Origin of the sequence: Halosegnis sp., assembly GCF_042216475.1 — an archaeon.
Classification (GTDB): Archaea; Halobacteriota; Halobacteria; order Halobacteriales; family Haloarculaceae; genus Halosegnis.
In genome coordinates this window covers 1-42,987 of sequence record NZ_JBDGTV010000002.1, presented here as the reverse complement: position 1 = coordinate 42,987, position 42,987 = coordinate 1, and the positions used below count along the sequence as shown (strand labels likewise).

At 65.3% G+C, this 42,987-nt stretch carries 44 protein-coding genes and 1 tRNA gene; 29 read left to right on the top strand and 16 right to left on the bottom strand.

The genetic code is table 11. The features are described from left to right. Nucleotides 1-31: 31 nt before the first annotated feature. Nucleotides 32-1,249, bottom strand: a complete 1,218-nt coding sequence (locus tag ABEJ63_RS00875) for a glycosyltransferase family 2 protein (RefSeq protein WP_375794449.1) — start codon at nt 1,247-1,249, stop codon at nt 32-34. A gap of 142 nt (nt 1,250-1,391) precedes the next feature. Between ABEJ63_RS00875 and ABEJ63_RS00870 the strand changes: the two genes are divergently transcribed. From ABEJ63_RS00870 to ABEJ63_RS00845, 6 genes are read left to right on the top strand one after another with little or no spacing between them, the layout of a single operon-like run. Continuing rightward, on the top strand, nt 1,392-2,405 hold the full coding sequence (locus tag ABEJ63_RS00870; RefSeq protein WP_375794448.1) for a S49 family peptidase: 1,014 nt from the start codon (nt 1,392-1,394) through the stop codon (nt 2,403-2,405). Then, nucleotides 2,402-3,457: a hypothetical protein gene (locus tag ABEJ63_RS00865; protein WP_375794447.1), complete on the top strand. Its 1,056-nt coding sequence runs from the start codon at nt 2,402-2,404 to the stop codon at nt 3,455-3,457. The genes ABEJ63_RS00870 and ABEJ63_RS00865 overlap by 4 nt, the downstream gene beginning before the upstream one ends. Further along, entirely contained in the window at nt 3,417-4,400 is a 984-nt protein-coding gene (gene gnd, locus ABEJ63_RS00860; protein ID WP_375794446.1) for a phosphogluconate dehydrogenase (NAD(+)-dependent, decarboxylating), read from the top strand. Before ABEJ63_RS00865 ends, gnd begins: the two co-directional genes overlap by 41 nt. 48 nt (nt 4,401-4,448) lie before the next feature. Then, on the top strand, nt 4,449-5,030 hold the full coding sequence (locus ABEJ63_RS00855; RefSeq protein ID WP_375794445.1) for a 2Fe-2S iron-sulfur cluster-binding protein: 582 nt from the start codon (nt 4,449-4,451) through the stop codon (nt 5,028-5,030). A 44-nt stretch (nt 5,031-5,074) separates the two neighbouring features. Continuing rightward, entirely contained in the window at nt 5,075-5,512 is a 438-nt protein-coding gene (locus tag ABEJ63_RS00850) for a universal stress protein (RefSeq protein WP_375794444.1), read from the top strand. 43 nt (nt 5,513-5,555) lie between these two features. Continuing rightward, a complete protein-coding gene (locus ABEJ63_RS00845; protein ID WP_375794443.1) occupies nt 5,556-6,620 on the top strand; it encodes a DHH family phosphoesterase in 1,065 nt (354 codons plus the stop codon). On the opposite strand, the gene ABEJ63_RS00840 is transcribed toward ABEJ63_RS00845, so the two are convergent. The 5 genes from ABEJ63_RS00840 to ABEJ63_RS00820 all read right to left on the bottom strand — a co-directional run bounded on the left by ABEJ63_RS00840 (nt 6,621) and on the right by ABEJ63_RS00820 (nt 8,918). Continuing rightward, a complete protein-coding gene (locus ABEJ63_RS00840) occupies nt 6,621-6,752 on the bottom strand; it encodes a hypothetical protein (protein WP_375794442.1) in 132 nt (43 codons plus the stop codon). A 55-nt stretch (nt 6,753-6,807) separates the two neighbouring features. Next, the gene (locus tag ABEJ63_RS00835; protein WP_375794441.1) at nt 6,808-7,233 is read right to left on the bottom strand and encodes a DUF5807 family protein; all 426 of its coding nucleotides are present in this window, start codon (nt 7,231-7,233) and stop codon (nt 6,808-6,810) included. Further along, nucleotides 7,230-7,670, bottom strand: coding sequence for a hypothetical protein (locus ABEJ63_RS00830; RefSeq protein ID WP_375794440.1), 441 nt, complete (start codon nt 7,668-7,670; stop codon nt 7,230-7,232). The genes ABEJ63_RS00835 and ABEJ63_RS00830 overlap by 4 nt, the downstream gene beginning before the upstream one ends. A gap of 8 nt (nt 7,671-7,678) precedes the next feature. Then, a complete protein-coding gene (locus ABEJ63_RS00825) occupies nt 7,679-8,065 on the bottom strand; it encodes a 30S ribosomal protein S6e (RefSeq protein ID WP_375794439.1) in 387 nt (128 codons plus the stop codon). An 88-nt stretch (nt 8,066-8,153) separates the two neighbouring features. Continuing rightward, the gene (locus ABEJ63_RS00820) at nt 8,154-8,918 is read right to left on the bottom strand and encodes a DUF5781 family protein (protein WP_375794438.1); all 765 of its coding nucleotides are present in this window, start codon (nt 8,916-8,918) and stop codon (nt 8,154-8,156) included. A 79-nt stretch (nt 8,919-8,997) separates the two neighbouring features. Between ABEJ63_RS00820 and ABEJ63_RS00815 the strand changes: the two genes are divergently transcribed. Then, nucleotides 8,998-9,615: a J domain-containing protein gene (locus ABEJ63_RS00815; RefSeq protein WP_375794437.1), complete on the top strand. Its 618-nt coding sequence runs from the start codon at nt 8,998-9,000 to the stop codon at nt 9,613-9,615. Between the two features lie 100 nt (nt 9,616-9,715). Further along, entirely contained in the window at nt 9,716-11,902 is a 2,187-nt protein-coding gene (locus tag ABEJ63_RS00810) for an elongation factor EF-2 (RefSeq protein ID WP_375794436.1), read from the top strand. Between the two features lie 190 nt (nt 11,903-12,092). Here the strand turns inward: ABEJ63_RS00810 and mutS are convergent, their stop codons facing one another. Then, nucleotides 12,093-14,663, bottom strand: coding sequence for a DNA mismatch repair protein MutS (gene mutS / locus ABEJ63_RS00805; RefSeq protein WP_375794435.1), 2,571 nt, complete (start codon nt 14,661-14,663; stop codon nt 12,093-12,095). Nucleotides 14,664-14,759: 96 nt separating this feature from the next. Here mutS and ABEJ63_RS00800 point away from each other — a divergent pair, with 96 nt between their 5' ends. From ABEJ63_RS00800 to ABEJ63_RS00735, 14 genes are all read left to right on the top strand, one after another. Continuing rightward, nucleotides 14,760-15,110 (top strand): thioredoxin family protein, encoded by a 351-nt coding sequence (locus ABEJ63_RS00800; RefSeq protein WP_375794434.1) that lies wholly within the window; start codon nt 14,760-14,762, stop codon nt 15,108-15,110. 58 nt (nt 15,111-15,168) lie between these two features. Then, nucleotides 15,169-15,807, top strand: coding sequence for a DsbA family protein (locus ABEJ63_RS00795; RefSeq protein WP_375794433.1), 639 nt, complete (start codon nt 15,169-15,171; stop codon nt 15,805-15,807). Between the two features lie 65 nt (nt 15,808-15,872). Continuing rightward, the gene (locus ABEJ63_RS00790) at nt 15,873-16,022 is read left to right on the top strand and encodes a hypothetical protein (RefSeq protein WP_375794432.1); all 150 of its coding nucleotides are present in this window, start codon (nt 15,873-15,875) and stop codon (nt 16,020-16,022) included. Between the two features lie 60 nt (nt 16,023-16,082). Beyond that, nucleotides 16,083-16,847, top strand: coding sequence for an ABC transporter ATP-binding protein (locus tag ABEJ63_RS00785; protein ID WP_375794431.1), 765 nt, complete (start codon nt 16,083-16,085; stop codon nt 16,845-16,847). Continuing rightward, nucleotides 16,844-18,271, top strand: coding sequence for a hypothetical protein (locus ABEJ63_RS00780; protein WP_375794430.1), 1,428 nt, complete (start codon nt 16,844-16,846; stop codon nt 18,269-18,271). Before ABEJ63_RS00785 ends, ABEJ63_RS00780 begins: the two co-directional genes overlap by 4 nt. Nucleotides 18,272-18,311: 40 nt before the next feature. Continuing rightward, complete coding sequence (gene thiD, locus ABEJ63_RS00775; protein ID WP_375794429.1) at nt 18,312-19,502, top strand: bifunctional hydroxymethylpyrimidine kinase/phosphomethylpyrimidine kinase; 1,191 nt, start codon at nt 18,312-18,314, stop codon at nt 19,500-19,502. 43 nt (nt 19,503-19,545) lie between these two features. Beyond that, a complete protein-coding gene (locus ABEJ63_RS00770; RefSeq protein WP_375794428.1) occupies nt 19,546-20,784 on the top strand; it encodes an aminotransferase class V-fold PLP-dependent enzyme in 1,239 nt (412 codons plus the stop codon). A gap of 163 nt (nt 20,785-20,947) precedes the next feature. Beyond that, the gene (gene sufU / locus ABEJ63_RS00765) at nt 20,948-21,367 is read left to right on the top strand and encodes a Fe-S cluster assembly sulfur transfer protein SufU (protein ID WP_375794427.1); all 420 of its coding nucleotides are present in this window, start codon (nt 20,948-20,950) and stop codon (nt 21,365-21,367) included. Nucleotides 21,368-21,416: 49 nt separating this feature from the next. Next, a complete protein-coding gene (locus ABEJ63_RS00760) occupies nt 21,417-21,713 on the top strand; it encodes a rubredoxin-like domain-containing protein (protein WP_375794426.1) in 297 nt (98 codons plus the stop codon). A gap of 58 nt (nt 21,714-21,771) precedes the next feature. Further along, nucleotides 21,772-22,683, top strand: coding sequence for a ketopantoate reductase family protein (locus ABEJ63_RS00755; RefSeq protein WP_375794425.1), 912 nt, complete (start codon nt 21,772-21,774; stop codon nt 22,681-22,683). A 25-nt stretch (nt 22,684-22,708) separates the two neighbouring features. Further along, the gene (locus ABEJ63_RS00750; protein WP_375794424.1) at nt 22,709-22,996 is read left to right on the top strand and encodes a hypothetical protein; all 288 of its coding nucleotides are present in this window, start codon (nt 22,709-22,711) and stop codon (nt 22,994-22,996) included. Nucleotides 22,997-23,095: 99 nt separating this feature from the next. Next, a complete protein-coding gene (locus ABEJ63_RS00745; RefSeq protein WP_375794423.1) occupies nt 23,096-24,442 on the top strand; it encodes an RNB domain-containing ribonuclease in 1,347 nt (448 codons plus the stop codon). Nucleotides 24,443-24,500: 58 nt separating this feature from the next. Next, on the top strand, nt 24,501-26,459 hold the full coding sequence (locus ABEJ63_RS00740) for a hypothetical protein (RefSeq protein ID WP_375794422.1): 1,959 nt from the start codon (nt 24,501-24,503) through the stop codon (nt 26,457-26,459). Between the two features lie 35 nt (nt 26,460-26,494). After that, nucleotides 26,495-28,141, top strand: coding sequence for an AMP-binding protein (locus ABEJ63_RS00735; RefSeq protein ID WP_375794421.1), 1,647 nt, complete (start codon nt 26,495-26,497; stop codon nt 28,139-28,141). On the opposite strand, the gene ABEJ63_RS00730 is transcribed toward ABEJ63_RS00735, so the two are convergent. Genes ABEJ63_RS00730 through ABEJ63_RS00720 form a run of 3 tightly spaced genes read right to left on the bottom strand, consistent with a single transcriptional unit; the run spans nt 28,110 to nt 31,492 of the window. After that, entirely contained in the window at nt 28,110-28,994 is an 885-nt protein-coding gene (locus ABEJ63_RS00730; RefSeq protein ID WP_375794420.1) for a hypothetical protein, read from the bottom strand. The genes ABEJ63_RS00735 and ABEJ63_RS00730 overlap by 32 nt on opposite strands. A 45-nt stretch (nt 28,995-29,039) precedes the next feature. Further along, complete coding sequence (locus tag ABEJ63_RS00725; RefSeq protein ID WP_375794419.1) at nt 29,040-30,131, bottom strand: branched-chain amino acid ABC transporter permease; 1,092 nt, start codon at nt 30,129-30,131, stop codon at nt 29,040-29,042. 5 nt (nt 30,132-30,136) lie between these two features. After that, entirely contained in the window at nt 30,137-31,492 is a 1,356-nt protein-coding gene (locus ABEJ63_RS00720) for an ABC transporter substrate-binding protein (RefSeq protein WP_375794418.1), read from the bottom strand. Nucleotides 31,493-31,603: 111 nt separating this feature from the next. Here ABEJ63_RS00720 and ABEJ63_RS00715 point away from each other — a divergent pair, with 111 nt between their 5' ends. The 6 genes from ABEJ63_RS00715 to ABEJ63_RS00690 are packed head-to-tail and all read left to right on the top strand — an operon-like array spanning nt 31,604 to nt 37,422. Continuing rightward, entirely contained in the window at nt 31,604-32,506 is a 903-nt protein-coding gene (locus ABEJ63_RS00715; protein ID WP_375794417.1) for a branched-chain amino acid ABC transporter permease, read from the top strand. Continuing rightward, nucleotides 32,503-33,342 carry an ABC transporter ATP-binding protein gene (locus tag ABEJ63_RS00710; RefSeq protein ID WP_375794416.1) on the top strand — a complete coding sequence of 280 codons (840 nt, stop codon included), beginning with the start codon at nt 32,503-32,505 and terminating at the stop codon, nt 33,340-33,342. Before ABEJ63_RS00715 ends, ABEJ63_RS00710 begins: the two co-directional genes overlap by 4 nt. Continuing rightward, nucleotides 33,339-34,058: an ABC transporter ATP-binding protein gene (locus ABEJ63_RS00705; RefSeq protein ID WP_375794415.1), complete on the top strand. Its 720-nt coding sequence runs from the start codon at nt 33,339-33,341 to the stop codon at nt 34,056-34,058. The genes ABEJ63_RS00710 and ABEJ63_RS00705 overlap by 4 nt, the downstream gene beginning before the upstream one ends. Nucleotides 34,059-34,103: 45 nt before the next feature. Continuing rightward, nucleotides 34,104-35,621 carry a CARDB domain-containing protein gene (locus ABEJ63_RS00700; RefSeq protein WP_375794414.1) on the top strand — a complete coding sequence of 506 codons (1,518 nt, stop codon included), beginning with the start codon at nt 34,104-34,106 and terminating at the stop codon, nt 35,619-35,621. Beyond that, nucleotides 35,618-36,301, top strand: coding sequence for an ABC transporter ATP-binding protein (locus tag ABEJ63_RS00695; protein WP_375794413.1), 684 nt, complete (start codon nt 35,618-35,620; stop codon nt 36,299-36,301). Before ABEJ63_RS00700 ends, ABEJ63_RS00695 begins: the two co-directional genes overlap by 4 nt. After that, nucleotides 36,298-37,422: an ABC transporter permease gene (locus tag ABEJ63_RS00690; protein WP_375794412.1), complete on the top strand. Its 1,125-nt coding sequence runs from the start codon at nt 36,298-36,300 to the stop codon at nt 37,420-37,422. Before ABEJ63_RS00695 ends, ABEJ63_RS00690 begins: the two co-directional genes overlap by 4 nt. Before the next feature lie 2 nt (nt 37,423-37,424). Here ABEJ63_RS00690 and ABEJ63_RS00685 read toward each other — a convergent pair whose 3' ends face one another. Then, entirely contained in the window at nt 37,425-37,904 is a 480-nt protein-coding gene (locus ABEJ63_RS00685; protein ID WP_375794411.1) for a hypothetical protein, read from the bottom strand. Between the two features lie 103 nt (nt 37,905-38,007). Here ABEJ63_RS00685 and ABEJ63_RS00680 point away from each other — a divergent pair, with 103 nt between their 5' ends. Continuing rightward, nucleotides 38,008-38,526: an SRPBCC family protein gene (locus ABEJ63_RS00680; RefSeq protein WP_375794410.1), complete on the top strand. Its 519-nt coding sequence runs from the start codon at nt 38,008-38,010 to the stop codon at nt 38,524-38,526. Here ABEJ63_RS00680 and ABEJ63_RS00675 read toward each other — a convergent pair. The 5 genes from ABEJ63_RS00675 to ABEJ63_RS00655 form a co-directional block, all read right to left on the bottom strand. Next, entirely contained in the window at nt 38,501-38,950 is a 450-nt protein-coding gene (locus tag ABEJ63_RS00675; protein WP_375794409.1) for a pyridoxamine 5'-phosphate oxidase family protein, read from the bottom strand. The genes ABEJ63_RS00680 and ABEJ63_RS00675 overlap by 26 nt on opposite strands. Nucleotides 38,951-39,147: 197 nt before the next feature. Beyond that, entirely contained in the window at nt 39,148-41,922 is a 2,775-nt protein-coding gene (locus ABEJ63_RS00670; protein WP_375794408.1) for a BGTF surface domain-containing protein, read from the bottom strand. Nucleotides 41,923-42,094: 172 nt separating this feature from the next. Beyond that, nucleotides 42,095-42,166, bottom strand: a tRNA-Ala gene (locus ABEJ63_RS00665). A 105-nt stretch (nt 42,167-42,271) separates the two neighbouring features. Beyond that, a complete protein-coding gene (gene rpsJ / locus ABEJ63_RS00660) occupies nt 42,272-42,580 on the bottom strand; it encodes a 30S ribosomal protein S10 (RefSeq protein ID WP_375794407.1) in 309 nt (102 codons plus the stop codon). Between the two features lie 3 nt (nt 42,581-42,583). Beyond that, nucleotides 42,584-42,987: elongation factor 1-alpha C-terminal domain-related protein (locus tag ABEJ63_RS00655; RefSeq protein ID WP_405002944.1), on the bottom strand; the 404-nt coding region annotated here is incomplete at its 5' end.

Genomic DNA, 42,987 nt, shown 5'->3' with positions numbered 1-42,987 from the left:
GTTCGCGTGAGCGGACGGTTGACGGTTCCGATTAGTCGCCGCCGGTTTTGGTGGTGACGCGGAACCCGTCCGGTGGTGCGAGGATGCCCGCAACCGTCCCCATCGAGTGGACGACAGTGACGAGCGGCGCCAGTGGCGTTGCGAGCGCGAGCGTCAGCCGCTCGCGGCCGTAGACGAACACGCCACGCAGATACCAGAAGACAGTAAACGCTGCCAGCAGCGCCGACAGCAGCACGAATAGGCCGCCATAGACGACAACGCCGAGCAGCGACAGCGGGACAGCCACCAGCGTCACGATCGGCGACAGTGCCCACGCGCAGTTGCGGATCCGTGTCAACAGCCGGTAGCGAGCCGGCAGCATCGATGCCGCCTGGAGGTTCCCCGCAGCCCACCGCCGGCGCTGCTGGGCGATCTCGTATAACGACGGCGGCGCCTCATTGCGACAGACAGCACTCGCCAGCGCGAAGTCAGCGTCGTGCTCTTCGAAGGCCGCCCAGACGAAGGCGGTGTCCTCGACAAGTGTCTCTCGGTCCCACGTGACCGCATCCTCAAGCTCCGACCGGACGGCGATTCCCCCACCCCACGCGAACAGCGGGATTGACAGCCGCGCGAACGCCCGCTGCTCAAGCTGGACACCCATCCGGTAGACATCCGCGAGATGCGACAGCACCGACCCCGTCCGCCGCGGCCGCTCCTGTAGTTGGACGACATCCGCATCCGGCAGCCCTTCGAACGACTCCACGAGGCTGTCCTCGTCGAGATAGAGGACGAACTCCCGGTCCGTCTCAAGCTCGCGGCGCGCCCACTCAATGGCGCGGCCCTTCCGGACGGCCGTACACTCAAAGGCGTCTGGTACCGCGTGGACAGTCGCGCCGGCCACGTCGAGTGGCTCCTCGGCGACGACGTGGACGTCCGCGAGCGCGTCCGGGAGCGAGTCCACGGTTCGCTGGACGACCGACTCGGCGTCGACGGTCAGGATGCGGACTTGCACCGTCTCGGGGCCGTACTCAATAGGCGGCGGCTCGTAGCCCGCCCCGACAACGTACGTCAGGACGACCCACGCGACGGCAACGGCGGCGAACAGCCCAAGCGTCCCCCACAGTACCCATTTCAGCAGCGGCGGATACGAGACGGTGCTCGCAGCCGTTGCCGGCGCCCCGCCGGGGCCGGTCCCCGATAGCAAGGCCAACAGTGCCCCGACGAGCAGGGCGATGGCAACTCCGATCAGTCCGACGCGTTCTGTTCTCATCGTGTTCCTCCCTCGCTGCCGACCACTCTTCAACCGGGGACGTCGTCCGAGTCGTTCGGGCCGTTCGTGCCGGATGAACGGGCTGAACGGTCGTGGGAGCCGGAAGAAGCGGCCCTATCATCCGGTACGACGGGATGGAATTATGAGGGGACAGCCCCTGATAGGGAACGTCATGCTAGGTGATGACGACGACGGGCCGCCGTATGTGGTGCTCGTCGTCGCCGGACTGCTTGTCGGCGTCGCGCTCGCCCCAGTCGCGGTGGGGGTAGCCGACCGCGAGACGCCGACGGTGGCCGTCATCCCCGTCGAGGGTGGAATCGACGGAACCTCGGCCGCCGCCCTGAGCGAACAGGTCGAACGCGCCCGCACCGACCCATCGGTGAAGGCGGTCGTCCTGTTGGTGAATAGCCCCGGCGGAGCAGCCTCCGCCAGCGAGACGCAGTATCTCGCGGTCAAACGGCTCGCCGCCGAGAAGCCCGTCGTCGCCAGCGTCGACGGTATTGCGGCCTCAGGCGCCTACTACACGATTGCGCCTGCCGACGCTATCTACGTGAAGCCTTCCTCCATCGTCGGTAGCGTCGGTGTCATCGCACCGCTCCCGCGGAAAGTCGAGCCAAATAACCTCGTCGGGGCCACCGGACCGAACAAGGTCGGTACCGACAGTATCCGCGACTTCAAGTATACTCTTGAGACGTTGAAAAACGCCTTCGCAAACGCCGTCGTGCGAAGCCGTGGTGACACGCTCGAACTCTCGCGTAGCGAAGTGACAAAGGCAGGTCTCTACTCCGGCGTCGTCGCCGTCGAAAACGGGATGGCCGACCGCATTGGCGGCCGGTCGGCAGCTGTCGCCGCCGCTGCTGACCGGGCCGGTCTTGAGGAGTACACCGTCGAGGTGTACCGCCCGGCTGGCCCCACTCAGTTCGTCTCGCAGGCGGCCTACGTCGCCAGCACTGCCCCCGAGAAGGAAATCGTCTCTCCGGCGTATCTGACCGGCATCGGCTCCTCCGGGTCGACGTACGCCACGTTCCTGATGGTGCCGCCGCGCATCGCCTACCCGAGCGACGACGGCACTTACCTTGGTACCGGCGCCTACGACAATAGCACGGCGCGTAATACCAGCGACGCGAGCGCAGCACCCGTGGGGGTGAGCGGATGAGCGACGACTCTGACGGAGAGCAGTCCGAGTCTGCCGACAGGCGAGACGCCGGGTCAGACGCCGCCGCGAGCGTTGCCGTCGTCGTCGGCGTCGCGCTCGTAGTGGTCGCCGCGGCCGTTGTCGGGGCCTCAGCGCTGGGCGCCACGAGCGGTCCCACTGTCGACGCCAGCGAGGACACCAACCACGAGCAGCCGCCCGCCGAGTATGAACCGGACGCCGTCATCGCTGACGAGATTCCCTCAGAGGGCTCGGTAGCCGTCTCCGAGTCGTTACAGGCCAGCGAGACCAGCTCGAAGGTAATCGTCTTTGACGGCCGGGTAGAGCCGAGCGATGTCCGGCCACTCGTGGTGGCGCTCACACGGGCGGGCCATGAGGTCCGCTTCGCTTCCGCTGGTCTCCGGTCGTCGCTGGAGGAGGCGGACGCGTATGTCCGCGTCGACCCCTCCGACGAGCTCTCGGACGGGGAGGTTGAGGCTGTCCGCGAGTTTACCGACGACGGCGGTCGCGTTGTCCTGATTGGCGAGCCGGACCGCATCCGTATCACACAGACCGGCTTCTTTGCGAGTCTCACCACCCAGCAAACCCGAATGACATCGCTGGCCGGCGAGTACGGCATCGTGTTCGGGACGCGGTATCTCTACGACACGACCACCAACGACGGCAACTTCAAGAACGTGCTTGCTGGGGCGACGGACGCCGAAACGGCTCCCGATGTCGACCGTGTGGCGATGTACACCGCTGCGCGCATCGACGCCCGTGGCGGACAGGTTGTGCTTCGCACGATGGAGACGACGGAGCTGTCCGGTGGAGGGGCCGCAGAGGCGTATCCCGTGGCCGTTCGCAAGAACAACGTGCTCGCAGTCGGTGACAAGACGTTCCTTGAGGGCGGTCGACACAACGTCGCCGACAACGAGGCGTTCATCGGCTATCTTGCCGACTTCCTGGTATCGGGCGACCGCGGCCCGTCGTTCCCAGAAGAAACCGCGACGGCCACGCCGACGCCCGCAGAGGGTGGCAACCAGACGGCGACGGCCACGCCGACGCCGGGCTAACTCATCCTCCGACCGGGAGGCTTACCTGCCGACCGGCGAACCGTGCGATATGCATCTTGGCGTCATTGGACTGGGCCGGATGGGGCGCATCGTGGCCGACCGCGCCGTCGACGCAGGCCACGAGGTGACCGCCTTCGACGTGAGCGACGACGCGCTGGCTGAGGCGGCTGAGGCTGGCATCGAACCGGCCGAGTCAATCCCCGACCTCGCGGCAACGCTGGGCGACCCGAAATACATTTGGTTGATGGTCCCGGCTGGCGACCCTGTCGACGCCGCTCTTGATGAACTGGCGCCACACCTCTCAGCAAGCGATGTTGTCGTCGACGGCGGCAACAGCCACTTTGCCGACTCCGAGCGACGCGCTGCTGAGACGACAGCCCGCTATCTCGACTGCGGCACCTCCGGCGGCCCTGCCGGCGCGGAGATGGGATTTTCGCTGATGATCGGCGGGCCGGCTGATGCCTATGAGGAACTTCGGCCAGTCTTCGACGCCGTCGCGACGGGGCCTGCAGGCCACGACCGGATGGGCCCGGCTGGCGCCGGCCACTACGTGAAGATGGTCCACAACGGTGTGGAGTACGCGCTCATGCAGGCGTACGGAGAGGGATTTGAGCTGCTCCACGAGGGCCGCTACGATCTCGACTTAGAGGCGGTCGCGCGGACGTGGAATAACGGCGCCGTCATCCGATCGTGGCTGCTGGAGCTCTGTGAAGAGGCATTCCGTGAGGAGGGACCGAACTTGGGCGATGTGAGTGACCACGTCGCCGGCGGCTCGACGGGAACTTGGACGGTTCGAGAGGCACTTGAGCGGGAGGTGGCGGTGCCGCTCATCTACGAAGCGCTCGGCGAGCGGTTTGACTCGCGACGCGATGGGAAGTTCTCCCGACGGCTGGCGAATCGGCTGCGGTACGGCTTCGGTCGCCACGAGGTCCACCGGGAGTGAGCCGGGCCAATCGCAACGCTATTCAACGGCCTTTCCTAACGCGGAGGCATGGTTGAAACGCTGGGCATCGCACTCGGGGCGTTCCTGACGCTCGTCGTGGTTGGCCTGCACTTCGCGCAGGGGACCGAGTACCCCACGCCAGACGACATCTCCCAGCAGGTGCTCGAGCGGCGTGCCGAGAGTGTGCCCGAGACGGACTTCCCAGAGCCGATGAACCGCTCCATCGGCGGTGGCGGCGTCGCCGCGGGCGCCGTCGGTGAGGGGGGAAGCGAGGGCGAGCTCGCCGACAGCGAAGCCGAGGTCGATGACGATCCCGCGGCCATCCCGGACGACGAGGCGGCGGTCTTCGAGGTGGAGTACGTGAAGGAGGGCGAGACCATCGACGTGAAGGAAAACACGACCCTGCTTGAGGCGGGCGAGGAGATGGACTGGGATCTCCCGTACGCCTGCCGACAGGGGCAGTGCGTCTCGTGTGCCGGTCACATCGCCGACGGCGGCAACGCCGAGCAGTACGTCGAACACCACACCCAAGAGATGCTCGGGGAGGCAGAACTCGACGACGGCTACACGCTCACCTGTGTCGCATACCCGATTGACGACCTGACGTTGGAGACCCGCGAAACGCCGTAACTTCGGCACTGTACGTTTATATCCTCCCGGCCACACCCATGCCTATGTTCGAGACGGTGGTCATCGCGACGGACGGCTCCGAGAGCGGCCGCCGGGCCGTGGAGACGGCGCTCGACCTCGCGGCGACGTTCGGAGCCGATGTTCACGCGCTGTCCGTCGTCGACGAGTCGCAGGTCGACGCGCTCCCCGAGGACGTCCACGACGAGGTGCGGGCAGCGTTAGACGAACAGGCCGACGAGTCGCTGTCGGCCGTTGAGGCGGCCGCCGACCGCGAGGTGACCGTCGCGGTCCGCGAGGGTCGCCCAGCCGACGAGATTGTCGCGTACGCCCGCGAGGTGGACGCCGACGTGGTGGCGACTGGGACACGTGGCCGCCACGGCGAGCACTCCTTCCTGCTCGGCTCCGTCGCTGAGGCGGTCGTCCGCGCGTCACCCGTGCCGGTGCTCACGGTTCGACAGTTGGAGTCGGGGGCGGCCGGCTGACGACAAGCGGACCTTTCTTCTCCGCCGGCCACCCACAGGCCGTATGGACGACCGGCTCATCGACGACGAGACGCTGCCGCCGGAACGGAAGTCACTGCTCCCGGGGGCCGGCTTCTTCACTCCCGACTCCTTTGACGCGGCCCGCGAGGAGCAGGCCGTCGCCGAGACGCTTGCCGACAGCGAGGTGGTCGTCGTTGCGGATCCGGATGCCGACGGGCTGGCGTGTGTCGCGCTCATCCGCGAACACCACGGCTCAGCCGCGCTCGTTCCCGCAGGGCCGCACGAACTCGACGACGCTGTCGCTCACCTTGCGGAATACGCCGAGGCTGGCGTCGATGTCTACGTCTGTGACCTGTGTCCCGACGAACGGGACGATCTCGCGGAGCTGACGGCGGTGGTCGAGCGAGCGGACAGCGTCTCGTGGTTCGACCACCATCAGTGGACGGACGCGGCCGCCGAGCGGGTGCGCGGGGCGGGAGTCGACCTCGTCGTTGGCGACAGCGACGAGGAGTGTTCGGCCGACGTGACCCTCCGCTCGCTCCCCGGCGAATTCGACGACCGATTCGCCAAGCTCGCGGCGGTCACCCGTGACCACGACCTCTGGCTCCGTGAAGACCCTCGCTCAGACGACCTCGCGGACTACGCTCACTGGGTCGAACCGGAGACGTACGTCGAGACCGTTCGGGCGCACGGTGCCGATCTGCCGGCCGAGGCCGAGGAGCTGCTCGCTGAGCGGCGTGTCGAGAAACAGCGCCTCATCGACAAGGCTGTCGAGCGCGCCGAACTGACGCAGGTCGCCGGCGTCACCGTCGGTGTCACGTACGGTCGGTGTTCACAGAATGAGGTAGCCGAACGGCTCCGCGAACAGGGGGCAGACGCCTCCGTCGTCGTGAAACCGGCCGGCTCTGCGTCTATCCGAGGAACCGATGCTTTCGAGCGGTGTCATGAGGTCGCTGCGCAGGTCAACGGGGGCGGCCACCCGAAGGCCGCCGGTTGCAAGCCGGATATCTACGACGACATGCTTGACTACGCCCACCACTGGACGACCCGGGGAGCCGTCGCGAAGCAGGTCATCCTCAACGCCTTCCGTACGCTCCCCGAGGCGTAATCACAGGTAGCTGTTGACGAACGCGACGAAGTCGGTGTCCTCCTGGCCCCGCTCGAATGACCAACACGACCGGCCAGGACAGGCGTCGATCATCCCAGCAGTTGCTGTGTAATCCACGTTCGGCTCTCGCACGATGGTGGGTGTTGGACGGCGATGAAGTGGCTTGTTTTAGCGTGTGAGGCCGCGACTATGCGTCGACGACCCACTTGTCGGAGTATGTCGTACCGCAGTCGCAGGCTGCGTATGCGTGGACGACATCCCCTTCGGCGTAGAGACCACCGACATCCTCGTTTTGCGCCTCGGAGAAGGCGAAAATAAACTTGACGCGGTGATCCGGTCCTTCGCCCGCGGGACAGGTCCCCCCAGTGCAGTCGCGGTCGACGTCGCCCTCGGTGTCCATTGCCTGGCCGGCGAAGTCCATCGGGTCGATGCCGACCGCCCGCTCAAACGTCTCGCTGCCCTGCTCGCCCGGCAGCACGAGGACGACGCCATCGTTGACTGATTCGGCCACGCTCGCGAGTGCGTCGGGCGCGCCGACGGCCGCCTCGTGGAGGAAAATGAGAATATCGTCGTGACGCTCGCCGGCGAGAAACTGCTCGCGGGGCGTGCTCACGGCTCTTCGGCCTCCTCGAGATCGGCGGCGATGTCGGCGAGCCCCTCGTCGGGCCGCTCGGGGACCCGGTAGACGGCCCGTTCGCCGGGAGCCCGCAGCCCGTAGAAGAACCCCGCGTCGACGACATCAACGTGGACAGTCCGGCCGAAGTCGAGTCCGTGGTCGTCAGCCCACTTATCGAGGTGGTTCTCGCCGTCGGCCTCGCGGGCAAGCCGAGCGTTCTCGTAGAGTCCGCGCAGCTCGAGGCTGTCGTCGATTGCCCGCTCGATGCGCGCGTGGTAGGTCTCACCGTCGACTCCGATTCGGACGAGTTCGCCTTCCGGGACGGCGTCGCGGTCCTCCTCTGGGAAGACAATCTTCGGGCGATCAGTGCGGCCGGCCCGCTCGAGCGTGGCGCGGACGCTGTCGACGGCGTCGCTGGGCACTGATTCAGGCATGAAGAAGCTTACTCGTCGTCGCCGAGGGTCGCCGCGACGTCGGCGTCGCCATCGTCGACGACCTTGACGTTGATCTGTCGGGTGTCTTCACTAACCTCGTTGCCGCGGACGGTGACGCGCTTGCGCTCGCCGTCGACGGTCGGATTGTAGCCGGTACCGCCGGTCAGCAGCACGGCCGCCGTATCGTCGCCGGCGACATCGGCCCGCATCGGTCGGCCGGAGGTGTCCGAGCCGCCCGTAATCTCGAGGGTCGCCCCGCTCAGGCCGACGGCACCGCCGTCAACTTCCTCGCCGATAGTCCGACCGATGAAGCGGTTGGCGTCCTGTCCGTCGACTGCGAGCTGGTACGTCGCTCCGTCGGAGGGGTCGGCGACGACGACCTGAAACTCTGCCATGCGATAAGGGAGTCCGTGCGCGATGAAAAGGGTATTGAATCGCCGCGGGCCGATTCACGGCGTTTCGGGCCGTCTGTCCCGGCTCGCGTCAGTCGGCCGCCCGTCGCCCGCCCGCGTCAGAGCCGAGGACGTACTCGCGGGTGACATCAACGAGTGCCTGCCGGAACTCCGACTCGTCGGGGTCGGCCGCCAGCGACCGGAATGCTCGTTTGAACGTCTCCACGGAGACGCTGGGTGCATCTTGGCCAGCGACTCGTGCGAGGTCGTAGAGTCGATGGTCGTCGTCAATGGCGTCGTGTCGCTCCAGTAGGGCGAGCGCGAACCCGGCGTTGACGGCCGTTATCTCGGGATCAGCGGCCGGGCTGGTCCGAGTCCACTCGCCGGGGGCTGCCGCTGGCCGGTCCGCGACGGCGGCTGCCAGCGACGACTCAAGGAACGCCGTCAGCTTGTCCGGTGGGGCGACGGACAGCGTCAGGTCGTCCGCGTAGATGTCTTTCATATGGTTGGCAATCTGATAGCAGTGGGCGAGCTTCCGGCGTTCGACCGATCGGCCGGCGAACGCTAAGAACAGCGCCTCCTCGGTCTGCATCGTGTGGGAGGGGTGGGCCTCCTCGTAACGGGCCATGTGCGCAAACTCGTGGAGGGCCAGTTCCCGGGCCATCGCGCTCGTGGCGGCGCGATGGCTCACGACGAGCTGGTGGTGGTCGTCGTAGTGGCCAGCGACCGTCCGCTCATCCGGGTCTGGCCGGACCTCGACCTCCACCGGGCGTTCCAGCTCGTGTTCTGTTTCAAAGAGGTCTCGGGCCGACAGGAACGGCTCGGGGGGTCCATCCCCCTTCACGCGAAGGTCCATGGGTACCGATACCACGACGTCGGCGCGCTTGAGCCTTGCGACGGGTGGACTTTAGGCCGCCGCCAGCGTAGTCGGATTTGTGGAGACGGGCTGGGTGCTGTTCGCGTGTGGGCTCGCGCTGGCGGCAGCGGCGACACTGCTGGCACTGGCTGGCGGCGGGACGCCCCCGCTGCTTGTTGCCGCCGTCGCCGCTGCTGGCGGGAGCTACCTCTGTCTCCGTCGGAGCCACGAGCGGCTCACCAGCGTCGCCTACGACCGTGTTGGTGTCGAGCGCAACCCGGACGGTACCGTCGGCGAGGCGGGGCGGGCCGCCGAGCCATCTCGGTCGGCAAACATCGAGTATGAACCGCGCGACGATTGGGACGACCCCGATGACTGGCCATTCGATGACCCGTTCTGGACGGAGGCGGGCGGTGAGGATCCCCCCGGCCCCGATGAGGGGCCCGCCGACTGGTGGGAGCGACGCACCCGGACCGACCGCCGAGAGGGGGACGGTGGAACGACCACGCTCGCGCCTCGCGAACGGGAGGCCTGCGAGACGCTCGGAGTGGATGTCGACGCCGAGGCCGCGGAGATACGCCGCGCATACCGCGAACGAGTAAAGCAGACCCATCCCGACCACGGCGGCGACCGGGAGACGTTCAAACGCGTCCGGTGGGCCTACGAGTATCTCCAGGAGCACCGCTCGGAGATGTGACTCCGATTCGCGGGCTGTGGGCCGTGTTCACACGCTCTCGTAGGGATTTCCGCGCGGCGAAGCACTACCCTTTTGTCGCTGCTGTCGTTACCGGACCGTAATGGGCCGACGCAAGAAAATCGTGCGCGAGTGCGAGACGCTGATGGACCAACCGGAGCAGATCCGGAACATCGCCATCGCGGCGCACGTTGACCACGGCAAGACGACGCTTACCGACAACCTGCTGGCCGGCGCAGGCATGATCGGCGAGGAGAGCGCGGGACAGCAGCTCGCGATGGACACCGAGGAGGACGAACAAGAGCGCGGCATCACCATCGACGCCGCCAACGTCTCGATGACCCACGAGTACGAGGGGTCAAACCACCTCATCAACCTCATTGACACGCCGGGCCACGTCGACTTCGGTGGCGACGTCACCCGCGCGATGCGGGCCGTCGACGGCGCACTTGTGGTCGTTGACGCCGTCGAAGGGGCGATGCCCCAGACGGAGACGGTGCTGCGACAGGCACTGCGCGAGGGGGTCAAGCCCGCGCTGTTCATCAACAAGGTCGATCGACTCATCTCCGAACTCCAAGAAGGCCCCGAGGAGATGCAGCGTCGGCTCACGTCGGTCATCGGCGACGTGAACGACCTCATCCGCGGAATGACCGAGGAGATGGACGACATCGACGACTGGACTGTCTCCGTTGAGGACGGCACGGTCGGTTTCGGCTCCGCGCTGTACAAGTGGGGGGTCTCGCTGCCGTCGATGCAGCGAACGGGGATGGACTTCGGCGACATCATCGAGATGGAGCGGAACGACCAGCGCCAGGAACTCCACGAGCGCACGCCGCTGTCGGATGTCGTGCTCGACATGGTGTGTGAGCACTTCCCCAACCCGGTCGACGCCCAGCCGCGTCGCATCCCGCGTGTCTGGCGAGGCGACGCTGACTCCGAGCTGGCTGCCGACATGCGCGAGGTCGACCCAGACGGCGAGGTGGTGCTGATGGTCACCGACATCGGCATCGACCCGCATGCCGGCGAAATCGCCGCCGGCCGCGTCTTCTCAGGCACTATCGAGAAGGGCCAAGAGCTGTACGTCTCCGGGACGGTCGGCACCAACCGCGTCCAGAGTGTCGGCATCTACATGGGCGGCGAGCGCGAGGAGGTCGAACGGGTCCCCGCAGGCAACATCGCCGCCGTCACCGGGTTGAAAGACGCTATCGCCGGCTCTACGGTGTCGAGCGTCGAGATGACGCCGTTCGAGTCCATCGAACACATCTCCGAGCCCGTCATTACAAAGTCAATCGAGGCGAAGAACATGGACGACCTTCCGAAGCTCATCGAAACGCTACGGCAGGTCTCCAAGGAAGATCCCACTATCTCCATCGAGATTAACGAGGATACCGGCGAACACCTCATTTCCGGGCAGGGTGAGCTCCACCTCGAAGTCCAGACCCAGCGCATCGAGCGCAACCAGGGCATCCCGGTTATCACAGGCGAACCTATCGTCGTCTACCGCGAGGCACCGACGACGGAATCCCGCGAGGTAGAAGGCATCTCGCCGAATCGGCACAACCGCTTCTACATGAGCGTTGAGCCGCTTTCGGAGGATATCGTCGAAACGCTTCGCCGCGGCGAGGCGTCGATGGACATGCCCGAGCTTGAACGCCGTGAGGCACTGATGGAGGCAGGTCTCGACAAGGACACCGCACAGAATGTCGAGCACATCCACGGCTCGAACATCCTCATTGACGATACGAAGGGAATCCAGCACCTCAACGAGACGATGGAGCTGGTCATCGAGGGTATCGAGGAAGCGCTCGATGACGGCCCGCTGGCCGCTGAGCCGGTACAGGGAGCGCTGCTTCGGCTTCACGACGCCCGGCTCCACGAGGACGCCATCCACCGTGGCCCGGCGCAGGTCATTCCGGCGACCCGCGACGCGGTTCACACTGCGCTGATGGACGCAGAGATTCGCCTGTTGGAGCCAATCCAAGAGGTCCGCATCGACGTGCCCAACGAGCACATGGGCGCCGCCTCTGGCGAGATTCAGGGTCGCCGGGGACGCGTCGACGACATGTACCAGGAAGGCGACCTGATGGTCGTCGAGGGTATTGCGCCCGTCGACGAGATGATTGGCTTCTCGTCGGACATCCGCTCAGCCACGGAGGGGCGCGCTTCGTGGAACACGGAGAACGCCGGCTTCCGTATCATGGCTGACAATCTCCAGCCGGAGACAATCAAGCGCATCCGCGAGCGCAAGGGTATGAAAACAGAACTGCCCGAGCAGATCGACTACTTCTAACCTACCCTATCCTTCTATGGGCTGGATTCACCGGCCCGACGAAACTCGGTGAGACACATCTGTACCTGCCACCGGTCGCGTACCCCCGGCGCGCAGTGATCGGCTGCCACTGCGGCCTGCTCAGCGAGCCATGAACCGCGCTTACCCGCTTCGTTCGTGCGGTCGTGACGAAGAGATGGTGGCTACGCCGTTACTCGTCGAGTTCGGTCTTCAGTTCTGCCAGCAACTCCAGCGCCTCCAGTGGCGTCGTATTCGCGATGTCGGTGCGGCGAAGCCGGTCAAAGACGGCTGCGTCGACGCCGCCATTCGGGACTGCCTGCTCCGGCGTCGACTCCACGGTCTCTGTGGCCGCCTCGCGGTCCAGCAGCTCGTGTGCGCGCGCAACCACCGAGTCGGGGACGCCCGCGCTCCGGGCCACCTCAACGCCGTACGACCCCTCTGCTGCCCCCTCGCGGAGTTCGTGAGAGAAGTCGACGACATCGTCTGTCCCGTCGGCGGCGAAGTGAAGATTGCGCACCCGCGGCAGAGCCGCGGCCGTATCCGTCAGCTCGTGATGGTGGGTGGCGAACAGTGTCGTTGCGCTAACGACATCGTGGAGGTGTTCGACAACGGCCCGCGCGAGTGCTAGCCCGTCTGCCGTTGAGGTACCACGTCCCACCTCGTCAAGCAGGACGAGCGACGACTCACCTGCCGCCCGGAGAATGGCGGCAAGTTCGGTCATCTCTACCATGAATGTCGACCGCCCGCCGGCGATGTCGTCGGATGCCCCGACACGCGTGAATACTCGGTCGACTACCGGAAGTGACGCCGACGCCGCGGGGACAAAGCCGCCGGCCTGCGCAAGAATCTGGATTAGCGCGACCTGTCGCATGTACGTCGATTTGCCGGCCATGTTCGGGCCCGTGATGACGGCCGTCTCACCTCGTGGCAGATTCGTTGGATTCGGGACGAACGACGGCTGGGTCCGCTCGACGACCGGGTGGCGGCCCGCCTCTATATAAAAACGGTCACCGCCCAGTTCTGGCCGACAGTAGTCGCGCTCAGCGGCGACTGTGGCCAGTGACTGGAGCGCGTCGACAACGGCCAGCGCGTCTGCGACCCGCTGGAGCCGCTCCGTCTCGTCGGCCACCGACGCTCGCAGATCGACGAACAACTCATATTCGAGTTCGTCGGCGCGCTGCTCGGCGGTGACGATTTCCTCTTCACGCTCCTTCAGTTCCGGCGTGACGAACCGCTCTGCGTTCTTCAGCGTCTGCCGGCGCTCATAGTCGTCGGGGACCGCCGCAAGATTGGGATTGGTCACCTCGATGTAGTAACCGTGGACCTCGTTGTAGCCGACCTTCAACGAGTCGACGCCGGTACGCTCTTGCTCCGACTGTTCGAGCGACTCTATCCATGCCTTCCCATCGCGTTCTGTCTCACGCAGTTGGTCGAGATTTGTATCGTAGCCGTCGGCGATGAGTCCGCCCTCTGTTAACTCGACTGGCGGCTCGTCGACCAGCGCTCGATCGATGGCTGCCCGGAGATCACTGCAGGGGTCGAGTCGATCGTGGAGCTCCTCAAGCAGCGGCGCGTCCGACTCCGCGAGCACCTCCCGCAGCTCGGGAACGACGTCGAGGGTCGTCCGGAGCGAGCGGAGGTCACGTGCGTTCGCCCGCCCGCGTGATACCCGTGAGACCAGCCGCTCGACATCGTAGACGTCGCGCAACTGTTTGTTGAGCCGCTCGCGGCCCTGTACGTCGGCGACGAGTTCCGCGACGGCGTCGTGGCGTGCCTCAATGCGGTCGACCTCGAGCAGTGGCCGGCGCAGCCAGTCGGTGAGCTGGCGCGAGCCGAGCGCACTTGCCGTCTCGTCGATCGTGTCGAACAGCGTTGCGGCTGCCTCGCCGCCGAGCGTCCGCCGCTCGAACAGCTCCAGCGAGCGCAGGGCGACCGCATCCAGCATGAGGTACTCCTGCGGATCATAGCGGGTGATGTGGGTGAGATACTCCAGCCGATCGCCGCCCCCACGTGTGTACTCGGCGTACGCGAGTAATGCGCCACACGCCCGCACTTCAGCGTCGCTCGCCACCACTGTTTCGGGGTCACCGAAGTATGCTGTCACCTGCTCGCGAGCCGCCTCAAGAGCGAAGGCGTCCGACCGGAACGGTGTCACCATCGTCTCCGCGTCAACAGCTTCGGCCGACAGTTCGGGCGCGAGCACTGCCTCTGCGGGGTCAAACCGGCTGAGTTCGTCGCCCACCGCATCGCTGTCGCCGCCGGTCGCGTAGAAGTCGCCTGTCGACACGTCGAGCACGGCAAGCCCCCACCCCGTGTCCGCACCCGGTGTCTCCGCGAGCGCGGCGACGAAGTTGTTTGATTCGTCGAGGAATTCATCTTCCGTCAGGGTGCCGGGCGTGACAATCCGGGTCACCGCGCGATCGACCACGCTGGTTGTCTCCGAGGGATCCTGTACTTGGTCGGCGACGGCGACCCGGTAGCCCGCGTCCAGTAGTGTCTCGATATAACTCTCGGCGCTGTCGACTGGAATCCCGGCCATCGGGTACCGACCCGTCGAGTCCTCTCGCTTCGTTAGGGTGATTTCTAATAACCGTGCCGTCGTCTCCGCTGCCTCGCAGAACGTCTCGTAGAAATCGCCCACTTGGAACAACACCAGTGAGTCGGGATACTGCTCGCACAACTCGAGGTACTGCGACAGCATTGGCGTGAGCTCCTCGCGCCGGTCTCTCATCTTCGCCGGCGCGCCCAGCGCCTCTTCCATGCTTGTCACGTGGTGTGGTTCCGGCGGGGAAATACCGTTCGGTGGCGACGTGCACGCGCGGCCAAGACACTTGGCCGGCGACTGGCTACGCCCGACATGGACGAGACCACCCGACCGACGCGACTCGCAGACGCCGCGGCGCTTGACGCGTTCGTCGCTGACGAGGAACTCGCACTCGTAGAGTTCTACACGGCGGGGTGCACGCTGTGTGACGCGATGGAGCCCGTACTGGGTAACGTCGCCCGGGCGACTGACGTCGCCGTCGGGATGGTAAATCCCGGCGACGATATTGCACTGGTCGACCGGTTCGATGTCCGCTCGGTACCGACGCTCCTGCTGTTCCGTGAGGGCGAAGTCGTCGCGCGCCGCGCCGACGGCTTCCAAGGCGCCAGCGCAGTTGTCGAATTTCTCGCCGACCACGCCCCTGAGGTCGCCGTCGAAGCCTGACCGGCATGGCGGGCCGCGCAGGCGGTTTGCCTATAAGTACCGAGGGCAACCTCCGGGTATGAGCAACGCTGCCGAACGAGAACGTATCACCGTTTACTCCGACTACGTCTGTCCGTTCTGTTACCTGGGTCGCCACTCTCTCGAGCGCTACCAGGAGACCCGCGAAGAACCGCTGGCAATCGAGTGGCACCCGTTCGACCTGCGGGCCCAGAAGCGTAACCCCGACGGGACCATCGACCATTCCGTCGACGACGGGAAAGACGACGACTACTACGAGCAGGCCCGTCAGAATGTTCGCCGGCTTCAGGAGGAGTACGACGTCGAGATGGACCTCGACCTCGCAACGGACGTCGATTCGCTGCCCGCACAGATTGTCTCGGTCCACGTCAAGGAGACGTACGACTACGAGACGTGGCTCGCCTTCGACTGGGGTGTCTTCGAGGCATTGTGGACGGAGGGACGCGATATCGGCGACGCGGACGTACTCGCTGATATCGCCGAGGAGACGGGCGTCGACCCGGCGGATGTCCACGAGGCGCTCGCTGACGAGCAGCTACGCGAGCGGGTCCACGCGCTGTTCGAAGAGGCTCACAGTCAAGGCGTCACTGGTGTGCCGACGTTTGCGTACGACGGCTATGGCGCACGCGGCGCTGTCCCACCCGCACAGCTCGAACGGCTCGTCGAGGGCGTCGAGTAACCGGCTTCGCGGGCAGACAACACGGCCGCGTCAGGCTTTATCTGGCAGCGCTCGACCATTTACACGTGTCTGCGTGTCCCGACTGCGGCGACGAGACGACGCATCGCCTCGCGATTATCGACCCGGACGAACTCAAGGCAGAGCGAGAGTACTGTCTCACCTGCGAGAAGTTCCTCGACGACGATGTCCGTCGACCGGTCGACGACGGAGCATGACCAGCGCTCCCTGCCGGGATACCCACCCGATTTAGATACCGGTCGCTCTAAGCCCGGGTGATGACCGAGCCAGCCATCGCGGCCGACGGGCTGAGTGTGCGCTACGGCGGCGTGACGGCGCTGGATGACCTCGATCTGTCCGTCCCGCCGGGCGAACTATACGGATTTCTTGGCCCGAACGGTGCGGGCAAGTCAACGACTATCAATGTGCTGACAGGGCAACTGCGGCCGGACGCGGGTACGGCTCGAGTGGCCGGCGTTGACCCCGTCGCGGAGCCGACCCGCGCCCGTGAGCGAATCGGTATTCTGCCGGAGAACGGTCGACCACCCTCATTCCTGACAGTCCAGGAGTATTTTGACTTCGTCGCCGCCGCCCGCGGGATGGACGATATCGATGCCCGTGTTGAGCAGTGGGCTGATCGGCTCGCCTTCTCCTCGAAGCTGGACACGCTGTGTACGGACCTCTCGCAGGGAGAACGTCAGAAGACGCTCATCACACAGGCGTTTCTCCACGAGCCGGCTGTTGTGTTCATCGACGAGCCGCTGACGAATCTCGACCCCATCATCCAGGAGCGGGCGAAACAGTTCTTCCGCGCGTACGCCGACGAGGGCAACACCGTCTTCCTGTCGACCCACTTCGTCGCGACCGCACAGGAGCTGTGTAGCCGCGTCGGTATCCTCAATCGCGGGCGACTCCTCGAGGAGCTCGACCCACGGGCGCTCGGTGAGGAGACGCTGCTCGACCGTTTCTTTGCGGCCGTCGACGCCGACAGCGTCGCTGTTGATCCGTCGCGGCCGGACGCTGGCGTCACCCCCGAGCGATGACAGCCGTCTCCTACCTGCTCGTTGAGATGCTCCGCGAGGAGTGGCGGATGCACGCTCGACTGTTCGGTGGCTGGCGGTTCGCGCTGTTCCCAGTCGTGCTCGCGATACTGGCCGTGGGGACGGCAACATTCTTCGCCGTCGCGGGCGCGAGCGAGCAGACGCTGCTGGCGGGACTCCACGTTGTCACCGCACTCGTCGGTCTTCAGGTCGGCGCCATCGGGCTCGTCGGCCGAGACGCGCTGGAGAATCTGTTGGGAGACACGACGCTGCTCGTCTACTCGGCTCGAACGCTTCCCGTCGACCAGCGGCGACTCCTGCTCGTTTTCGTTCTCAAGGACGTCATTTATTACGCGGTGCTGTTCGTCGCGCCGGTGGTCGTCGGCACGCTCCCGCTGGTGGTGTTAGGTGACCTCCCAGCAGGCGCGCCCGTGCGGCTGCTCGCGACGGCGTGGCTCGCGTTCGTCTATGGCGTCGGCCTCTCGCTGCTGTTCGTCGGACTGGCGACCCGGGCACGTCTCGCCGCGCTCGTGCTGGCGGCCGGCCTACTCGCTGTCGGGCTGTCTCGGCCAACACTCGTCGTCGCGGCAACCCCGTACGGGCTGTTCGTCGCTCCCTCGCCAGCGCGGCTGGCTGCGGCCATTGTTGTCCCGCTAGCGGCCGGTGGCCTTGGTTTTCGACTGTTCGCATTCGATCGTCGGACCCCCGCCCGCACCGCAACGAACCAACTGCGGACGCTTGGCCGCTGGCTCCCGTTCAACGAGCAGGCACTCCTCTCCAAATCGCTGCTTGATGTCGCGCGGTCGTCAGGCGGGCTCTGGAAGGTGGTGTTCTCGCAGGGCGTAGTGTTCGGCGTCGTCGCTGTCCTGCTGGGCTACCTCCCGAGCGTCGTCCCGGTGCGGCCCTCGCCGGGACTGACGTTGGCGGCCGTCCTCTCGCTGGGGGCATTCACGACGTACAACTGGCTCTGCCAGTACGAGGATGCCGACTTCTTCGGTCCCTATCCAGTGACGCTGTCGGCTGTGTTCCGCGCGAAGTTGTTTGGCTTCCTGCTGCTCGCGGTCCCCACGGGGCTGTTCTACCTCGCGTTAGGCGGAGTCGTCTTCGGGCTCGATTCGCTCGCTGTTGGTGCAGCCGTCTATCTCCCAGTCTCTGTCTACGTGTTCGGTATCACCGCCTACGTCGCAGGGTTGCGGCCGACAGAACTGCTGTTCGATACGCCCGTTTTCGCGGGCTTCTCCGCGGCGACGATGGCCGTCCTGCTTCCGCTGGTTGTGCTCGCGGTCGTTTACCCGCTGGCCCCCCAGCGCGTGACCCTCGCCGCTATCGCCGTCGCGCTGCTCGCGGGCGGCGTCGGCTACGCGCTTTACCGGCAGGCCGGCCCGCGCTGGACCGCGCGAGCACGGGCCGGCGATCTCGACGGCTGAGCCGACACGCCTATCGGCCATCCGGTGGTATTACCGAAGTATGACGAGCGGGGGACAACCCCCGTCGCCGGTCGATGCGCCCGTGGCGCTCACCGTGGCGGGCAGCGACTCTGGCGGCGGTGCAGGGGTACAGGCTGATATAAAAACGATGGAGGCAATGGGAGCGTTCGCGACCAGCGTCCTCACTGCTGTGACGGCGCAGTCGACGACAGGTGTCGATGCCTCGCACGTGCTGCCGCTCGCAGACATTCGTGCCCAGTACGAGACGGTCACGGCCGATTTCGATGTGCGCGCGGCCAAGACGGGGATGCTCGCGACCGCTGAGGTCGTTGAGCGCGTCGCACGCTGGGTTCGTGAGGCGCCGTTCCCGGTGGTCGTCGACCCAGTGATGGTCGCGGAGTCGGGCGACCGGCTGCTGACGACCGAGGCGGAAGACGCCTACGAGCAGCTCGTCGCCGCCGCAACGCTCGTCACACCTAACACCGAGGAAGCGGCTGTCCTCACGGGCATCGAGCCGACGACCCCTGACGAGCAGGCGGCCGCGGGCGAGCGGCTGCTAAACGCCGGCGCCGGCGCTGCGCTCATCACCGGCGGCCACGCTGGTGGTGAGACAGTTACCGACGTGCTCGTCACACCCGATGGGATGCAGACGTTCGAGCAGCCCCGCGTCGCGACCGACGCCACCCACGGTTCCGGATGTACCCTCTCGTCGGCCGTCACCGCCCACCTCGCACAGGGCGTCGACCTGACGGAGGCCGTCGAGCAGGCGAGCGCGTTTACCGCCCGAGCGGTCCAGTACGCCCACGACGTCGGCGAGGGCACGGGTCCGGTCCATCACCTTGTCGCCCTGCGGGACGAGGCCGCCCGCCCGGCCACCCGCGAAACTGTCGAGACGCTCGCGACTCGCCTCGCCGACCACCGCGGGGTCGCCGGTGCCACCCCCTATGCCGCGTCGCCTGAAGATGTCGTGACCGTCGGCGACGATGCCAATCTTGCGGCCGCGCTCGCGACAGTTCGCGAGCGAGCACCATCCGTCCGGTTCGCCGTCGCGACGCCGCCGGCGGTCGCCGCGGCTGCGAGGACCGTCGACGAGATCGACCTCGTTGAGTCGTCCCGGGCGGTCGACGGGTCGGCTGTCGTCGTCCGGGACGGGTCGGTCGGCCGCTTCTTCGGGGCGGACCCAGACGCGCTCGCGTCGGCCGTCTTGGCGGCGCTTGCGGCGGTCGAGTGACCCGACCGAAGGAGTGTTAGGCCGCGAGACCCTCTAACAGGTAATGGGAGTGCAATCCGAACGACTGGACGCGCCGGCGCTGCGGGAGGACTTCCCCATCCTTGAGCGGGAGTTCGATGGGACGCCGCTCGTGTATCTCGATAACGCGGCGACCTCACAGACTCCCGAGCGGGTTGTCGAATCCATCAGCGACTACTACTATCGTTACAACGCCAACGTCCACCGTGGCATCCACAACTTGAGCCAGGAGGCCTCCATCGCTTACGAGGAGGCCCACGACACCGTCGCGGAATTCATTGGCGCGGCTGGCCGTGAGGAGGTCGTGTTCACGAAGAACACGACGGAGGCGATGAACACCGTTGCGTATGCGTGGGGGCTCAACGAACTCGGTCCCGGTGACGAGGTGGTGCTCACGGAGATGGAACACCACGCCTCGCTGGTGACCTGGCAGCAAATCGCGAAGAAGACCGGTGCCGAGTGTCGGTTTATCCCTATTACCGACGACGGCTACCTCGACATGAACGCCGCCGCCGACCTCATCACCGACGACACGCGGATGGTGAGCGTTGTCCACGCCTCGAACACGCTCGGCACGGTCAATCCCGTTCGGGAACTCGCCGACATCGCCCACGACCATGGCGCGTATATCTTCGTCGACGGCGCGCAGTCAGCCCCCCACATGGAGATTGATGTCGCCGAACTCGACTGTGACTTCTTCGCCTTTTCGGCCCACAAGGTGTGTGGTCCGACCGGCATCGGCGCGCTCTACGGCAAGGAGGAGATTTTGGAGGCAATGGAGCCGTACCTCTACGGCGGCGACATGATCCTGAAGGTCACCTTCGAGGACTCTCAATGGAACGAACTCCCGTGGAAGTTCGAGGCCGGGACGCCGAACATCGCACAGGCTATCGGCTTTGCCGAGGCCGTCGAGTACGTCGAGGACGTCGGTATCGACCGTATCCACCGACACTCGACCGATCTCGCGGCCTACGCCTACGACCGGCTCACCGAGTACGACGATGTCGAGGTGTACGGGCCGCCTGCCGACGACCGCGGCCCGCTCGTCGCGTTTAATGTCGACGGCGTTCATGCCCACGACCTCTCGTCTATCGTTAACGACTACGGCGTTGCCATCCGTGCGGGTGACCACTGCACCCAACCACTCCACGACGTGCTTGGGGCGACTGCCTCCGCGCGTGCTTCCTTCTACCTCTACAACACCGAATCGGAGGTCGACGCGCTCGTTGAGGCCGTCAACGAGGCGAGACAGCTCTTCGCCTGACCCGTTCTGCGCGCCCGACGGCTGGAGGCCACCTCACGGCGCAAACGCCCTAAACGACGCATCGTGCCTGGGTGGGTGGCGGCATTCGCCCCCGCGGCTCCCTGGGGATGCTGTGGCCCCGCACGCAACCCTTTTTGCCCGCGTTCCCCTCTCTCCTGTAACGATGGTATCCGGCTCCGACATGTACCGCCAGCAGATTCTCGATCACTACAAAAACCCGCGTAACTACGGCGAACTCGATGACGCCACCTTCGAGCACGTCGGCGAGAATCCGATGTGTGGCGACACGATTAAGCTGTTTGTCAAACTCGAGGACGACGACGATACCGTCGAGTACGTCTCGTTCATCGGTGACGGCTGTGCCATCTCGCAGGCCTCCGCAAGTTTGCTCTCCGAGGAACTGCAAGGGAAGTCCCTCGACGAGATTCGAGGGATGGACCGCGACGACATCACCGAGATGCTCGGCGTCGATATCTCGCCGATGCGAGTGAAGTGTGCCGTTCTTGCGGAGAAGGTGGCACAGGATGGCGCGGCCATCTACGTCGGCGACAAGCAGCTCGAGGAGACGACGACCGAGGAGTAGCCCGGAGCCGGCCCGAGTTTTTTGTCCCCGGCGCGTCAACAGTTCACACATGTCCTCGGAACGACCAGAAGAGCGGCAGGTCGCGTTCGGCGAGCACGTCTACGACGAGGACGGCAACGAGCTCGGCCGCGTGCGCGGGCTCGACGAGCACGGCTTCTATGTGACGACGACTGAGGGGGTTGTCGGGATGTCCGTTGAGCACGAAGCAGACACGAAGGCCGGAGTGAAGGAGCTCCACTGGCGCTGCTGGGAGTGTGGCGAGATCGGCGCGCTCGAGGAAATGCCCGAGGTCTGTCCCTCGTGTGGCGCCCCCGAGGAGGAGCTCTACTACTGGCAACAGGACTGACGACGAGGCGGCGTCGGCCGACCGCAACCCTTTGGTCAACCGGCCCCTCGCGCCGGACATGGAGGTGGTCGTATTCGGGGCCGGCAGCCTTGGGTCGCTTATCGGGGGCCTGCTCGCGCGCACCCACGATGTGACTCTCGTCGGCCGCGAACCGCACATCTCGACCGTCCGCGAGCAGGGGCTCCGGGTCGAGGGGTGCATCGAGACGACTGTCTCGCCTGACGCCCGCACGACGCCGCCGGCCGCGGCTGACCTCGCTGTCGTGACGGTGAAGGCGTTCGACACCGGCGAGGCGGCCGCCGCGCTCGCGGAGACGCAGCTCGAGTACTGTCTTTCGCTGCAGAACGGGTTGGGCAACGAGGCGACGCTTGCCGAGCGGGTCAACGCGCCCGTGCTTGCGGGCACCTGTACCTACGGCGCCCGTCAGACGGCGCCGGGCGTCGTGGCCTGTACCGGCGTTGGCGAGGTGGTAATAGGTGCACGGACAGGCGGACCGAGCAATCACGCGGACCGCGTTGCCGCCGCCTTCGCCGACGCTGGCCTTGAGACGGCGGCCGCGACCGACATGCCCCGGCGGCTTTGGGAGAAACTCGCAGTCAACGCCGGCATCAACGCCGTGACCGCGCTGGCCCGCGTCAAGAATGGTGCGCTCATCGACGGGCCGGCGTCGTCGGTCGCACGAGCGGCCGCCCGCGAGACGGCTGCTGTCGCCCGCGCCAAGGGGATTGATCTTGAAGACGCGGCCGCCGCCGCAGCCGTCGATCGAGTGGCAACGGCGACGGCCGACAATCGGTCCTCAATGCTGCAGGACGTTGAGGCAGGCCGGCGGACGGAGGTGGACGCTATCGCGGGCGCAGTGGCCGACGCGGAGCCGCCGACGCCGGTCAATGAGACGACCGCCGGTCTGTTGCGCGCATGGGAGACATCCCGTGGACTCCGGCCGACAGGTCGCCCCGACAGGAACCGATAAGTGAGTGCCGACGAAAGGGCCGCGTATGTGGGGTAACCGGGACCGTTCCACGCAGGTAACCTGCATCGCCTGCGGCGAGACCGTGTCCCGCTCCGAGGCACGCGAGTACGACAAGCAGGGCGACCGCTACGACCGGACAGACAAAGAGTTCGAGTACCTCTGCAAGCCGTGTCATCGTGACGTGAATCACCAGCCCCGCGGCGGCCTCGAGCGACTGCTGGCCGAGAGCGGCGCTGGCGAGGTAAGTCGCGAGGAGTTTCTCGAGCGATACGCCGAACTGGCAACCGAACGGGAGCCGGAAAACGAGCGGTAAGCTCTCTGCTGGTCCGTGTGTCGCTCGCTCGGCTTGAGAGCTACCTACGCTCGCTCCCGCCCCCGACACGCCTAACTGAAACCCCGTCGAAGCGGTGATATGACCGACGAGCAGGCGCAGGCCGGAACTGCGGAGGGGCAGGGCCCCGTCCGCATCGACGAGGAGTTGGCCCGTCACTTAGAGAACAAACGCGAAGAGCTGTTCGAAGAGTTCGAGCTGCGCGACTCGTTTCCCGGCGAGGTGCTCCGTGAGGCTGAGGAGCGTACCACGGACATTGAGACCGAAATCGAGGCAGAACTTGACGAGCCGTACCGCACCGACTGCCGTGACCTGACCACCTGCACTATCGACCCAGCGGATGCGCAGGACTTCGACGACGCCATCTCTGTCCGGAAGGAGGGTGACGACTACCGGCTGTGGGTCCACATCGCCGACGTGACCCACTACGTCCAGCCCGGCACGGCGATGTGGGAAGAGGCGCTCGAGCGGGGGAACACGGTGTACTTGCCCGGCTACACGATGCACATGCTCCCGCCGACGCTTGCGGAGACGGTCTGCTCGCTTGTGCCCGGAGAAGACCGGCTCGCGCACACGGTAGAGATGAAAATCGACGGGGAGACGCTCTCCAACGAGACTATCGATATCTACAAATCCGTCGTCCACTCTGACGAGCGGCTCACTTACTCAGAGGCAGAGGCCCGGCTTGACGAGCCTGACGCTCCGCTACACGACGAACTCACGCTCGTCCACGAGCTCGCCGACCGCCTCCACGAGCAGCGGAAGGCAGACGGATCGCTCGTGCTTAACCCGCGGCGCGACCGGGCACATACCATCATCGAAGAGTGTATGCTGAAAGCGAACAAGGCCGTTACCCACGAACTACAGTGGGTGCGCGGGCTAGAGGCGATGTTCCGGGTCCACCCGCAGCCAACCCCCGACGAGTGGGACGAGGCGCTCCGGGAAATCCAGGATCTCGATGGTGTCTCCGTTCCCGGCGACTCGTGGGATGATCCCCGGAAGGCGGTGAACGCGACGCTAGAGGAGGCCCCCGGTCGACAACTGGACCAAATCCAGTGGGCCGTGATGAAGGTGATGCCCCGCGCGAAGTACATGTCCGACCCGTTCGGCGGCCACCACGCGCTCAACTTCGAAATATACGGCCATTTCACCTCACCAATCCGGCGACTCTCCGATCTGGTGAACCACTGGATAATCTACCAGAACGAGACGCCAGAAGGGGTGGTACTCGCAGAACTGTGTGACCACGCCAGCGACCGCCAGAAGGCCGCAGAGACCTGTGAACGAATCTACAAGGATTTCCTACAGGAGGTGGGGCTTGACCCACACGCGGTCAACAACCGCGGACTCGAGGTTGTTGAGGACCCCGACGACGAGGCCGACCTCGATCGGACGGCCGGCGAGGTGAGTCCAGAGGCGTTCAACTGACCCGAATCCGCGCCAAACGGCGAGTAGACTCATTACCCCTGCCGGTCCACCACTGGGTATGAGCGACGACAATACGGCCACCGCGACTGACGGCGCCACGACGGTCCGCCGGTCGGTCGAGGTGAAGGATGCGGGGATAATCGTGCGCCTCGAGGTCAACACAAGCGCCGACGGCGTGACGTCGGTCCGGGTGACGGACGACCTGCCGGCGCGGGTCGATCCCAATGAAGTCGGCTTCCATCCGGACCATGCGCCTGAGGACGGAACAGCTGGCGCTGACGGCGTCGTCTTTGCGGGCGAGGTGACCGCAGACCAGCCGCTCGTCGTCGCATACGGCGCATACTTCGACACGACAACCCTCGAGGGCGGCGTGCCGGACGCAGCCCTCCGACTCGACGCCACCACTCAGGTGCCCGAGCCAGAATCTTCCTCGGGTGGATTATTCGGCTTCATCGGCCGATTATTTGGCCGGAGCGACGACGAGGAGCCGGATGGCCCCGCTGACCGCGCAGGCGGCACGCCTGAGACGGGTTCGTTCGAGCAACTTGACGAGCAAGAGTCGACCGAGGCCGCAGAAGATGTGGAAACCAGTGAGGAGGACGCCGAGGCGACAGAGTCGGAGCCGGCGACAGCAGACGACACCGAGGAGTCGGACGCAGAGCCGGTCTCCGAGGTAACAGCAACGGAGTCGGCCGACTCAGCTGAACCAGATGACAAGTCGGCGGACGAGGATGACAAGAAGCCGGCAGAGCCAGCCATCACCGAGGCCGAGGAGCCCGCGACGGCGGCCACTGACGGATTAGGCGACGAGGTCACGGTCGAGCAAGAGGGTATCGAGCCGGAGTCGGCCGTCACTGAGGTCGACCCAGACTCCGAGCCGTCGCCGGCGGTCACGCGGGTCGCTGAGGATAACTCGGCCGAGGAAGAGCCAGCCGACGCAGTGCCGGATGACATGGAGCCAGACGATCCGGAGGTGGACGACGCAGAGGCGGAGAGTGCGGAGTCGGTCAGTGAAGAGCCGGTCGACGAGGAGTCAGAGTCCGAGGATGCCGACTTGGTCGAGGTCGAATCTGACGAGTCAACCGACGAGGACACGCCGGACGCGGAGTCCGACGACGAGCCGGTGGCCGCCAATACGGAGGACACAGCGGCCGACAACGGGCCGGCGCGGCTCCCCGAAGGATCGGTCGCGGCGGCGCTGGCGGCCGAACTCGAGGCTGGCGAGGTCGACGAGCGGACCCGCGAAAAGCTGGTCGAGGAGCTTGAGGTGGCGCTCACGGGGAGCCAAGTCGCCCGGCTTGACCGCGTCCAGAAGCGGACAGACGACCTGCGTGCGTATGTCGAACCGCTGAAAGACCTACTCGACGAAGAGGGCCGTCCGACCGAAGTTATTGCCGACCTGCGCGAGGACATCCGTGCGGTCCGGGGGGATGTTAGGCAGGTTCGCCAGGAGGTTACCGATGTCGGCGATGATGTCGAGCGCGTCAGCGAGGAGGTCCGTGAAGAGGTGAGTGCGGAGCTGTCTGCGCTGTCTGACGAGCTGTCTGCCCTCGAATCGGCCGTCGAAGAAGGGGCTGCCGAGCGGACAGACCTCGACGAGCGGCTCGATGCCGCGACGGCTGATATTGAACGGGCCCGCGAGGAACTGGCGGCTGACGTTAGTGCCGTCCGCGAAGACTTGACCGCCGAACTGGAGCGCGTCGAGCGACAGGCTCGGGAGGGACGCCGTGACATCACCGCTGATGTTGAGGAACTACGCGCGGTGGCCGCACAGGTCGAATCCCTCCGGGAGGCACTCTCGTCGGCGTTCGATATCGGCGGGTCGGACATCGAGACGCCGTCGGCCGACGCTGTTGACGCCGGACAGACTGACACCAGCGCGGATGCCGATGACGCGGCGGCCGCTGACGCCGATGAGGACGTACTCGAGGAAGGAGCGGACAGCGCCGACATCGAGAGCAGCATCCGGGAGGTCGAAACGGACGAGGACGAAGAGGAACCCTCGTTCGAACTGTAGGGGAGATTTTTGTCGGTCGGCGCCGGAGCCGTGGCATGGCGTGGCACGTCGACCTCGGGTACGAGACCTATGAGGCGGCCCGAGAGCAGTTCGAGTGGAATCTCCCGGACGACTACAATATCGTCCACGACCTCCTGCGGAAACACGAGGATACGGACGCGACGGCGCTGGTCCGTCACCAACCGGATGGCTCGGCAGAGACGTATTCCTTCGCCGACCTGGACCGTCTGTCAGACCGCGTGGCGCGGGCGCTCGCCAACCGCGGCGTGACATCGGGCGACCGGGTCGGCGTCGTCCTCCCGCAGCGGGTGGAGAACCCGCTGACACACCTCGCCTGTTGGAAGATCGGCGCGGTGTCTCTCCCACTATCGGTGCTGTTCGGGCCAGAGGCCCTCGAGAGCCGGCTGGCGGACAGCGACGCTGTCGCGGTGGTGGCAAGCGCGGATGTGCGTGAGGCTGTCGCCGAGGCCGCGACCGCTTGTCCAGACCTGCAGACCCACATCGAGGTCGGCGGCGATGACAGCGACCGGGTCGAGCCGTTCGACGCACTGCTGGACGCGCCAGCCGATTTCGACCGATGCGAGACCACCGCCGAAACACCCGCTATCATCATGTACACGAGCGGGTCGACAGGCCCACCGAAGGGCGTGTTGCACGGCCACGGTGTCTGGGTCGGCCACCTGCCCGCCTTCCAGATGTACTTCGAACTCGACGTTGAGGGCGTTTTCTGGACACCCGCTGACTGGGCGTGGATTGGCGCGCTCGGCGACTTGCTGTTTCCGGCGTGGCACTACGGCCAGCCGGTCGTTGGCTACCCGATAGATGGCTTCGATGTCGCCGAGGCCTACGAAATAATGGCGACCCACGACGTGACGAACGCCTTCCTACCGCCGACGGCCATCCGGATGCTGATGAACGGCGACCCCGATGCGTGGAATCTCTCGCTCGAGGCCATCTGCTCGGGCGGTGAGCCGCTGACACCCGAAATTCTCGAGTGGGCTGATGCGGAGCTTGGCGGTGTCCCGGTCAACGAGCTGTACGGCCAGACGGAGGCGAATCTACTTGTCGCGAACTGCCGGCAGTGGTTCGATGCGCAGGCGGGCAGCATGGGCAAGCCGGTGCCCGGCCACGAGGTGGCGCCGATTGACCCGGAAACGGGCGAGCCGATGCCGGTCGATGAGGTGGGCCACCTCGCGGTGAAACGGGAGGACGACCCCGTCGTCTTCGCGGAGTATTGGAACCGGCCTGAGAAGACGGCCGCCGCGACAGTTAATACCCCCGACGACGGGACATGGCACTTGACCGGCGATCTCGGACATCGCGATGCGGACGGTTACCTCTGGTTCAAAGCCCGCGACGACGATGTCATCATCACATCTGGCTACCGGGTCGGCCCCGGGGAGGTGGAAAGCGCAATCCTCGAACATCCGGCTGTCGAGCAGGTCGGCGTCGTCGGCGTTGACGATGAGCTCCGTGGCGAGATTATCAAGGCGTTCGTCCAGCCGGTCGCAGACCGGCGCGACCCAGTCCGCGACCCGGAATCCCTGCGCGAGGAGATTCGTGCAGTCGTCCGCGAGAACCTCGCGAAACACGAGTATCCACGCGAGATTGAGTTCGTTGACGAGCTCCCACAGACGACGACCGGGAAAATCAAGCGCCGCGAGCTGCGTCCCGACGAGTAGCCCACTCAGCGAGCTGGCCAGCCGGTGTCGACGTGGCCGTCGTGTTCGCGTCCACGCGGTCGACCCACGCCGGTCGCTCGACGGTCGTTGACCCGATCTCTGAATAGCTAACGACAACAACTGCCTCCAGTTGTCCGTCACGAGTCACGTCGTATTCGATGTGGTACGAGCGGACGACTCCGTGCTCCGAGACGATGGCCTCGATGGTGACGTTCCGGAGGGGCGGCACCGTCGTTGGCTTTCCGCTCCGGAGCTTGACATAGCGGGTCCCGTTCTCGGTGAACTGCCCGACTGTCTCCGTATCAACGAGCGTGAACAGCCGCTCGATGGCGGCGGCATTCGTTAGGTTCCGGATATAGACATCTTCCGGGTCGCGTGGCCCGCCGCCGGGGTAGCGGATTAGCCGGTAACTCGTCTGGTTTCCTTCGCTGTCGGCGACATAGGCGCGCTCGCCGTCACCGAACCGACGGGTAGACCGCTCAACGAGTTGGTTGTTCTCACGTTCGACCTGGTGAACGGTCGCGCTGAACCGGCCTGGCTCGGCCGCGAAGCGTGCCCGAGTGACGTACCGCGAGCGAAGTGATCCGTTGGCGTACCGCTGGACGAGCGTCTGGTTTACCGTGTAAGAGACAGTCGCTAGCCGGCTGGCGTGTGCGTTAGCGAGACGTCCGGGGTCAGCCACGCCTTCGTCAGTGATGCCGGGCGCGAGCACCCCCTGACGTTCCGTCGCCGTCGTCTCTGGAACGGCGACGGGTGTCACCGTCGCGGTCTCGGTGTCAGATGCCGGAGCGCCGGTCGGGGCGCTACAGCCGGCGAGTATGAGAAGCGCGGCCACGACGAACACGCGGAGCACGGCCAGAGAACGGGCGGCGCGAACAAAGAGGCGTCGGCGGTCGGGTTACTCGCGCCGTTCCGCGATCATCTCGCGGAGCCGGCGGATGCCTCCGTACGCGCCATTGTCGAAGAACAGCACGACAATGAGCAGGAGGAAGCCGAAGCTGAACTCCCAGAACTCCTCCAGCAGTGGGAACTGCCGGATGAACCACCGCAGGTACTCGTGGACGAACGCCCCGACGACCGGACCGAGGAACGCGTACGGCCCACCGATGACCGTGATGACGACCGGTTGCGCCGAGGACGTCCAGAAGGCGTCGGCCGGCAGGATACCGGTCTTGAGCATGACAAGCATCGCGCCCGCCAGCCCGGAGAATGCCCCGGAGATGATGAACGTCATCCACGAGTGGAACTGCGTGTCGATGCCGAGCGCACGGGCGCGCTCGGGATTCTCGCGGATAGCCTGACACGTCGTCCCGAACGGCGACTTGACGATGCGGTACAGCGCGTACATCGCCACCGCGAACACCAGCAGCGTCAGCAGGTAGAACGCAACTGGGTCGGCGATATCGACAAGCCGGAACTCCAGCCCGAAGAGGTTCACCTCGCCGAGCCGGAACGTCAGCCCGTCCGAACCATTGGTGAAGGTGCCGCCGCCGATGCCGACGGCCGCGAGCACACTCCCGATAATGTCCTGATTCACGATGACGTAGATGGCCATGCTGAAGGAGAGGGTAATCATCGCGAAATAAATCTCCTCCAACTGCACGGACAGATAGCCGATGAACACGGCCAGCAGGCCTGCGGCAATGGTGCCGAGCACCAGCCCAATAATCCAGACGACCATGAGCGCGGCGCCGCCGAACACGTTACCGATGCCAAGCGCCGGCGCGACCTGCTGAACGACCTTTGCCACCGTGTACCCTGACGCTGCGACAAACATCGCGTGGCCGAACGACAGCAGACCGGTGTAGCCGTACAGCAGGTTGAACGCGGTCGCCCAGACGGCGAGGATGAGCGTCCGCGCAAGCAGCGATGTCTGGAACCCGCCCAGTACGAACGGCGCCACCAGCAGCACGACGGCGCCGAGGCTGAGTCCGACAACCTGCGTCCGGTTGTCGTCTGCGAACAACCGTTCGCGGACTCCGTAGCTCATCTACGCTATAGCCCGGGACCGAGCCCGCTGCCGCTGAGCAGTTCCTTGGCGCGGCTCCGGGTGAGTGTGTACGTCTGCGTGTTGACCAGTCCGGCGCCGTCGTACGGGACATCGGCGTCGAAGCTGGTCTCGCCGATGACACACGGCGCCGTCGCCTGATGGGTGTTCTCCTTGATGGTCGTGGGGCCACGCGGGTCGTTGTCGATGGTGATCCCCTCGAGCTCCGAGATGATGTCGTCCGGGTTCGTCGACCCCGCGGCCTCGATAGCCTTCTTGTACATGTAGATGGCCGCGTACGTACTCCCACCGGTGAAGCCAGGGACAGCCGGCGTCGTTTCGTCGCTGCCGTACTTCTCGCGGTAGGCATCGACGAACGCCTGGTTGTTCTCGTTGTCGAAGGCGTCGTAGTAGTACCAACCGGACATGTGGATTCCCTCCGGCGTCGTGTCGCCGAGTGCCTTGAATACCGTCGGGTCGGCACCGATGGTGTCGAACACGTCGTCCACTTGGTCGAACAGACCCTGCTCGGCCGCCTGCGAGATGAACGTCGTCGTGTCGCCGGCCCAGAAGCTCGTGAACAGCAGGTCGGGGTCCGCGTCGAGAACCGTGTTGATTTGCGGCGTCATGTCACTGGCACCGAGCTGTGGGAACTCGCTTGCCACATACTCGTGGTTCATACCAAGTCCCTCCGAATAGGCCTTGAAGTAGTCCCACGTCTGCTGACCGTACGCGTAATCCGGCCCCATGTTGGCGATGCGGGAGTCGCCGTAATTGTCGGCGACGAACTTCGCGATGGCGTAGGTCATGTGGGACGTGTTGGAGTTCGTCCGGAATATGTTGGGCGTGAACGCTGCCTTCCCATCGTCGGACTCGAAGTAGTTGCCGTACGCCTCCGTGTCCGGCTCTGTAATGAACGGCGTCCCGATGTCAGTGAGTGTGAACGGCACGCCCAGCGACTCGATGGTCGGTGCCGAGGCGAGGGTTACGCCCGAGGACGTGAGCCCGATCATCACGTCCGCGCCAAACTCCTGTGCGACGCTGCGGATCTGTGCCTGCGGGTCCTCACCGTGGTCTCGCACCTCGATTTCGACCTCTTCGCCCATGATGCCGCCATCCTGGTTAATCTGCTCGACGGCGACCCGCGCGGCGTTCGCCGAGGCAGTCCCGAGCGCCTGCGCGATTCCCGACAGCAGATAGACACCGCCAATCTTGATGCCGCTGCCGCCGCCACCGCCGAGACCGGAACAGCCGGCGACTGCCGCTGTCGCTCCTGTTCCGGCCGCAGCGAGGAAGCCACGACGGTCTATCCCCGTCGTCCGGTTCGCCCCGCTCGTCCCCTGCTCCGTGTGGTCGTCGGACATACCATGCGGTTGTAAGACTAAACCCTATAAATAACCTATGCAGACCGGGGCGGCGGCGGATTCACCGCCGGCGTCGTAAGGTTTAATCGTGCAGTGACAGAGCGGTACGGTATGGTATCACTGGGGTTGGTTTTCGACCAAATCATCACGGGGCTGTCCATCGGGGCGAGTCTGTTCCTCATCGCCGTCGGGCTGAGCCTCATCTTCGGAGTGCTCGACGTGCTGAACTTCGCGCACGGAGTACTGTTCATGACCGGCTCGTACGCCGCGCTCTGGTCTATCGGCGAGGTGTCAATCCCGGTCGTGGGCACGCTCGGCATCGGCTTCTGGCCGGGCATCCTCATTGGGGCACTGGTCGCCGGACTGCTCGGCGTCTTCATCGAGGCGGGGTTCATCCGCCGAGTGTACGACCGCGAGCCGCTCGACCAACTGCTGCTCACCTTCGCGTTCGTTCTCATGCTCACCGATGTCATCCGGACCACTTTCGGTTCTGGGTCGAACGTCGTTGACGCGCCAGCATTGCTGCGAGGCAACCTGGTGTTGACGAGCGGCCTCTCCCTGCCACTCTACCGGGCGTTCGTCATCCTGATGTCTATCGTCGTGCTCGCGGGTATCTTCCTCGTGCTCCGGACGACCAACATCGGCCGACTGGTGCGAGCGACCTCCTCGGACCGGGATATGGCGGCGCTGATGGGGGTGAACGTCCCCCGGCTCTACACACTGGTCTTCTTCGTCGGTGCTGCTCTCGCCGGACTGGGGGGCACGCTCATTGTCCCCATTCAGTCGGTGACGCCGGCGCTGGGGAACAACGTCATCATCAATGCATTCGTCATCGCGGTCATCGGCGGGCTGGGATCGTTCGGCGGCGCGTTCGTCGGCGCTTACTTCGTCGGCATCTCCATCGCTGTCGGGAGCCTCATCGTTGCCGGGGCTGGCCAACTCATCCCGTTCGTCGCGATGATTGCCGTCCTGCTCGTGAAGCCCGAGGGCCTCTTTGGGGGTGAGACCGCATGAGTTCCGTCCTTGAGACGGACAAGCTCCGCCGGCAGTTCGGCCGGCTGGTTGCCGTCGACGATGTTTCAGTTGATATCCGCGCCGACGAGATCACGAGCATCATCGGCCCCAACGGCGCGGGCAAGACCACCTTCTACAACCTGCTTACCGGACGGCTGGAGCCGAGCAGCGGCACCGTCCGGCTCCGCAACCGCGACGGCGAACTGGTCGACGTGACCGACAGCTCTGCCCACGACATCGCCAACCTCGGACTCTCGCGGGGATTCCAGATTAACAACCTCTTCGAGGGGCTCACCGTGCTTGAAAACGTCCGTATCGCGCGTATCAGCCGCGAGGACCGCACGCTCGACCTGACGGCCGTCACGAGTGAGGATCCCGAACTTACCGATGGCGCTTGGGATATTATCGAACTCGTCGGGCTAGAAGAGGTCGCCGAGACGGAGTGTGCAAACCTTTCGCACGGTGACAAACGAAAGGTCGAGATTGCGCTCGCGCTCGGCACGGACCCGTCGGTGGTCCTGCTTGACGAACCGACCGCAGGGATGAACGCTACCGAGACGAAGGAGATGGTTAGCCTCATCGAGCGGCTCAATGACGAGACAGACACCACGTTCGTCGTCACGGAACACGACATGGAGGTGGTGATCGGCATCTCGGATCGCATTCTCGTGCTCGATAACGGCGCGCTCATCGCCGACGGCGAACCTGAGGAAGTACTGTCGGACCCCCGAGTCAGGGAGGCGTACCTCGGGCTCGACGACGACGAAGAACTGGACGCTAGCCTCGCCGGGACTGACTCCGAACGGGGCAGCGAAGAGGGAGGTGAGACGGCATGAGCGTTCTAACACTCGAAGATGTGAACAGCTACTACGGCAACAGTCACATCCTGTTCGACCTCGATTTAGAGGTAGAGCAGAATGAGGTGGTCGCCTTGCTGGGCCGCAACGGCGCCGGCAAGACGACGACGCTCCGGACTATCACCGGCACTATCCCGCGCAGAGAGGGCCGCATCGAATTCCGCGGCGAGGATATCTCCACGGAGTCTGTCGACGCTATCTCAAATCGCGGTATCAAGCTCGTGCCGGAAGAACGGCGCATCTTCCCTACGCTCACCGTCACCGAGAACATGCAGGTCGCCCGCGACATGACCGCCGGCGACCCTCGTGACATCGAGGAGATGTACGAGATCTTCCCAGTGCTGGACGAACTTCGTGAGAACCGCGGACGAAACCTCTCGGGGGGAGAACAGCAGATGCTGTCGGTCGCCCGAGCGCTCATCCAAGATCCCGACCTTCTCCTGCTCGACGAGCCAACAGAGGGATTGGCGCCCGTCATCGTCGACGACCTTTATGATGTGCTCTCTGAGGTGGTCGCGCGGGACGTGACAGTGCTCATCACTGAGCAGAACGTCGACTTCGCTCTGGATCTCTCTGAGCGGGCATACATCATCGAGAAGGGTGCCAACGCCTGGGAGGGAACCGTCGACGAGCTGAACGAGCGCGACGACTTGCTCGACGAATACCTCTCGGTCGGGGGCGTCGAAGCCGACTGACCCCGAAGGAACCCTTTTGCGGACCCGCCCCCTACGCGGAGCAACGTGCGCCGCGCGCTGGTTACCCTGCTTATCGTCCTACTCGCCCTCCCAAGCATTGCCGTCGCGGTTCCGGACGCCCGCCTCGCCGTCTCCGGGCTAACCGTTGCGCCAGAGACCCCAACGGTCGATGAACCGGTAACCGTTACCGCGACAATTAGGAACTCCGCCGGTTCTACCTCTCCGGCCGAAGTGCGGGCGGTCCGGCTGGTGAATCGCGACAGCAACGCGACGCTCGCGTCCGCGCCCGGTCCAGGGTCGCTGTCGCCCGGCGACACGCTGACGGTCGACCTCACTCACGCCTTCCGGACGGCTGACACCCAAGACCTCGCCGTCGTAGTCGTCGGCGAGGACGACGATGGCGAACTGGTGCGCGTCCGCCGCCCCCTGACCATTGCTGTCGAGCAGGCCAGACCGCGTGTCGCCGTTGAGGCCGCCACCCCCGTGGCCGGCGCCGAATCGACGCTCCGGGTGACCGTCGCAAACCCGAACACCGCAGCCTACCGGAACGTTGTCGTCCGCGTCGACCCTGCGGACGCCCCGGTGACCCGTCGAGTGGTTCCGGCCCTGGCCGGTGGTACGACGGCAACACTGAACATCTCGTACACGCCGTCGACGGTCGGTCCGTCCGATATCGCTGTGGCCGTCGACTACACGACGGCGACGGGCGTCCGCGGGGCGACAACGGCAACCCAGTCGGTCCGGGTCGCACCGCTCCGCGAAGACGTCGGCGTCGCTGTCGAACCGGCCGACGAGCCGCCGCCGGCACCCGAAGCAGCCGGTGGCTTAGGCGGTCTAGTTGGAAGCCAAATGCTCCAGGAAGACGGCGAGACGGCGGCACCGCCGGACGCGCTCGCGGTAACAGTGACGAACTTCGGGAACGCTCCTCTGCGAGACGCCATTGTCGTCCCACGGACAGAGGAGCGCCGGCTCCCACGGGTCGCTGTCGGTCGGCTCGCACCCGGTGAATCTCGTACCGTTGAGGTGAGCGTCGCGGCACTCGACCAGCCGGCCCGCGTTACGGCGGCGGTACGCTACGAAACCGGCGGGCGGACCGGCGAGACAGTCGGTCGGTTCGACTACCGACCGCCAACTGGCAAAATACGACTCACCGGCATCGACGTGACCACCGACAGCGAGCGGGTGACGGTGACCGGTAACGCCGGCAACGTCGGTAGTGGTAAGGCGACGGGAGTTATCGTGCGGGTACTCCCCGCCGAGGGGGTTGAGCCCGCGTATCCGAGCCGCGATTACTTTGTTGGGAGCGTTGAGGCGAGCGGGTTTGCTCCCTTCGAGCTGACGGCGACGGTCGATGCCGCCAACGCGACGCATATTCCCGTTGAGGTGCGCTACCGCGTCGACGGCACCCCGGTTGTCCGGACGGTCGAACTCCCGCTACCCAACGATGGGCTCTCGACACCGACCGAGGAGTCTAACGAGAATCCCGCCGTCGCTGGCGTTGCAAGTCTGGGCGTAGTCCTGCTTGCCGGCGGTGTGGTCCTCGCGGCTCGGCGCAGACGATGAGCGCACCGCTACGGCTCCGCGATGTCGTGAAACGGTATGACGGCGGCGGCGAGACCGTTACCGCGCTTGACGGCGTCGATTTCGCCGTCCAGCCCGGCGAGTTCGCCGCCGTCGTCGGTCCTTCCGGGTCAGGCAAGTCGACGATGTTGCACACGCTCGGCCTGCTTGACGTGCCGACAGTTGGGACGGTGCTTGTCGACGGTCGCGACGCGACGACGATGACCGACCGGGAGCGAACGCGCGCGCGCCGGGAGTACATCGGCTTCGTCTTCCAGCAGTTCTACCTCATCGATACGCTCACCGCCGTTGAGAACGTCACCCTACCAACTGTCTATCATGACGACCCAACAGCCGACGAACGGGCGCAGGCGCTACTGGGCCGGGTTGGTCTTGGCGACCGGCTCGGCCACACCCCTGACGAACTCTCGGGCGGGCAAAAACAGCGGGTCGCAATCGCTCGGGCGCTGGTAAACGACCCGGATGTCGTGCTCGCAGACGAGCCGACGGGCAACCTCGACCGTGACACCGGCCGACAGGTGCTTACGGAGTTTGAACAGGTGACTGACCGCGGCGTCGCGCTCGTCGCCGTCACCCACGATCCGCTGGTGGCCGACTACGCCGACCGCACTGTCCGCATTGTCGATGGCCAATTGACTCCCAAAGAGGTGGAGATGGCGTGAAACTCCCCGCTGTCCAGATGGCACTGCGGAACCTCTCGCGCAACCGAACGCGCAGTGTTCTCGCCGCGCTAGGTATCGTCATCGGCGTGCTCGCAGTGGCGACGCTCGGCACGTTCGGCAATGTGCTTCAGCTCGCCGCGACTGACTCCTTCGGCGAGGTGGGAAGCCAAGTGGTTGTCTCGCCCAACGACGACGCCGGCGTTGAGGCCTTCTCCGAGCGGGATCTACAGACAATCCGCCGAGCCGCCGAGGGGCGTGGCGTCGTCGTCCCACTCGCCACCGGCGGCGCGCTCGTGCGTGCGAACGGCGCCAGCAGCGCTGCACAACTGTACGGGACAAGCCAACCGGGGGTGCTTTTCCAGGCAGAGGCTGGTGAGATACCTCGACGGCTCCGAGGTGGTGTCCTCGTCGGCACTGCCGTCGCTGACCGGCTGGGCGTCGGCGTCGGGAGTGCTGTCGAGATCGAGGGGAATCGCTATCGTGTGCTCGCGGTGCTCGCCGAAGGGGAAGACATCTCACCGATAGCGCCCGCCCGAGCGGTGGTGTTGCCCCCGGACGAATTTGCCAGTGAGGAGCCGTCACAGGTCGTCATCGAGGCAACGAACCGCGAGGCAGCCTCGGCCGCAGCCGCACAGATACGCGCGACGGCCAACGCCCGCGGCCAGCGGCTCGCCGTGCTCGAACTCTCCTCTATTGTCGACCGCATCGCGGACTTCTTCGCCCTGCTCAACGGCTTCCTCGTCGCGCTGGCGGGGCTGTCGTTGGTGGTCGCCGGCGTCGCTATTTTCAATGTGATGCTCATGAGTGCCAGCGAGCGCCGAGAGGAGATCGGCGTCCTCCGGGCGGTTGGGGTCCAGAAACGGGATGTGCTCCGGACGCTGCTCATTGAGGCGGGGCTGCTCGGTATCGTCGGCGGGGCTGTTGGCCTCGCACTGTCGCTCGTGGCCGTGTATGCACTCTACTACTTCACACCGCTATCACTGTCGGTCGTGATGGATCCGTCGAACCTGCCGTTCCTCGCACTGGCTTTCGGCTTCGGGGTAAGCGTCGCGCTGCTGTCGGGGCTGTACCCGGCGTGGAAGGCGGCGAATCTTCACCCAGTTGACGCGCTCCGCGGGTAGTCTTAGTCATCGCGGATCGGGTCGACATCGACGGCCTCCTCAAGCAGTTCACGGGCGTTGGCCGCGACGCCAACGCCAGCGACGACATCAAGCGCGACTAATTCTCGGCAGACGACGACCGTCTCGTGGAGCCAGTCGAACAACCCCGCGGCCGGGCCGGCGGGAGCGGGCAGTCCACAGCCGACAACGCCCGCGAGGAACGCGCCACCAACCAGCAGAATATACGGGACGAGGACGCCCGCCTCGAGCCAGCGGTCGCCGAGCGAGCCATCCGTCACAGCGATGTCGAGCGCGAGTTCGGCCACGAGGAACAGCAAGATGGCGTGCTCGAGCGTGCGCAGCGAGCCATGAATCGCCGACGTGTCAGCCGTGAGGTGCAATACCACGAGCGTCGCCAGTCCGCCGACTACCAGCGGCCGAGCGGCGTCGAGCCGTCGTTGGACCTCATCGACAGTCGCGGCGACTTTCGTTCTCGCTGCCATACTTGTACGAACACTAGTTTGCGGTCACGGTGTGCGTACTGCCGAACAGGTTCGGCCACCCATCGCTCGAAGGACTATGTGGGCGGCCCCCGTGTGGAGTTGTATGGACGTACTGGAGGCCTCAACACGGGTGGCGGTGGCGCCTTCGGAGCTGTTCGCCTTTCTGCAAGATCCGTCGGGGTGGGCGTCGTACTCGGACCACGTTGAGGAGGTCCGTCGGTACGGCGACGGAGGCCCAGGCACCGACTACCGTATCACGGTCTCATGGTGGCGCTTCTCTTACACTGTCCACGAGCGGGTAACCGACGTTGACCCACCTGAGCGCATCGACTGGCGGACGACCGATGGCGTGCGCGCGACCGGCTCCTGGCGCGTTGAGTCGACGGAGTCCGGCTCGCGGCTGTGGCTCCGTATCGAGGTTGACCCCGAGACACTGCGAGGCGGCACGCTTGCCCGTGTGCTTCCGTTTGAAGAACTCATTGCCCGGCTCCGTCCAGTCGTCGCTCGCGAGGCTGAGACAATCCTCACAGGAATGGTCGCTGATCTTGAAGGGGAACCGCGGCCTGTCGAGATCGAGCTTCACCAAGAGCCGTCGTTCACTGTTCGCGCATCCGGTCGCTGAAGTCCCATGTGTACACCTTCTCGGGATTGATGCGGACGTGGACCTCCTCGCGTTCCTCGCGCAACAACCGACCCGCGAGCGGGGAATCCGTGCCATCCAAGTACCGGTCGAGCAGTTCTCGCAGTAACTGTTTGTCCTCGTCGGGCGAGACATCGGCCGTACCTGCGCCGCGCACTCCACGGTATGGTGGCTCATTCACCGACACCTCGAAGGCAACGCCGTCGTTGTGAGCGAGATACTCCACGACGTCGGCGCTGGCGCTCGTGGCACAGTCGAGTCCGCCGTCGCGCCACTGATACCACAATGACAGCATCCACAAGCCGCCGGCGGGCGTTCGACACGCCAACCGGAGGGGGACCCGGCCGTCATCGCTCGTGAGAAACGCCCGGGTCTCCGTCTCCGCCCAGTCGCCGGTGACGCGCATCACCAACTGATAGGGCCGCCGGACGGATAAATCGTCCACGCCGGCCCCCCGGCCGCCACCCTGACGGTGCGACGCCAAGCCTTTACACCACCGTTCATCGGTCGATCTCTCGTGCCACCGATTCTGCACCCGGGAGACGCGCCATGCCAGCGGCTGGTATGCTCACGGACCGAGGGCTGTTGCATATCTGTAATTCCTTACGTCCGTCTCAGTCGCGCAGCAAGCAGGATAGCGAGTGCTGCCGCCGCGATACCGAGTCCAGACTGTCCCGACGATTCCGTCGGCGTGGGGGTCGCGTTCGGCGTTACGGTCGGTGTAACCGTCGCATTCGATGTTGGGGTTGGTGTAACCGACACGTTCGGCGTTACGCTCGGGGTAGGAGTCGCGGTCGGAGTGGGGGTTGGAGTCGGGGTGGGCGTCCCAGGTGCTTGGATTGCGTCCGCAACGATGCCGTCTTGGCCCGCGTACGGCCCGTCGACTTGCGACCCAGGCTGGTAGTCGAAGCGGCCGTCGCCGTCCGTGTCGCGGTGCGCGACGACGGTGAGCGTCTCGCCTGGCGACAGCGAGCCGTTCACCGACACCGGAATGCGCACGTTGGTGTGGCGACCGAAGCCAAGATACTCGCTGTGCGCGACGGGTGCGCCCGTCGGTCCGCCGCGATACACTGCGAGGAAGCCGCCGGCCGACAGTGTGACTGACTCAACGGTGACGGTCCCGTTCGTCGAGACGGTCTCCGCGACGGTCAGCCCCGGCGTCGGGGGGTTGAGGATGCGGCCGTCGGCCCGTTCGACGACCTCGCCACCCCGTCGCACCTGCACGGTGAAGGAGGTGTTCGCCCGCAGCCCAGTCAGGTCGAATGCTGTCGCGAACTGACCATCGGGTCCGACCGTCGTCGTTGACTCCAACACAAACGGCACCTCCTTGTTGTTGTCAAGCGCGACAATACGAAGTCGGGTACCCGGTGCGAAGTTCGTCCGACCTTCGACCCGCTGGCCTGGTGCTGCGACGACAGCCACGCCATCGCGGTCACCGTCACCGTCGAAGTCGCCGGTCGGCGTTACGCTCACCTGTGGCCGCTGGAATCGCCATTGCCCGGTTACCGACACTGCCTCTTGTTTGCCGAGGTCGTCGACCTCATCACTGAAGAAGGTGAAATTCCCCGTCAGTTGGTCACCGGTCTCAAGACCGCCGAAAGCTGTTGTATTAACCAGCACCCAGTAGGCGTCGGCGTCTGGCTGCGCAACGACACGCACGCCGCTGTCGACACTACTCGAAGGCGTCGTGTCCACGAGCGTCTCTGGTTGGACGTTCGGTCGACGCTCGCGGGTCAGCGTGAATTCGAAGGCGTCTGCGTCGTAGAACGCCTTTGTCGTTGACTCGCCAGGATCACGTTCGCGCTCAATGATTCCTTCAACTCCAGAGACCTTGACCCGAGCTACGGCGACATCGCCACCGGCGAGGACTGTCCCGGGCGTCGCCACCTCTTGCTCGAACAGCCGTTGGAGGTCGCTCGCGTTCTCGATTTCCCCAGCGCGCCCGCCCGGCAGCCGTAGTGTTGTTAAGTCGGTGACTGACCGTGACTCAAGCGCGAGCGTTGCCGTTGCGTTTGGGATGCCGCTGGTGCCAGTTGCTGAGACGGCGTTCGCGCTTGCGTTCAGCCGATAGAGCGCCGCGTCAAGCGTCGCTGCCGATGGCACGACGGCTCCGCTGTCGACAAACGGGCCACGCGCGGCACGCTGCCGAACGAGTTTGTCGTCGTTTGCGACACTGTATCCGCTGCCGCTTCCAACCGCGTATGTATTGACAACAAGCGTAACTTTCCCGTCACCATTGACATCCTCCACCGTGATTGATTGCTCGTATCCAGTGAGCTGCTCGTTTCCGATGTTCACGGTCACGAACGGACTGTTTGTTACCAGCTTAACTTCGACAACATCGCCCCGCTGCTCGGTATATACCCGCTGATTGAAATTGGCGTCCGGCGCTGCTGCCGCGGTCACGTTCACGGTCACCCGTGCGCTGATTCCCGTTACGTTGTCAGTCGCAATGACTGTGTATGGGCTGCCGTCCGGTGGCTGCTGCCCGAAATTTAACTCAGAGAGTGATGCACCGGTCCCTGGTGGAGCGTACCGTTCATCGATAAGTTGTCTAATCTTCTCCCCGTCAGCGTTGACCAGCGTCGTATTCGTCCGGTCGGTAGGACTGTCGATGTCGGCTACTGTCGCGGTAAGATCCTCATCAGAGACTACATCCGTCGCATTGAGCGAGAGGTTGAACAGGCGTACATCGGTCTGTCGCTTCGTGTTCTGGCTCCCGCTCACCTTGAACTCAACCGGCTGTGTCCCGAGCGATACATCGAGTGCGGCGAGGTCAATCACTTCGACCCGGCTGTTTGTCCCGGTTGAGAAGCCGGTTCGCGAGAATGCATCAAAATTTGTATTTTCGTCGATACCAGCAATTGCCACCCGCGTCTCGTCGTAGACTATAACGGTCTCTTGGCCCTCTGGGTAGTTGCTATCGGTTACTGCTCCCTCTTCGCTGACCTCTTGGGCCGTCGTCGTGACGCTGCTTGTAGCTGAACCGCCGTTTAGACCCTCAAACTTCACTGTCACGTTTCGACTCTGCCCGACATCGTCGCTCAGTACCACGTCAACACGCGTGGCGCCGCTGTCATCGACCCTGACATTACTGATGCTGAAATCGGTGGCCGCCAGCTCTGCTCCGTCAATCAAGACTGTCACGCTTTCGTCGCCCGAACTGCTAGCAAGTTCGGTGTTACTAAGCGTGTTTCCGCTGGCGTCTTTTACAATTTTGTCGAAGACAACCTCTATCGTGCCGTCGTACTCAACGGCGTCCGTGATTTGGGCGTTCGCCGCTGCGGCCGTCCCCGCGAGACCGAGGGGACCGAGCGCCGACGCGAGGAGCAGTCCCGCCAGCGCCAGCGCCCGGAGCCGGCCCCACGGTGTGGCCATCGGTTGTCTCGCCCATCCACCGGTAGGCGTTTATACGTTTGCATGCCGCGACCGACAAACCGCGCGACGGCCGTGGAATCGACGATTTGACGAGTCGCAGTAATCCCTAGCAGTTGTCGTCGAATCGTCCCCGACTGTGGTAGTCTCTCGCGGGAGAGTGTGAGAATGCGAGTGGACGAGCGGGGATTTGAACCCCGGGCCTCTTCCTTGCGAAGGAAGCGATCTGCCGCTGATCTACTCGCCCGCTGTCGTCGGTAGTTCCGACTGTCGTTTGTAGCTTACGTTCCCGGCCGCGAACAGCGCGTGAGGCGGAACGCGTCCGCCCGGTCGCCGCATCTCGCCGGCTGGGTCAGTCCTCGAGGACGATCTCGATGGAGACGTCGTTGGGGACCTGAATCCGCATGAGCTGGCGGAGCGCGCGTTCGTCGGCATCGATGTCGATGAGCCGCTTGTGGACGCGCATCTCCCAGTGCTCCCACGTAGCGGTCCCCTCGCCGTCGGGGGACTTGCGCGCGGGCACCTCCAGCGTCTTCGTCGGGAGCGGCACCGGGCCCGACAGCTGGACGCCGGTGGAGTCAGCGATCTCCCGGACGTCGTCGCAGATATCGTTGAGGTCCTCGGGGGCGGTGCCCGCGAGGCGGACGCGTGCCTGCTGCATCGATTATCGCTCGTCGACGCTCAGGACCTTTCCGGCGGCGATGGTCTGGCCCATGTCGCGCACGGCGAAGCTCCCGAGCTCCGGAATCTCGCTGGACGGCTCGATGCTGAGCGGCTTCTGCGGGCGCACCGTCACGACGGCAGCGTCGCCCGACTGGATGAAGTCGGGGTTCTCCTCGGCGACGTCACCCGAGGACGGGTCGATTTTCTTGTCGATAGACTCGATGGTACACGCCACCTGTGCGGTGTGGGCGTGGAACACCGGCGTGTAGCCGGCCGTGATGACGGACGGGTGCTGCATGACGACGATCTGCGCTTGGAAGGTCTCGGCGACCGTCGGCGGGTCGTCGGCCGGGCCGCAGACGTCGCCGCGGCGGATGTCGTCCTTGCCGATGCCGCGGACGTTGA

Bases quoted from the DNA above. Each gene is read 5' to 3' on its own strand.
- ABEJ63_RS00875 (WP_375794449.1), bottom strand. From the start codon at position 1,249: ATGAGAACAGAACGCGTCGGACTGATCGGAGTTGCCATCGCCCTGCTC.
- ABEJ63_RS00870 (WP_375794448.1), top strand. From the start codon at position 1,392: ATGAGGGGACAGCCCCTGATAGGGAACGTCATGCTAGGTGATGACGAC.
- ABEJ63_RS00865 (WP_375794447.1), top strand. From the start codon at position 2,402: ATGAGCGACGACTCTGACGGAGAGCAGTCCGAGTCTGCCGACAGGCGA.
- ABEJ63_RS00855 (WP_375794445.1), top strand. From the start codon at position 4,449: ATGGTTGAAACGCTGGGCATCGCACTCGGGGCGTTCCTGACGCTCGTC.
- ABEJ63_RS00850 (WP_375794444.1), top strand. From the start codon at position 5,075: ATGTTCGAGACGGTGGTCATCGCGACGGACGGCTCCGAGAGCGGCCGC.
- ABEJ63_RS00845 (WP_375794443.1), top strand. From the start codon at position 5,556: ATGGACGACCGGCTCATCGACGACGAGACGCTGCCGCCGGAACGGAAG.
- ABEJ63_RS00830 (WP_375794440.1), bottom strand. From the start codon at position 7,670: ATGCCTGAATCAGTGCCCAGCGACGCCGTCGACAGCGTCCGCGCCACG.
- ABEJ63_RS00825 (WP_375794439.1), bottom strand. From the start codon at position 8,065: ATGGCAGAGTTTCAGGTCGTCGTCGCCGACCCCTCCGACGGAGCGACG.
- ABEJ63_RS00820 (WP_375794438.1), bottom strand. From the start codon at position 8,918: ATGGACCTTCGCGTGAAGGGGGATGGACCCCCCGAGCCGTTCCTGTCG.
- ABEJ63_RS00810 (WP_375794436.1), top strand. From the start codon at position 9,716: ATGGGCCGACGCAAGAAAATCGTGCGCGAGTGCGAGACGCTGATGGAC.
- mutS (WP_375794435.1), bottom strand. From the start codon at position 14,663: ATGGAAGAGGCGCTGGGCGCGCCGGCGAAGATGAGAGACCGGCGCGAG.
- ABEJ63_RS00800 (WP_375794434.1), top strand. From the start codon at position 14,760: ATGGACGAGACCACCCGACCGACGCGACTCGCAGACGCCGCGGCGCTT.
- ABEJ63_RS00795 (WP_375794433.1), top strand. From the start codon at position 15,169: ATGAGCAACGCTGCCGAACGAGAACGTATCACCGTTTACTCCGACTAC.
- ABEJ63_RS00785 (WP_375794431.1), top strand. From the start codon at position 16,083: ATGACCGAGCCAGCCATCGCGGCCGACGGGCTGAGTGTGCGCTACGGC.
- ABEJ63_RS00780 (WP_375794430.1), top strand. From the start codon at position 16,844: ATGACAGCCGTCTCCTACCTGCTCGTTGAGATGCTCCGCGAGGAGTGG.
- thiD (WP_375794429.1), top strand. From the start codon at position 18,312: ATGACGAGCGGGGGACAACCCCCGTCGCCGGTCGATGCGCCCGTGGCG.
- ABEJ63_RS00770 (WP_375794428.1), top strand. From the start codon at position 19,546: ATGGGAGTGCAATCCGAACGACTGGACGCGCCGGCGCTGCGGGAGGAC.
- sufU (WP_375794427.1), top strand. From the start codon at position 20,948: ATGGTATCCGGCTCCGACATGTACCGCCAGCAGATTCTCGATCACTAC.
- ABEJ63_RS00760 (WP_375794426.1), top strand. From the start codon at position 21,417: ATGTCCTCGGAACGACCAGAAGAGCGGCAGGTCGCGTTCGGCGAGCAC.
- ABEJ63_RS00755 (WP_375794425.1), top strand. From the start codon at position 21,772: ATGGAGGTGGTCGTATTCGGGGCCGGCAGCCTTGGGTCGCTTATCGGG.
- ABEJ63_RS00750 (WP_375794424.1), top strand. From the start codon at position 22,709: ATGTGGGGTAACCGGGACCGTTCCACGCAGGTAACCTGCATCGCCTGC.
- ABEJ63_RS00745 (WP_375794423.1), top strand. From the start codon at position 23,096: ATGACCGACGAGCAGGCGCAGGCCGGAACTGCGGAGGGGCAGGGCCCC.
- ABEJ63_RS00740 (WP_375794422.1), top strand. From the start codon at position 24,501: ATGAGCGACGACAATACGGCCACCGCGACTGACGGCGCCACGACGGTC.
- ABEJ63_RS00735 (WP_375794421.1), top strand. From the start codon at position 26,495: ATGGCGTGGCACGTCGACCTCGGGTACGAGACCTATGAGGCGGCCCGA.
- ABEJ63_RS00725 (WP_375794419.1), bottom strand. From the start codon at position 30,131: ATGAGCTACGGAGTCCGCGAACGGTTGTTCGCAGACGACAACCGGACG.
- ABEJ63_RS00720 (WP_375794418.1), bottom strand. From the start codon at position 31,492: ATGTCCGACGACCACACGGAGCAGGGGACGAGCGGGGCGAACCGGACG.
- ABEJ63_RS00715 (WP_375794417.1), top strand. From the start codon at position 31,604: ATGGTATCACTGGGGTTGGTTTTCGACCAAATCATCACGGGGCTGTCC.
- ABEJ63_RS00710 (WP_375794416.1), top strand. From the start codon at position 32,503: ATGAGTTCCGTCCTTGAGACGGACAAGCTCCGCCGGCAGTTCGGCCGG.
- ABEJ63_RS00705 (WP_375794415.1), top strand. From the start codon at position 33,339: ATGAGCGTTCTAACACTCGAAGATGTGAACAGCTACTACGGCAACAGT.
- ABEJ63_RS00695 (WP_375794413.1), top strand. From the start codon at position 35,618: ATGAGCGCACCGCTACGGCTCCGCGATGTCGTGAAACGGTATGACGGC.
- ABEJ63_RS00685 (WP_375794411.1), bottom strand. From the start codon at position 37,904: ATGGCAGCGAGAACGAAAGTCGCCGCGACTGTCGATGAGGTCCAACGA.
- ABEJ63_RS00680 (WP_375794410.1), top strand. From the start codon at position 38,008: ATGGACGTACTGGAGGCCTCAACACGGGTGGCGGTGGCGCCTTCGGAG.
- ABEJ63_RS00675 (WP_375794409.1), bottom strand. From the start codon at position 38,950: ATGCGCGTCACCGGCGACTGGGCGGAGACGGAGACCCGGGCGTTTCTC.
- ABEJ63_RS00670 (WP_375794408.1), bottom strand. From the start codon at position 41,922: ATGGCCACACCGTGGGGCCGGCTCCGGGCGCTGGCGCTGGCGGGACTG.
- rpsJ (WP_375794407.1), bottom strand. From the start codon at position 42,580: ATGCAGCAGGCACGCGTCCGCCTCGCGGGCACCGCCCCCGAGGACCTC.